This is a genomic window from uncultured Vagococcus sp. (assembly GCF_963518325.1).
Lineage (GTDB): Bacteria > Bacillota > Bacilli > Lactobacillales > Vagococcaceae > Vagococcus_D.
Genome location: NZ_CAUQJB010000031.1, coordinates 1 through 57,163, shown reverse-complemented (window position 1 = coordinate 57,163; position 57,163 = coordinate 1). Strand labels below are relative to the sequence as shown.

Annotated in this window: 46 protein-coding genes, 1 tRNA gene and 1 other annotated feature; of the genes, 42 read left to right on the top strand and 5 right to left on the bottom strand. The window is 38.7% G+C overall.

Annotated elements, in window-relative coordinates:
- Positions 1-318: 318 nt before the first annotated feature.
- The 3 genes from RWN13_RS19080 to RWN13_RS19070 all read right to left on the bottom strand — a co-directional run bounded on the left by RWN13_RS19080 (position 319) and on the right by RWN13_RS19070 (position 3,386).
- Entirely contained in the window at positions 319-828 is a 510-nt protein-coding gene (locus tag RWN13_RS19080) for a hypothetical protein (protein ID WP_314066941.1), read from the bottom strand.
- A gap of 242 nt (positions 829-1,070) precedes the next feature.
- Complete coding sequence (locus tag RWN13_RS19075; RefSeq protein WP_399553703.1) at positions 1,071-3,101, bottom strand: heavy metal translocating P-type ATPase; 2,031 nt, start codon at positions 3,099-3,101, stop codon at positions 1,071-1,073.
- 212 nt (positions 3,102-3,313) lie between these two features.
- Positions 3,314-3,386 (bottom strand) — tRNA-Thr (locus RWN13_RS19070).
- Between the two features lie 305 nt (positions 3,387-3,691).
- Between RWN13_RS19070 and RWN13_RS19065 the strand changes: the two genes are divergently transcribed.
- The 20 genes from RWN13_RS19065 (at position 3,692) to RWN13_RS18970 (ending at position 26,211) form a co-directional block, all read left to right on the top strand.
- Positions 3,692-5,179 (top strand): helicase HerA-like domain-containing protein, encoded by a 1,488-nt coding sequence (locus RWN13_RS19065; protein WP_314066939.1) that lies wholly within the window; start codon positions 3,692-3,694, stop codon positions 5,177-5,179.
- A gap of 322 nt (positions 5,180-5,501) precedes the next feature.
- On the top strand, positions 5,502-6,197 hold the full coding sequence (locus RWN13_RS19060) for a response regulator transcription factor (RefSeq protein ID WP_314066937.1): 696 nt from the start codon (positions 5,502-5,504) through the stop codon (positions 6,195-6,197).
- The gene (locus RWN13_RS19055; RefSeq protein WP_314066935.1) at positions 6,194-7,162 is read left to right on the top strand and encodes a sensor histidine kinase; all 969 of its coding nucleotides are present in this window, start codon (positions 6,194-6,196) and stop codon (positions 7,160-7,162) included. Before RWN13_RS19060 ends, RWN13_RS19055 begins: the two co-directional genes overlap by 4 nt.
- Positions 7,163-7,190: 28 nt before the next feature.
- A complete protein-coding gene (locus RWN13_RS19050; protein WP_314066932.1) occupies positions 7,191-9,290 on the top strand; it encodes an ABC transporter permease in 2,100 nt (699 codons plus the stop codon).
- A gap of 261 nt (positions 9,291-9,551) precedes the next feature.
- A complete protein-coding gene (locus RWN13_RS19045) occupies positions 9,552-10,325 on the top strand; it encodes an ABC transporter ATP-binding protein (protein ID WP_314066930.1) in 774 nt (257 codons plus the stop codon).
- Complete coding sequence (locus RWN13_RS19040) at positions 10,297-12,414, top strand: ABC transporter permease (RefSeq protein WP_314066928.1); 2,118 nt, start codon at positions 10,297-10,299, stop codon at positions 12,412-12,414. Before RWN13_RS19045 ends, RWN13_RS19040 begins: the two co-directional genes overlap by 29 nt.
- A 284-nt stretch (positions 12,415-12,698) precedes the next feature.
- Positions 12,699-13,703 carry an acyltransferase family protein gene (locus RWN13_RS19035; RefSeq protein WP_314066926.1) on the top strand — a complete coding sequence of 335 codons (1,005 nt, stop codon included), beginning with the start codon at positions 12,699-12,701 and terminating at the stop codon, positions 13,701-13,703.
- A gap of 102 nt (positions 13,704-13,805) precedes the next feature.
- Positions 13,806-15,140, top strand: coding sequence for a C1 family peptidase (locus tag RWN13_RS19030; protein ID WP_314066924.1), 1,335 nt, complete (start codon positions 13,806-13,808; stop codon positions 15,138-15,140).
- A 389-nt stretch (positions 15,141-15,529) separates the two neighbouring features.
- Positions 15,530-16,390 (top strand): protein phosphatase 2C domain-containing protein, encoded by an 861-nt coding sequence (locus tag RWN13_RS19025; protein ID WP_314066922.1) that lies wholly within the window; start codon positions 15,530-15,532, stop codon positions 16,388-16,390.
- A 69-nt stretch (positions 16,391-16,459) separates the two neighbouring features.
- Positions 16,460-16,695 (top strand) — a binding site (T-box leader).
- A gap of 177 nt (positions 16,696-16,872) precedes the next feature.
- Positions 16,873-17,508, top strand: a complete 636-nt coding sequence (gene hisH, locus RWN13_RS19020; RefSeq protein WP_314066920.1) for an imidazole glycerol phosphate synthase subunit HisH — start codon at positions 16,873-16,875, stop codon at positions 17,506-17,508.
- A 22-nt stretch (positions 17,509-17,530) separates the two neighbouring features.
- Entirely contained in the window at positions 17,531-18,178 is a 648-nt protein-coding gene (locus tag RWN13_RS19015; protein ID WP_314066917.1) for an amino acid ABC transporter permease, read from the top strand.
- 15 nt (positions 18,179-18,193) lie between these two features.
- Positions 18,194-18,829, top strand: a complete 636-nt coding sequence (locus RWN13_RS19010; RefSeq protein ID WP_314066915.1) for an amino acid ABC transporter ATP-binding protein — start codon at positions 18,194-18,196, stop codon at positions 18,827-18,829.
- 20 nt (positions 18,830-18,849) lie between these two features.
- Complete coding sequence (locus RWN13_RS19005) at positions 18,850-19,677, top strand: amino acid ABC transporter substrate-binding protein (protein ID WP_314066911.1); 828 nt, start codon at positions 18,850-18,852, stop codon at positions 19,675-19,677.
- Positions 19,678-19,881: 204 nt separating this feature from the next.
- Positions 19,882-21,363: an endolytic transglycosylase MltG gene (gene mltG / locus RWN13_RS19000; protein ID WP_314066909.1), complete on the top strand. Its 1,482-nt coding sequence runs from the start codon at positions 19,882-19,884 to the stop codon at positions 21,361-21,363.
- A 291-nt stretch (positions 21,364-21,654) separates the two neighbouring features.
- Positions 21,655-22,128: a transcription elongation factor GreA gene (gene greA / locus RWN13_RS18995; protein WP_314066906.1), complete on the top strand. Its 474-nt coding sequence runs from the start codon at positions 21,655-21,657 to the stop codon at positions 22,126-22,128.
- Between the two features lie 269 nt (positions 22,129-22,397).
- Positions 22,398-23,132 carry a cell wall-active antibiotics response protein LiaF gene (liaF, locus tag RWN13_RS18990; RefSeq protein WP_314066904.1) on the top strand — a complete coding sequence of 245 codons (735 nt, stop codon included), beginning with the start codon at positions 22,398-22,400 and terminating at the stop codon, positions 23,130-23,132.
- A complete protein-coding gene (locus RWN13_RS18985; protein ID WP_314066901.1) occupies positions 23,129-24,250 on the top strand; it encodes a sensor histidine kinase in 1,122 nt (373 codons plus the stop codon). The genes liaF and RWN13_RS18985 overlap by 4 nt, the downstream gene beginning before the upstream one ends.
- Positions 24,251-24,403: 153 nt before the next feature.
- The gene (locus RWN13_RS18980) at positions 24,404-25,036 is read left to right on the top strand and encodes a response regulator transcription factor (protein ID WP_314066899.1); all 633 of its coding nucleotides are present in this window, start codon (positions 24,404-24,406) and stop codon (positions 25,034-25,036) included.
- Between the two features lie 37 nt (positions 25,037-25,073).
- A complete protein-coding gene (locus RWN13_RS18975; RefSeq protein WP_314066897.1) occupies positions 25,074-25,733 on the top strand; it encodes a TrkA family potassium uptake protein in 660 nt (219 codons plus the stop codon).
- Between the two features lie 178 nt (positions 25,734-25,911).
- Entirely contained in the window at positions 25,912-26,211 is a 300-nt protein-coding gene (locus RWN13_RS18970) for a hypothetical protein (protein ID WP_314066894.1), read from the top strand.
- Positions 26,212-26,301: 90 nt separating this feature from the next.
- Here the strand turns inward: RWN13_RS18970 and RWN13_RS18965 are convergent, their stop codons facing one another.
- Both RWN13_RS18965 and RWN13_RS18960 read right to left on the bottom strand, forming a co-directional pair.
- Positions 26,302-27,258, bottom strand: coding sequence for a phosphoglycerate dehydrogenase (locus RWN13_RS18965; RefSeq protein ID WP_314066892.1), 957 nt, complete (start codon positions 27,256-27,258; stop codon positions 26,302-26,304).
- A 167-nt stretch (positions 27,259-27,425) separates the two neighbouring features.
- Positions 27,426-28,238: a DUF1189 domain-containing protein gene (locus tag RWN13_RS18960; RefSeq protein ID WP_314066889.1), complete on the bottom strand. Its 813-nt coding sequence runs from the start codon at positions 28,236-28,238 to the stop codon at positions 27,426-27,428.
- Positions 28,239-28,467: 229 nt separating this feature from the next.
- Between RWN13_RS18960 and RWN13_RS18955 the strand changes: the two genes are divergently transcribed.
- The 22 genes from RWN13_RS18955 to RWN13_RS18850 all read left to right on the top strand — a co-directional run bounded on the left by RWN13_RS18955 (position 28,468) and on the right by RWN13_RS18850 (position 56,507).
- On the top strand, positions 28,468-29,076 hold the full coding sequence (locus RWN13_RS18955; RefSeq protein WP_314066888.1) for a superoxide dismutase: 609 nt from the start codon (positions 28,468-28,470) through the stop codon (positions 29,074-29,076).
- 239 nt (positions 29,077-29,315) lie between these two features.
- Entirely contained in the window at positions 29,316-29,609 is a 294-nt protein-coding gene (locus RWN13_RS18950; protein WP_314066887.1) for a YlaN family protein, read from the top strand.
- Between the two features lie 14 nt (positions 29,610-29,623).
- Positions 29,624-30,829, top strand: coding sequence for an FtsW/RodA/SpoVE family cell cycle protein (locus RWN13_RS18945; RefSeq protein ID WP_314066884.1), 1,206 nt, complete (start codon positions 29,624-29,626; stop codon positions 30,827-30,829).
- A gap of 28 nt (positions 30,830-30,857) precedes the next feature.
- Positions 30,858-34,283: a pyruvate carboxylase gene (locus RWN13_RS18940; RefSeq protein ID WP_314066881.1), complete on the top strand. Its 3,426-nt coding sequence runs from the start codon at positions 30,858-30,860 to the stop codon at positions 34,281-34,283.
- A gap of 100 nt (positions 34,284-34,383) precedes the next feature.
- Positions 34,384-35,568: a CAP-associated domain-containing protein gene (locus RWN13_RS18935; protein WP_314066878.1), complete on the top strand. Its 1,185-nt coding sequence runs from the start codon at positions 34,384-34,386 to the stop codon at positions 35,566-35,568.
- 58 nt (positions 35,569-35,626) lie between these two features.
- Positions 35,627-36,055, top strand: a complete 429-nt coding sequence (locus tag RWN13_RS18930; protein ID WP_314066875.1) for a YlbF family regulator — start codon at positions 35,627-35,629, stop codon at positions 36,053-36,055.
- 28 nt (positions 36,056-36,083) lie between these two features.
- A complete protein-coding gene (locus RWN13_RS18925) occupies positions 36,084-36,398 on the top strand; it encodes a YlbG family protein (protein ID WP_314066949.1) in 315 nt (104 codons plus the stop codon).
- 209 nt (positions 36,399-36,607) lie between these two features.
- Positions 36,608-37,156, top strand: a complete 549-nt coding sequence (gene rsmD, locus RWN13_RS18920) for a 16S rRNA (guanine(966)-N(2))-methyltransferase RsmD (protein WP_314066947.1) — start codon at positions 36,608-36,610, stop codon at positions 37,154-37,156.
- 6 nt (positions 37,157-37,162) lie between these two features.
- Positions 37,163-37,648: a pantetheine-phosphate adenylyltransferase gene (gene coaD / locus RWN13_RS18915; protein WP_314066873.1), complete on the top strand. Its 486-nt coding sequence runs from the start codon at positions 37,163-37,165 to the stop codon at positions 37,646-37,648.
- 25 nt (positions 37,649-37,673) lie between these two features.
- The gene (locus RWN13_RS18910) at positions 37,674-38,702 is read left to right on the top strand and encodes a SepM family pheromone-processing serine protease (RefSeq protein WP_314066871.1); all 1,029 of its coding nucleotides are present in this window, start codon (positions 37,674-37,676) and stop codon (positions 38,700-38,702) included.
- A gap of 190 nt (positions 38,703-38,892) precedes the next feature.
- Positions 38,893-41,049, top strand: a complete 2,157-nt coding sequence (locus RWN13_RS18905) for a glycoside hydrolase family 3 N-terminal domain-containing protein (protein ID WP_314066869.1) — start codon at positions 38,893-38,895, stop codon at positions 41,047-41,049.
- A 61-nt stretch (positions 41,050-41,110) separates the two neighbouring features.
- A complete protein-coding gene (locus RWN13_RS18900; RefSeq protein ID WP_314066867.1) occupies positions 41,111-44,443 on the top strand; it encodes a GH36-type glycosyl hydrolase domain-containing protein in 3,333 nt (1,110 codons plus the stop codon).
- A 406-nt stretch (positions 44,444-44,849) separates the two neighbouring features.
- Positions 44,850-45,716 carry an ABC transporter permease subunit gene (locus RWN13_RS18895; protein WP_314066945.1) on the top strand — a complete coding sequence of 289 codons (867 nt, stop codon included), beginning with the start codon at positions 44,850-44,852 and terminating at the stop codon, positions 45,714-45,716.
- A gap of 15 nt (positions 45,717-45,731) precedes the next feature.
- The gene (locus RWN13_RS18890; protein WP_314066864.1) at positions 45,732-46,631 is read left to right on the top strand and encodes a carbohydrate ABC transporter permease; all 900 of its coding nucleotides are present in this window, start codon (positions 45,732-45,734) and stop codon (positions 46,629-46,631) included.
- Between the two features lie 16 nt (positions 46,632-46,647).
- Complete coding sequence (locus tag RWN13_RS18885; RefSeq protein WP_314066862.1) at positions 46,648-48,276, top strand: sugar ABC transporter substrate-binding protein; 1,629 nt, start codon at positions 46,648-46,650, stop codon at positions 48,274-48,276.
- Positions 48,277-48,430: 154 nt separating this feature from the next.
- Complete coding sequence (locus RWN13_RS18880) at positions 48,431-49,066, top strand: YesL family protein (protein WP_314066859.1); 636 nt, start codon at positions 48,431-48,433, stop codon at positions 49,064-49,066.
- Between the two features lie 33 nt (positions 49,067-49,099).
- Complete coding sequence (locus tag RWN13_RS18875; protein ID WP_314066856.1) at positions 49,100-50,056, top strand: LacI family DNA-binding transcriptional regulator; 957 nt, start codon at positions 49,100-49,102, stop codon at positions 50,054-50,056.
- Between the two features lie 170 nt (positions 50,057-50,226).
- Positions 50,227-50,535 (top strand): GNAT family N-acetyltransferase, encoded by a 309-nt coding sequence (locus RWN13_RS18870; RefSeq protein ID WP_399553702.1) that lies wholly within the window; start codon positions 50,227-50,229, stop codon positions 50,533-50,535.
- Positions 50,536-50,776: 241 nt separating this feature from the next.
- Complete coding sequence (locus RWN13_RS18865) at positions 50,777-51,823, top strand: NAD(P)/FAD-dependent oxidoreductase (protein WP_314066853.1); 1,047 nt, start codon at positions 50,777-50,779, stop codon at positions 51,821-51,823.
- A gap of 213 nt (positions 51,824-52,036) precedes the next feature.
- Positions 52,037-53,524 (top strand): aldehyde dehydrogenase family protein, encoded by a 1,488-nt coding sequence (locus RWN13_RS18860; RefSeq protein WP_314066850.1) that lies wholly within the window; start codon positions 52,037-52,039, stop codon positions 53,522-53,524.
- A gap of 293 nt (positions 53,525-53,817) precedes the next feature.
- Entirely contained in the window at positions 53,818-55,434 is a 1,617-nt protein-coding gene (locus RWN13_RS18855) for a CTP synthase (protein WP_314066847.1), read from the top strand.
- Between the two features lie 206 nt (positions 55,435-55,640).
- Positions 55,641-56,507, top strand: coding sequence for a class II fructose-bisphosphate aldolase (locus RWN13_RS18850; protein ID WP_314066845.1), 867 nt, complete (start codon positions 55,641-55,643; stop codon positions 56,505-56,507).
- Positions 56,508-57,163: the final 656 nt, after the last annotated feature.

Below are 57,163 nucleotides of genomic sequence, written 5' to 3'. Positions count from 1 at the left end.
TGATTAAAAATAGGCATTGATGATATTACTCATCAACACCATTTATTATAGAGCCGAAATAAGGAAATCCAAGTTACTGTAGTGTTCGGAGCATGTGTTTATCTGTGACGAGCTGCCCAACGAGGAAACAAAACAACGACTTTATGCCCCCTTTTTTTAAGTGATCCTAAAAATTCAGGTTAGCTAAGATATAAGCTAGTTTAAGAGGCTTAATACAAACACTTGATATCTAACTAGCATTCGCTTTAATACGTTGCTAGAAGGTACCTAGACGCTAATTAGTTGATACTAAAGAAAGCATAAAAAAACACAAGCTTTTTATCGCTTGTGTTTATCATCTGTATAAAAACCAATAATTGTATTTACCCGATCAATATCTTTGGGACTTTGAATAATGTATAGGTTTGTATTAAATTCATAAAGTCGTTTTTTTAATTTTGGCATGTTTCTAGAAAAACGTCGGTTCCATTTCAATAATGCAACTGCTCGTTTTAAGAGGAATGCCTTTCGATCTTTACTAGCTTTACGCATGCCAAGAACGGTTCGTTTAATAACTCGATATTGCACAACGAACAGAGGGTAATCCAAAACAATGACGAGATCAGATTCGGTAAATGTTTGGCGACACCAACGTTGTTCCTGAACACCCTCAATAATCCAGCTATCATGTTTAGTCATTTCATTATGAAGCTTTCGACGTCTTTTCTTTTTATCTTTTTGTTTAAGAAAAGAATCGAGTGGAATAGAGGTAAATCCGTACTCAGTTTGAAGGTCTTTGCTTAACGTAGTCTTACCACTACCAGCATGACCGATTATTCTAATTTTCATTTGCTTGATTAATCTCCTATTTTGTACACCTACTAAAATCGTACAATAATAGTGAGACAAATGCAAGTTGATTTTACAACTTACGTGGAAATACCACTATCTTATTAGCATTTCATGAGATTTACCTGGAGATTAATTAAAACTAAAGAGTATTGAAGAGTCTCCATTTTTCTTTGAAAGAATTGAAAAAGCTTAATGAGCGTCAGGATGCTGGTGCTCATTAAGCTTTTAATAGATAAGATTTAATCAATTTTCAACAGGATGGCATTAATAGCTACAATGACGGTACTGACCGACATTAGTACTGCACCAAAAGCGGGACTTAGCAAGATTCCGATTGGCGCTAAAATTCCAGCAGCTAGGGGCAGGGCCACAATATTGTAACCAGCTCCCCACCAAAGATTTTGAGTCATCTTGCGAGTGGTGTTTTTAGCCAGTGATAAGAGGTGTAGAATGTCTGCAGGGTCACTTTTCACGAGAATAATGTCTGCGGAGTCAATCGCCACATCTGTCCCAGCGCCGATAGCAACCCCAACATCAGCTCTAGCCAGACTTGGTGCATCATTAATGCCATCGCCAACCATCATGGTGGTGAAGCCCTGATTGCGATACTCTCTAATCAGCTGATCTTTGTCTTCAGGCATCAATTCAGCATGAACGTTAGAAATACCAAGCTGTTTGGCTACTAATTCAGCTACTTGCCGGTTATCACCTGTTAGCATAACAGGTTGAATGCCTTCAGCTAATAATTTTTGAATCATTGGTTTAGCGCCAGCTTTTATCTGGTCACCTTGGGCGATTAAGCCGACTACTTCATTGTTAATAATTAAATAACTAACTGAATTACCTTGGCTTGAAAGTTTGTCAAATTCAGAATGATCGTAAGTCAATGATTGTTTGTCTAGATAGGAAGCACTGACAATTTTTAATTCTTGTTGGTCTATTTTCCCACTTAAACCGACGCCTGGAATAGTGGTTACCTCTTCAGCGGTTCTCAATTCTAGCCCGAGTTGATTGGCTTTAGAAAGAATACCAGTAGCTAATGGATGACTAGAATACTGCTCAATAGCGGCCATGAACCCTAAGATTTCATGGTCACTTATTTGAAAGTTAAAAGATTGAATCAAAGTGACTGCGAAGTTTCCTTCAGTTAAGGTACCGGTTTTATCCATGAGAATCATGTCAACATGACGAGCTACTTCAAGGGACTGCCGTTTTTTAACTAGCAGTCCATTTTGTGCGCCAATCGATGTAGAGCGAGCTACAACCAAAGGAATCGCTAACCCTAAGGCATGAGGACAAGCGATAATCAAAACAGTTACCAAGCGCTCTAATGCTATATTCAAATCCTTGGTTAAGACTAGCCAAATGATGAAAGCAAGTCCACCAATAGCGAGCGCCACGTAGAAGAGCCAACTTGCTACCTTATCGGATAGTGACTCAGCTTTTGATTTTTCTTGCTGGGCTTGATTAACTAAGTTCATGACTTGTGACAAGTAACCACTTTCCCCTGTCGCAGTAATTTCGACAATAATAGATCCTGAACCGTTGGTAGAACCACCGATTACTTGATCATCAATAGTTTTACTAACTTCTTTGGACTCACCTGTAATAAGTGATTCATTAACTGTGGTTGCACCCTTAGTGATAACACCATCAACAGGAATGCTTTCCCCTGATTTAACAATAACTTGTTGTCCAGGACGAACTTGGTCAAGAGGAATTGTTGTTGTTTTCCCTTGATCATCAATAAGGGTAGCCTCGCTAGGAAGTAATTCAGCCATTTTTTGAAGAGCGTTACCGGCATTACTAACAGCATTCATTTCAATCCAGTGGCCTAGTAGCATGATGACAATTAAACTTGCTAACTCCCAAAAGAAATCCATGATATGAGTCGGGCTATGAAGAAATTCGTTGACAACAAAGGCATAGATACTATAGAAGTAAGCCACCGATATCCCTAAGGAGATAAGTGTCATCATTGCCGGTTTTCTTTGAACTAGTTCAGATTTTGCCCCTTGTAAGAAAGGCCATCCGCCATAAAAGTAAAGGAATGTACCTAGTAATAAAACAAGCCATTCTGAACCATAAAATGTAAATTGAAAAGGTAATGTTTTCCCCATCATTGGTGCAATAATAATGATGGGAATGGCTGCTATTAATGAAATGAAAAATTTTTTCTTAAACTGAGCGCCGTGACCAGTATGATCATGCGCTTGGTGTTCAGTTTGTTCGTGTTCCATTGCGCTGTGATTGTGGTGTTTATGTTCCATAAAACTCTTCTCCTTTTTGACTATAACTACGCTGATACAGACGAATCACTAGATTGTGTTGTAATAAGATAGGGCTTCGTCTGTAGTTGATAATTTTAGTTTACAACTGTAATCGGAAAAGGTCAAGAAAGACGACTCAGCAAGGTAGATTAAAAAATAAAAAAAGTCTTGAGAAAATGAATTCCCCAAGACTTCCTATCTGGAATGATATAAGCCGCCTGCCGGATTCGAACCGGCGACCCCCACCTTACCATGGTGGTGCTCTACCTACTGAGCTAAGGCGGCTAATATGTAGCACAAGTAATAGAATACCGTGTTACTAAGCTTTTGTCAACATCAAAAATCATTTTTGTTAGTAAGAGACGAATAAAGTTAACAAAAGCTTTTGATAATGGCAAAAAAAGTATCAATTGTGTGGATTCCTTTAGATCGGAGAGGAGGAACATCTAAGAACACACTGTGTTTGATAGAATGGATGCCAAGTCTCAGCAGTTAAAATGAATTTTATGGTATTATAACGCATAGAATTAGTCGGATGATTGAATAAATGGTAAACTTAATTCAAAATAGATAGTGTGGAGGGGAAGTATATGAGCATCTTACCAATCGCAGTTAATCAACATGATCTAGGTTTGAAAACGTCATACATCAATCGCCATGGTTTTATTACAGGAGCGACAGGAACTGGTAAAACTGTCACGTTAAAAGTAATGGCAGAGCAGTTAAGTCAAGCTGGGATTCCAGTTTTTCTGGCAGATATTAAAGGGGACTTAGCTAGCTTGGCACAAAGTGGTGGCGAAGAAAAAATGGTGGAACGGGCTCATAGCTATGGGATAAATGGTTATGAAGGCCAAGCGTTTCCAGTCAGATTATGGGATGTTTTTGGAGAACTAGGGCATCCAGTAAGGGCGACAATCTCTGAAATGGGCCCATTGCTGCTGGCACGTTTATTTCAATTAAACGATACCCAAACGGATGTGTTGCAAGTGATTTTTAAAATTGCCGATGATAAAGGTTATTTACTAATTGATATCAAAGACTTGCAGGCGATGCTAGGGGAAGTTTCTAATCATTTAGATGAGTATACTGGGGAATATGGTCATTTAACCAAACAAAGCATTGGGGCCATTCAGAGACACTTATTGACCATTGAAGAGCAAGGTGGGGAATCGTTTTTTGGTGAACCTTCGATTCGCTTAAGTGATTTTATGCAAAATGATAGTAATGGCAACGGGTTTATTAATATTTTGATGGCGCAAAAATTGTACCAGTCGCCAATGATCTATGCGACTATGTTGTTGTGGCTGTTATCTGAACTATTTGAGGAGCTACCCGAAGTAGGTGATTTAGAAAAACCTAAATTAGTTTTTTTCTTTGATGAAGCTCATTTATTATTTAAAGATATGTCTAAGGGATTGATAGAACAAGTTGAGAAAGTTGTACGCTTAATTCGTTCAAAAGGTGTGGGGGTTTATTTTGTAACTCAGAATCCTGTGGATATTCCAGAAATTATATTAAGCCAATTAGGAAATCGTATTCAGCACGCCTTAAGGGCTTACACCCCAAAAGAGCAAAAAGCGATTAAAGCCGCGGCCCAAAGTTACCGAAGTAACCCAGACTTAGATGTAGAGAAAGCATTAACTGAATTAGAGGTAGGCGAGGCCCTAGTTTCATTTTTGGATGAGAACGGTACGCCAAGTATGGTTGAACGGGCGAGAATTAGACCGCCTCAAAGTAAGATGGGAACTATCGATGAGAGTCTTTATCAACAATTAATTACTCAATCTCCTTATGACCGGATCTATAGAGAAACAGTGGATCGGGAGTCAGCCTATGAATTATTAGCCAGAAAGCTTCTTACGGAAAAAGAGTTGGAAGCAGCGGAAGAGCTCCGCAAAGAACAGGAAAAGATAGCTAAAGAAAAAGCCAAAGAAACAGAAAAAAAGGCGAAAGAAGATCTTAAAAAGCAAAAGAATAATCCAGTCAGTAAATTTACGAATACTTTTATGACTCAATTATTTAGAACAGCTAGTCGGGAAATAATTCGCGGCGCCATGGGTGTCTTTAAAAAGAAATAATACAAAGGGAAAAGCTAATCGATCTTTAGCTTTTCCTTTATTTAAAGACTAAATTGTTTATGGGGTTACGAAAGAATGTTTATAAAAAGAGTGTTTAATGATATTCGGTATTTAATGGTGGCTGAAATGATAAGTTTTAATAAAAACTTACCAAAATAATGATAAATTATTAAGAAATAGCGATCGATTCCTCTCTATGGCAAAACATGGAAGTGTTGTATAATAAGAATAATTGAAAAACAAAGAAAAATAGGTGATGGCTTCAGAGGGAGCTTGGCAATTCAGATGAGCTGCCAATAAGAAAAATAGGGGTGAGTAAAAAGTGAAAATATTATTAGTGGAAGACGATAAAAAAATCGTTCAACTAGTTAGTGAACATTTAGAAAAATATGGATTTAGAGTAGTGTCACCAGATGATTTTCAGACAGTAGGGACTTTTTTTAAAGAGCAAGATCCCCAACTGGTTTTAATGGATGTTAATTTACCTTATTATGATGGGTTTTATTGGACCCAACAAATTCGTAAGAATTCTAAATGCCCCATTATTTTTTTATCCGCTCGAGAAGGCAATATGGATCAAGTCATGGCCTTAGAGTATGGTGCAGATGATTATATTACAAAACCTTTTTCCTATGAATTATTATTGGCCAAGATTAAAAGTCATATTCGACGTGTTTATGGAGAATACGCCACTAATTCAGAAGAGCGTGTTTATACAAAAGCAGGGTTAAATTATTATCCAGAAAGACTGGAGCTGGAGAATGGTGAAAAAAAGGAATTTTTAACTAAAAAGGAAGGGGAACTTGTTGAGCTGCTGATTGGCGCCTACCCCAATATAGTGACTCGAGAAGCGATTTTGAATAAGTTGTGGGATAATGAGAATTTTGTTGATGACAATACCTTATCGGTTAATGTGACACGTTTACGCCGTAAGTTCCATGATTTAGGTTTTACACAAGGGATTATTACTGTTCGAGGTAAGGGATATCGGTTGGATTTAGGTGAGAAAAGTCAATGAAATTATTCTTAAAACAACAAGTTCCGTTTATTTTAATGTATGTACTTCTTAGTATTTTATTGATTGGAATGGTTTGGCTCGATGGTTATCGTAAAACAGTTGTATTGTTGTACGGTTTTTTTTTAGCAGGTTTTATCTTATGCTTGTTTATTGGGTTTGTTTATCTGACTCAACGGAATTTGTATCAAACCCTTTCTCGGAAACGGAAGAAAAATGTTTACGAAGAAATTGACAAAGATGTCTCTCCTTTATCCCAATCGATTAATGAATTGCTACAATGTCAATATCAACGTTATTTTAATGAAATTAAGCAACTGCAAAATGCCAGAGATGAGCATACTCGGTTTATCAATCAATGGGTTCATCAAATGAAAACGCCATTAGCTGTGATTGAACTAATGATGCAAGACGAAGAATTGGATAGAGACAGTCTAATTGAAGAAACGGATCGCATGAAAGAAGGCTTAGCCCTTGCATTATCGATGGCACGTTTAGAATCGTTTCAACAAGATTTTGTGATAGAGCAAGTTAACTTAAAATGCTTGGCAAATCAAGCAGTGGCAGATCATAAACGTAATTTTATTCGCAATTATGTCTACCCTAAAATAACGATTGATGAGGCGTTGGAGGTCAAAACAGATGAGAAATGGTTATCTTTTATCGTGTATCAGATTATATCAAATGCCATCAAGTATTCTGCCATGTCAGAAAAAACAATAGACATCAGTGCTAAGCAAGCGTTTGGCAAAATTCATTTGATTATCACGGATCATGGAAGAGGAATTGCCAAAAGCGATTTACCGCGTGTTTTTCAGGCTTTTTTTACTGGCGATCAAGGCCGTGAGCACCATGAAGCGACCGGAATGGGGTTGTATCTGGTTCATGAAATTGCTCAAGAGCTTAATCACAGCGTTGAGATAGAATCAGAAGTTGGCATTGGAACAAGGGTTAGTATTATTTTTTAATCTCAGTTGAGAAATAGGGGAGTGTAGGATGACCTTTAATCAATTAGTTTTTCAGAATATCCGTCGCCAGCCACGGGTCTTTCTGTCTTATTTTTTTAGCAGCGTATTTTCGGTGACTATCTTTTTTATTGCAGCGATGCTTTATTACCACCCCTTATTGCAAGGTGATACACCAGAGGGAAATATGCAAATATCAATGATTACAGTTTACATGACAACGAAACAGATTTTAGGGTCTGCCTTGTTACTGTTGGCTGTCTTAGCCTTTATTTTCTTGGGGACCATGTTTCGTTTATATCTAATTGAGAGGAAGCAAAGTTTCTCTTTGTATTTGATTATAGGCATGACTAAGGGTAATTTAAGAAAAATGCTAGTTTTGGAAAATAGTCTAATTGGGTTTGCTAGTCTAGTTGTGGGCTTAATGAATGGACTAATATTGAGCAAGTTAGTGTTTTTAGTGGTTCAGAATCTTCTAAGTTTAGATTTTTCTTTAGCTTTTTATCTGCCATTAAAGGCGATCATCACTACGGCTTTAATTTATTTGGTTATCTTTTTTCTGATTTCGGTCTTTACTTTGTTTTTTATTAAAAGTAAACAAACTAACATGAATTTGAAGCTTGAAGATCCGCAGCTTATTGAGCCAAATGGCAATCAGTATTTAACTTCTTTAGGTGTCATGTTACTGCTCTTTAGTTATTTGGCTTTATTTTCATTAATGAAAATCACAAAATGGAACCTCAGCTTGTCTTTTAGCGACGATAATTCCAATCCTTATGTTATTTTAGTAAGCTTGTTGATTATTTTTATTTTTTTAACAATGGGTGTTTATCTTTTCTTTAACCAGACGTTGGTTCACTTTAGTTTGTTTCTGAGGAAATGGCCAATGATGCAAAAAAAGGGGCGAGTACTGGTTTTGAGTAACTTAAGTTACCGATTGAAGTATAACAGCTTAGTTTATGCGCTAATCACTGTTTGTGCAATGTTGGCATTTGTATCGATGACTCTTACAATGGGGCTATCGGAAAAAATAGTTTACGGTACTGATCAAGAGGTTAGCTTGGCTTATGTTTATGAAGGAATCAGTTTAAAAAGTGAAAAAGATCAGCTGTTTCATCAAAAAAACGTTGAGTTTATTCAGAAAACAATTGAAGATCAGGGCTATCAAACCAATGTGACCACATTTCGACAAGATATTCAGTTGTTATTTCAAAGCAAGCAATATATCCCAAGGTTTTATGATGACAATATGAGCATTAAAGCGCCAATTGCTGAAGGGGGCTCTTGGAAGCAGCTTTTCTTAATCCCTCTAAAAGATTACAATAATATGGCTAATTTTAAAGGCCAAGCAGAACTGACTCTGAAAAATAGTAACGAGCTACTATTTTTGAATGGCCCCAGTTGGCAGGATCAAAAACAGTATACAGGGGTTATCAAATATTCAGAAGGCGATAAAGAACGTCGAATCCCCTCAAGTTTTCGGTTTGTGGAGGGAAACTTTAATTTAGGTGGGGATTACCCGAACATCACCGTGATTTCGGATGAGTTATTTACCCTAATTGCGAAAGGGTGGAAAGAAGCAGCCTTTTTTTATCCCTTACACGTCATTGATTTTAAAGAATGGGAACAAAGTGGGAAGTTAGACAAAAAAATTGGCTCTTACATTACACGCTCAACGAAGAGTGCCACGTTGAGAGATGATGCAACCTTTATTAACTATAAATCGGCATATATGACCAGACAGCAAAGCAGAGAAGAAAAAGGACTGACCTTATTTATTAGTGCAATAATTGGAGCTGTTTTTTTTATTTTTTCTGCTAGTACAATCTATTTTAGAAGCTACGGCGAATTAAATCGTGACCAGCGTTATCATAAAACTTTGCATATTGTTGGTGTGCCAGAGAGGAATCGCAAACAAATTGTCACGATAGAGTTATCCATATTGTTTTTTTTACCCCTAGGTGTGGCTCTGCTTAACTATTTAATGATTATGTGGTCATTGAATACAATTTTCTCATTTTCAAGTATCAAGATCGAAGTCATATTACTTCTAAGTTTTTTCGTCTCTCAATTGCTTTTCTTCTTAATGGTTCGGCATTATTATATGAAGGAAATCAACTTGTTTCTTTAGCTCTGCGAAATAAGCTACTGTTAAGTTTCGTATACACGTAAAAAAAATCGAATCTAATTATGTTGAAAAAATAAGTTATGACGTTATTTGCAACAATCCATTGGTACTGATGAGTGGATGGATTGTTGTTCTTTGGATTCAAGTGCGTGTGAATCTGACAAAGCTGTCATATAGTTGTCATTAATATAAATACTTTTTTATGCCCCATAAGGATACAATGGTGATAGTTAGAAAACTGTTTTAATATAGGAGGAAATGAGCGTGGCTCTTTTAGAAATTAAAGATTTATCAAAAGTATACCAAGGCCCCGTACCGTATGAAGCCTTAAAAAAAATTGATTTAAAAGTGCAAGTAGGTGAATTTGTTAGTATTATGGGCCCCTCTGGTAGCGGCAAAACAACACTCTTAAACATGATTGCCACATTGGATAAGCCGACTGGGGGTATCGTTTTGATTAAAGGAAATAATCCTCACGAGCTATCGAAAAATGAACTGGCTGAATTTCGTCGTCAAGAGCTAGGTTTTGTGTTCCAAACCTTTAATTTACTGCCGACATTGACAGTTGAGGAAAATATTATGTTGCCTTTGACATTGGATAATGAGAGCGTGATGTTGATGAAGGGAAAAGCTCAAGACATTATGGAAGAACTGGATATTTTAAAAATTAGGGATAAACGGACCTACGAAATATCTGGAGGCGAATCTCAGCGAGTAGCGATTGCCAGAGCGCTGATCCATAGACCTTCACTGATTTTGGCCGATGAACCAACAGGAAACCTTGATTCCAAAGCGGCAGGAGATGTGATGCAACTGTTGGAAAAATTTAATAAAGAGCGTGAGGTAACGACTTTAATGGTCACTCACGACGCCGTTTCGGCTAGTTATTCTCATCGTGTTGTTTTTATAAAAGACGGCAAGTTTTTTAATGAAATTTATTGTGGAGATGACCGTGAAATGTTCTACCAGAAGATTTTAGATGTCCTAGCCCATTTAGGAGGGACGAATCATGAATTTCAAGCAACTCGTCATCCGTAACGTCTTACGCAATGGACGAGCTTATGCCTCTTATTTTCTCAGTAGTCTTTTTTCCGTCATGGTTTTCTTTATTTTTGCCTTATTGTATTTTCATCCGGAACTTCAGAAAAGCATGATTGCCAGTGGGGAAGCATTATCCACGCTAGGAATTATGGGAATCGTCGCCTCTCAAGTTGTGATTGTTATTATGTCATTTATATTTTTATGGTATACATTTAGTATTTTTTTGAAAAGCCGCAAACGGGATTTTTCAGTCTACTTGATTTTGGGGATGTCAGAAAAAGACTTAAGAAAGATGATTTTTTTAGAAAATATTATTTTAGGGAGTGCTTCTATCAGTTTTGGTATTTTGATCAGCACAATTTTTTCTAAGTTGATTTTATTGATTAGCCAAAATTTGTTGGCTTTGGAGGAAGGAATGCCATTTTATGTGCCGACGAAGCCTATCATTTTAACGGTCGTCGCCTATGGTTTAATATTTATGTTGATTGCAGTGATTACTACCACTCGGATTCAAACAGAGAACTTGGCAGAGATGTCTAAGTCAGAAGAAAAGCCATTACCGGAACCTCAAACAAAGTGGTACTTGGCCGCCGCTAGCATCCTCCTATTACTTGGTGGTTATGCCAGTGTTCTGACTTTTGTCATTCGTTTCCGAAATGCTGAGTCAATTGGTTTGTGGATGCTTATCTTGTGTGTCTTGCTAACCATAGCAGGTACCTTTTTATTTTTTAATCAGAACAGTATTCGCTTGTTTAGTTTCTTTAAGAAGCGACCGTTTTTCTTTAAGCAGACGAATATGTTAACCATTAGTAATTTAGTTTATCGGATGAAAAATAATGCAATGATGTATTTTATGATTGGTATAGTGGCCTCAGTAGCGTTTGTAGGAATAGGCACAACCATGGCTGTGGGCGGTTCTGATTTTGCTACGACTCAAGAAAATAGCTTTGCTTATGTTTACGGTGCTAGTGGTTCAGCAGATGGTCAAGTATCTGATTATCACCAAGAGAATGTCAACTTTATTAAAAAAAGTATTGAAGAGGCAGGATATAAACCCTTTGTGACGGAAGTTATGCCACTAGGAATTGAGTATCAGGCAAAGGGAACAAGTGAATCAAACTATGTACCCATTGTACCTCTTAGCCAAGTGAACCAATTGTTGGCTTTCGATAAGCAAAAGTCATTAACTTTAAAAAGTGAGACCAGCATGCTGTTATTAGCAACAACCAATTCAATGGTCAATGAAATTAAAGCCAACAAACTTGATAGGCAAGTAGTTGAAGGCGCGATTACTTACACCGAGACAGGTGAACAGTCGGCCATATCATATCGTTACAGCACCCAACGATTTAATATTTCCTTTAGCCCGATAGGTGTAGTCAGTGATGCTATGTATAAAAAAGTGTACCAAGCCAAACAAGCAGAATATTTAAAAAAACCAGAAGAAAGTTATCTTGGATCACCAACCTTTATTATCCACTATCCGGAATGGACAGAAGGTTCACAATCAGACCGCTTAATTCGCCAGCATTTAGATCAATTGGAATTACAAGCTTCTGAGAAAATGGATCGATTTTTGATGGAGACACCGTTGACTGATGACGAGGAAATTCCTGCTTATAAGTTAGCTGAATTAGCAATGTTAAATGATCATTATTTTATGTATACGTCAATGTATCAAACTTGGTTAGAAACGAAGCAAGGCAATGGTTTAATACTCATGATTAGCGTGTTATTAGGGGCTGTATTCTTCACTTTCGCCGCCTGCATTCTCTATTTTAGACTTTTTGGTGAATTGGATCGAGATGGAAAATACCATCGCTCCTTGCATATTTTAGGCGTATCACGTCAAGAACGCCATAAAGTAGTCACCCGTGAGATGTTAGTGATGTATTTTGTGCCAATTATAATTGCTATAGTGCATTTTGTAATAGCAATGCTTTGCTTGCGTGTCCTCATTGAATTACCTATTGTGACATATGTGATGCGAGTTGTATTGTCCTACCTAGTTTTTCAATTACTCTTTTTCTTTGTTTCTCGCTGGCGTTATCTGAAACATCTTGACCAGCGAGCGGAAATTACATAAAAAGGGAAGCTGAGATTCACGTCTCAGTTTCCTTTTTTTGTAATAGTTTTGTGAAAAAAACACCCTCAAAAGACGGCTGCTTAACTGTCAGTTTATTAACAGTTCAATTTATTGATGTACATTAAAGGGTTGTAAAATGATATTACAATGAGAAATCACCAGTTATCTAATCGTTAATCAAAATAATCTGACTGTTACTCGGTTGAAATAATTTACCTGTATACTTTAGTGAGAATATAGTTTAATTAATCGAATGAATGGATTCGAAAAAAGTAGGAGAGCTTATGAAAAAAGAAGGAAAAGAAATCAGAGAATCTTATTTTGATAATGCTAAATTTTTGCTAATACTGCTTGTGGTGTTCGGACATTTTATTCAGCCTTTTATTGGTGATAGTGTTTTGTTAGAAGATGGGTACTATTTTATTTTCACCTTTCATATGCCAGCATTCGTGCTGATTTCTGGTTATTTTACGAAAGGGTTTCAACGGCCGGGTTACCTGCAAAAATTGGTCAGGAGTATTGTGTTTCCTTATATCATTTTTGAACTCATCTATGCTGTTTTTTATTATCTGATCGATTCTAGTAGATCAGTCGATTTTGATTTATCAAATCCTGAGTGGTCATTGTGGTTTTTAGTCAGCCTCTTTTGCTGGCACTTAGGTTTATATGCTTTCACAAAGTTACCAGCAGGGTGGAGTATTGCTCTGGCTTTTGGGATCAGTATTGCAGCAGGGTATATCGACTGGGTTAATCATCTCATGAGTTTGTCACGAACTGTTGTCTTTTTTCCATTTTTCCTAGTAGGTCATTTTTTAACGAAGGAACATATGAAATTTATTCAAGACAGATGTTACAAATGGCTAGGAATTAGTTTGTTTTTTATTTTGGCAACCTTGGTTCAACAAAACGCGTCAATGAATAAGTATTGGGTGTTTGGTTCGCAGCCCTATGATCATTTTCTAGATGATCCTAATTTTGGCTGGCTGGTTAGAATTTATATTTATAGCTTAAGCTTTATGGGGATTTTGGCATTCTTGATTTTAGTCCCTAAAAGAGCCTTTTTCTTTACTAAATGGGGTCAAAACACCATCTTTACCTATTTGCTCCATGGGTTTATCGTGAAAGGGTTACGTGCTAGTAGCCTGACCGATGCCAGTTTAACAGCCCCCCTCTTTCTGGTGCTGGTTCTTTTAAGTTTAATCACCACTGTGATACTTTCGACAGATATTGTCTCCCAACTATGTCGGCCTCTTGTTGGTAAAAAGTGGAGATTCTCCTTCAAAAATTAGGTTAACCTAAAAAATAACTTTCATTTTTTTCTGAAATCAATGGCAGGATACTTTTAAAAGGAGTAGAATGGATGATGAGTACAACAGAAGGGAAGGGATTTAATGTCTCAAGAGATTCAAGCGGCTCAAATTGCTGCTTATGCAGAAAAATTCACAACGTGTAAAAAAAACCGGATGGCGCAACAAGCTGTGGTCAAAAATGGTATCTTAGCCTCATCAGAAAACCAACAATCGCAGGTATTAAACACGCCAGTCTTTTCCATTGATTTGGATACAGGAGATGTTTCCAATCAAAAACAAAGTGGTCGTTGCTGGATGTTTGCAGCGTTAAATACGTTTCGCCATCAGATTGCCACAAGTTTCAAATTGAAAGACTTTGAACTGTCACAGAATTATACATTTTTTTGGGATAAGTTTGAAAAAGCAAATTATTTTTATGAAAATATTATTTCAACTGGAAATGAGCAGTTAACCAGTCGGAAAGTGGCCTTTTTATTGCAAACTCCTCAACAAGATGGTGGTCAATGGGACATGTTAGTCGCTTTGATTCAAAAATATGGAGTAGTGCCAAAAGTAGTCATGCCCGAAGCTCACAGTAGCTCTGCTTCTCGGGAGCTTAACACATACTTAAACAAAAAATTACGTAAAGATGCGGTTATTTTGCGACAACTAGTAGCAGAGAAGGCTAGTGAAGAAGTGTTGACCGATAAAAAATCAGAAATGCTGGCAGGTGTTTACAAACTATTGGCAACCTCTTTAGGAACGCCTCCAACAAATTTTGATTTTGAGTACCGTGATGAAGAAAAACAGTATCACCTTGAAAAGGACTTAACGCCACAAACTTTTTATGAGAAATTTGTAGGTCTAGATCTAAACGACTACATCAGCGTCATTAATGCTCCCACTGCAGATAAACCGTTTAATCAATTGTACACAGTTGAAATGCTTGGTAACGTTGTAGGTGGCAAAGAAGTGCGTCATTTAAACGTGGATATGCCAACATTTAAAGAACTGGCAATCGCTCAGTTAAAAACAGGAGAAGCGGTTTGGTATGGTTGTGATGTAGGCCAATCCTCAACTCGTGATTCGGGTATTATGGCAACCGATATTTATGATGTGGATCTAACTCTAGGGGTAGATTTTTCCATGACGAAAGCGGAACGCTTGGACTTTGGTGAAAGTCTAATGACCCATGCCATGGTATTAACTGGTGTGGATATTGTCGACGGTGATTCTACTAAATGGAAAGTCGAAAACAGCTGGGGAGATAAAGTTGGCACGAAAGGTTATTTTGTGATGAGTGATGCTTGGATGGATGAATATACATACCAAATCGTAGTGAAAAAAGAGTACCTATCAGAAGAATTAAAACAAGTAGTTGCTGAAGATAGTGTCACGGTTCTTGCTCCATGGGATCCAATGGGCGCCTTGGCGTAAAACATTCAAGAGTGGGACGATTGTCTCACTCTTGAATGTTTTAACGAAGGTTGTGCGATAGACCCGTTTCAAAAGTCTGCTCAATTCGATGTCCCTTGCTTCTAAATGCTAAACGCTTCATGAGTTAGCGAGTGATGAGATTGGAACGAAGTGTCGTATCCCTTGTTTCTAATTGCTGTCGTTGTTCTAGCAGTAGGAACAAGGGACAATGTAGTAAAGCAATAAGAACAACGGAGAGCGCTAAGTGACTGAAGCTTGCGTCGTGCTCGGAGCATTTGTTTATCAGTGACGAGTTGTCTAACGAGGAAACAAAACGACTTTATGTCCCACCTTTTTTTCTAGATTTGAAGTTAAAGTGAAACAAAGCTAAGATATGGAGGGGAAATCCAATGATTGAATTCACGTCTAAATCGGTTCAAGGGAATGAACAAAATGAAGATTGGGTCATTGCTACGCCTATATTCGGTTTAGTGATAGATGGTGCTAGTGGGCTATACTCTGGCAAAGTCACTCATTATGCTAGTGATGCGCAATGGTTTTCTCATAGATTGGGCAAGTTATTGACGGCGCGATTAAATGATCTGAGCAAGCCGATTGCCAGTCACGTGAAAGCTGCTTGTGACTGCTTGCTAGAAGAATATCGAGAATTGTTGGCACGAAAAAAGGGGGACTACGACTTAGATAAGTTACCGAACGCCACGTTGTCAGTCGTTCGTTTTAACGAATTTACAAACCAGCTAGAGCTTTTTCAATTAGGGGATTCACCTATTTTGATTGAAGAACGAGGTCAATTGATGATTTTAGATGATGAAAATCTAGGGAAAAGTGATCAACACGCCTTGAATAGAATGCTCGCTATTGCTGAGGAAAAGCAGATAAGTCCCAAGGAAGCTCGTCCTTTTGTCAATAAACTATTAAAGCAAAATCGACGGAAACGAAATAGCTCAGAGGGCTATTGGATTTTAGATCCAACAGCCCAAGGGATAGAGGGGGCCAGACAATTTACTCTACCCTTGAATCAAATAACACGAGTTGCAGTAATGAGTGATGGTCTTTGGGAAGCATACGATATCTTAAGACTATACAGCAGCCCTCAAGATCTATTTGAGCGTTTGTTTTCCTCTGAGTTAGATGAGATATTGGAAGAAATAAGAACAATCCAAAAATCAGACCCATTATTTGAGCAGTACCCGCGTTTTAAATTAATGGACGATGCGAGTGTGTTAATCTATACCATTGATATGATTTAGGAATTAATAGTTGACGGATGTTAAAATACGTGATAAAGTATTGAAAAGTTCATTAGAATTTAATTAGAACTAAAAGCTTAGAACAGACCAATTAGTTATTCATAAGTGTTTTTAGAGAGTCCTTGGATGGTGAGAAAGGGCAACACATGGGTAATGAACACAGCTGGGAGCTATTTTTCTGAATAACAGTAGGATTAATCGGTATGCTCGTTATCGCATAAGTCTATAAGACTTTCTGAGGTAGTTGTCGCAAGGCAACTGCAAACTGGGGTGGAACCACGTGATTTGATTATCTCGTCCTCTTAGCATTTACACTGATGCTAAGAGGACTTTTTTTTTTTCCAAAAGGTTTAAGTAAAGCCTGTAGTTGAAAGTGTGAGATACCTATTGGGAAAGTTTTTAAGACGTTCAGTGGCTAGAATGATGACTTAAGAATACTGGAACGTCCTGTACTTGTAATTCTTAAATAAAATAAGCGATGAATGTTAATCGCAAGAAATGGTTGTGACCGACGAGTGATTGTCATTGTAAATTATCAAGAAAATAATGTTTCAGATTTAGTGAAGGTTTTAAAAAGGCTAGGGTGTCAAGTAGATATTAGCAACCAAGCTGATGTCATTGCAGCAAGTCAGTGCTTGATTTTACCTGATGGAACAAACTATCAGGGGGCAATGGCTAAGTTGAAAGAGATGGGATTAAGTTCAGTTATTAAGGCTCACGTTGAAGCTGGGAAACCACTTTTAGGTATTGGTCTAGGTATGCATCTGTTATTTGAAGGAACAACTGTTGATGGTTTTACCTCTGGCTTAGATCTGTTGGAAGGTCTCAGCGAGAATTTACCTGAAGATCAGGAATTCCCTTTGCCACATAGAGGGGCAAGTAAACTCATTGGCGTCCAAGAGGCTAATCCATTAACAGCGGAATTAGATGGCCAACTCGTGATTTACAATCATTTATTGACCGTAGATTGTGAGTTAGATCAGATTAAGGCATTGAGTCAATACAGTGTTAAGTTTCCAGCTATTATTCAAGAAAAAGCCCTAGTTGGTTTTCAATTTCTGCCAGAATTAAGTCAAGGTGGAGAACAGGCGTTAAGTAATTTTATCAAAGAATTATAGTAGCTGAAAGGATGTGTTATTGATGGATTTAGCAATTAAAGTGTTTCCTTCTTTATTCGAAGGCCTAAAAACAACTCTTTCCTTATTCGGTTGGACGTTAATTTTGTCTTTGCCACTAGGATTTATTGTAGGGTTAGGTGCCACAAGTCGTTTCAAGCCACTTCGTTGGATTATCGGCGTTTATACATGGGTGATACGAGGCACGCCTCTCTTACTGCAAATGTTTTTTATTTTCTTCGGACTCCCCCTGTTAAGTGAGGGCTTAGTCTTGGACCGTTTTGCAGCAGCGTTAATCGCTTTTGTAATTAATTATACTGCTTATTATGCGGAAATTTTCCGTGGGGGGATTCAAGCCATTCCACAAGGTCAATACGAAGGGGCAAAGGTGCTGGGCTTAAGTAAATTCCAAACGGTAATGACTATCGTTTTTCCTCAAGTCTTTAAAATTATTTTGCCATCTGTAGGAAATGAAATCATCACCTTGGTCAAAGACACCTCTCTAGTATACGCTTTGGGACTCAGTGATGTTATGAAGGCTGGTAAAGCCGCAATGACTCGAGAAATTAGTATTATTCCGCTCGTAGAAGTTATGATTTTTTACCTGATTTTAACAGGTATCGTGACACTGCTGCTAAGAGTGGTTGAGAAGCGAGTTAACTATTATCAATAGAAGGGAGCGGTCGTAATGTTAACCATTAGAGATGTCAGTAAAAGTTTTGGTGACAAACAAATATTAAACAAAATGAATCTAAGCTTACCAGATGGTCAAATCATGGCAATTGTTGGCCCTTCTGGTGGTGGGAAAACCACCTTGTTACGCTGTATTTGTGGCCTAGAAGAGATGGACAGTGGTCATATTTTAATCGACGATGAAGAAATCAACCCATTAGCTCATCAATCAGGGGCAAGTCGCATCGGAATCGTTTTTCAGGATTTTAATTTATTTCCTCATCTATCGATTATGGATAATTTGATTTTAGCACCAGTTAAAGTCTTAAAAATCAGTAAAGCGGAAGCAAAAGAAAAGGCACAGAAGATTTTAGATATTTTAGCATTAAGTGAAAAAGCAGCCAGTTATCCTTTTGAATTATCAGGAGGTCAAAAACAGCGTGTAGCAATCGCTAGAGCCTTACTAATGAATCCTAAGGTATTATGTTACGATGAGCCAACAAGTGCCTTAGACCCTGGCTTAAGGGATAATGTGGCTGATAATATCTTAAAGTTAAAAAAAGAAGGGGTCACGCAAATTATTGTGACTCATGATCATGAGTTTGCTAAGAAGGTAGCAGACCAATTGATTGAAGTAGAACCTATCAAATAAAAAAAGTGAGGATGAATGAGATGAAAAAACTAGCAACGGGAATGATTATGGCGGGGATGGTTTTGGCATTAGCAGCTTGTAGCACTAATAAAGAAGTAGCCAAGGATAAATCCACTGATTGGGAGAAAATTGAGCAAAAAGGTGAAATTGTTGTGGGAGTGGATGACACTTTCGTTCCGATGGGATTTCGAGATGAAAATGATGAGTTAGTTGGATTTGATATTGATCTGGCAAAAGCAGTAGCAGAGGAATTGGGTGTCAAAGCTAAAATTCAGCCCATCGACTGGTCGATGAAAGAAACAGAATTACAAAATGGCACGATTGATTTGATTTGGAACGGGTATACTGTGACCGAAGAACGAAAAGCTAAAGTAGCATTTACTAAGCCTTACTTAAAAAATGAACAAGTGATTGTGACCCTGAAGAAAAATAATATCAACGACTATGAGGATATGAAAGGTAAAGTAATCGGTGCACAAGAAGGGTCCAGTGGAGAAGCAAACTTAATCGATGAGCCTGAGTTAATGCTGGATTTGGTTAAAGATAACGAAGCAGTCCTCTACCCAACCTTTATGGAAACATTTCTGGACTTGAATAATGGTCGATTAGACGGCTTTATTATTGACAGTGTGTTTGCTGAATACTATATTTCAAAAGAAGATGATCCAGAAAAATATGTTATTTTACCTAGTAAATTTGGTGAAGAGGATTATGCGGTTGGAGCTCGGAAAGAAGACAAAAAAACCGTAGATAAAATCAATCAAGCGATTAAGAGTTTGGCCGATCAAGGAAAAACGCAAGAAATCAGTATGAAATGGTTTAATGAAGACAAAGTATTAGCGCAATAGGACAGGTTAGAGAGAGTAGCTGAGAGGCTACTCCTTCTTTATTTACTGTGGATTATTAAGTTCGTAACACAATTGTGACAAAATTCTTAATTCTTTAATAAGAAGAAATGACAATCCGTGAAAATGATTTTATCTTTGGGATGCTTTCGTGTATAATGATGGAAGTTATGACTTAGTTTAGATAAGTAGTTAGGAGGTTTCATTTTGGGTAATAACAACCATTTCGACCAAGATGAAGAGAAACATCAAAATAATCAAACCGACAGATACGATACTGATAATGACATCGATATTGATGATATTCCTCGTTCAAGTGACGGACCAAGCATTCGAGAGCGCGTGTTACAATCCATTAAGGAAGCGAACGAAGGCAGTAAGAGCTCGGAGGAATCTGAGATAAGTGAGCGTGACTCGCTTCAGGAAGAGTCTCTTTCAGAAACGAGACCACTTCCAAGGGAGACCTTTTCGTTTCGGGAGAGCCATGAACAGCCAGAAGCACCCGAGTTTGAAGAAGAAGTTGAGGAGCTGAATCGTGTGGCCCAAACACCAGAAATGAATGCCCGACAAAGAGAAAGCCGTCGCCGCAAAGATGAGCGTCAAAAAGAAAGCTCAATGGTTAAAAAGATTGTTATTATTGTGGTTATTTCGTTGTTATTAATGCTAGTCGCCTTAGGTTTCTCTTTTTACCGGTATTTCCAAGCTGGATTAAAGCCATTGGATGTTAAAAATGAGAAGATGGTACAAGTAGAAATTCCGATTGGCTCTAGCAATAAAGACATTGGTGGGATATTAGAAAAAAATAAAGTCATAAAAAGTGGCTTAGTTTTTACCTATTATGTGAAAACTAATAATTTAACTGATTTTAAAGGTGGCTATTACCAAATGGCTCCCAATATGACGTTAAATGAAATCGGACAGCTGTTGAAACAAGGTGGTACTGCAGAACCAGTCGCCTTAGCGGATGCTCAAATCACAGTGCCGGAAGGTTATTCAATTGATAAAATTGGTGATATTTTTGCTGAGAAGACTAAGGTAACCAAAGAAGAATTTTTAGCAGTTGTCAAAGATGAAGCCTTCTTCAACGGCTTAGTCGAGAAATACCCAGAATTATTAGCTAGTGTCAAAGACGCTAAAGATGTTCGCTACCGTTTAGAAGGTTATCTGTTCCCAGCAACGTACAACTATTACAAAGAGACAAAAGTAGAAGATATTTTGACTCAAATGGTGGACAAGACCAATACGATAATGGCTTCTAAAAAAGAATTGATTGCTAATAGTGGCTTGACCAATCAACAAATTTTAACTCTAGCCTCCCTGGTTGAAAAAGAAGGAGTAGAAGAAAGCGATCGTCGTAATATTGCCCAAGTTTTCTTTAATCGGATTGAGCAGGATATGCCATTACAATCAGATATTTCCATTTTATACGCTATGGAAGAACACAAAGTACATCTATCAAATAAGGATACGCAAGTTGATTCGCCGTATAACTTATACATCAATAAGGGCTTTGGGCCGGGACCATTTAATAACCCGAGTGAACAAGCCGTCGATGCAGTTCTGAATCCAGAACCAAATGACTATATCTATTTCTTAGCAGATATTACAACTGGAAAAGTTTATTTTGCTAATACTTATGAAGAGCATTTGAAATTGAAAGAGGAATACATCGATAATTTAGAAAAATAGGATTTAAAAAGATCTGCACCCAACTTATTTAGAGGTTAGTTAACTGAGAGTTTTTTTCCTTGGTAATAACAGCTTAAAAGAGTTGAAGGTGCAGCTTTTTAGAACTAAAAAAACAGTCACAAAGTTGCCAAACATTGTACAATGAAGACAAAAAAACGCTTTTACTATTTACAATTTTTAAAAGACGTGGTAATCTTTGATGTATAAAATTATGAAGCTTTTCCAGATAGCTTTCTGGGAAAGCTATTCATTTTACATTAAACAGGTAATTTAAAAGGAGCAGAATTGATCATGGTAGAAAAAATATACCCAATGACCCTAGAGGGTAAAGAAAAATTAGAACAAGAATTAGAAGAATTAAAAACAGTTAAACGAAAAGAAATTGTTGAACGGATTAAAATCGCTCGTAGCTTTGGTGATTTATCAGAGAACTCAGAGTATGAATCAGCAAAAGATGAGCAGGCCTTTACGGAAGGTCGTATTACGACCTTGGAAAATATGATTCGCTTTGCGCAAATCATTGATAATAAGGGTGTTGACAATGACGAGGTTTCTTTAGGTAGAACTGTGACCTTTATCGAATTACCAGATGGTGATGAGGAAGAATACACAATTGTTGGAAGTGCTGAAGCCGATCCATTATCAGGGAAAATCTCGAATGATTCACCGATTGCGAAAGCATTAATCGGCAAACGTTTGGATGACGAAGTCACAATTAATACACCTGGTGGCGACATGCAGGTTAAAATTTTAAAAGTATCATAATAAGACCTAGACTGAGACGACTGTTCTCAGTCTTTTCCTTTAGTTTAAGTGAACGTAAAAAAATAGTGGTTAACTATCAAAAATTGTAGCATTTTCGAGTGGAGTTAGGTATGATTTTAAAGAGAGTCAATGAGCTCATAAGCTTGCAAAGACGATGAACCGATCTCAGACTAAAGTCGTAGGTCATAGTCCTTCTAAAGCTACTCCCGAAAAAGATATTTCATCGGTATAATAGGGGGAGAAATTATTTTGAGATTGGAGCGAAAAAAATGAGAAGCTCATGGAAATTTTTCATCGTAGTGGAAGCATTATTATTAATATTAACAGCATATCAGCTGATTCAAAATCCTGGAGCGATCGCAATAGTTCTTTTTGCACTTGTAAATTTGGTTTATGCTCTGAAAAGAGAGGTCAAGACATCCTTTAATCAATTCCAAATGATTGTCAGTGTTGCTGTTATTATTCTCTGTTTATTAATAAGCAGCCCGCTTATTTGGATAATGATGGTATTTGCAGTGATTTTTATTGGGCTAAAAGGCGTCGAAGTATCAGGGGTGGCATTGTTTGATAGCGCACCTTGGCGCAAGAAACACATGGTAATGGTTGAAACTGCCGAAAGTGATCCTAAAAATGGTCGCCGTTTTAAACGACCGTGGATTGGCAATCAGCGAATTGGTAGCAGTGTCTATGAGTGGGATGATATTAATTTCACGATTATTTCAGGCGATACGATTATTGACTTAGGGAATACCCTTTTACCAAAGACAGACAACGTTATCATGATTCGCAAAGGTTTTGGGAGAACTCGTGTCCTTGTTCCTGTTGGCATTGGCATTGTCTTGGAACATTCCACCTTATTGGGGAATGTCATCTTTGAAGATGAGTTTTTCCGAGTTAAAAATGAATCATTAAAAATTTATAGCGATGATTATGATGGCAACAGCCGTCGATTGAAGATTGTGACTAGCACGTTTATGGGAGATGTTGAGGTGATTCGTATATGATGTCTCGACTGACCCGACCTTTACTTTTTGTTTACACATTTATGTTTACTAATATTATTTTGGTATTGACATTGTATGCTTATTTTTATGCCCAACGAAAAGAGCGTTGGTTATTGGAATTGATTGAAGCAAAAATCTTTCATATTCCCTTTATTGTTTATATTTTTGTGATTTCTTTAATGGTTAGTTTTATTGTTATTTTGACCGTTTATTTCGTAAGACGGGCACAGTATGGTAAAATTGAAGAGAAAATCCGTTTATTAGCAACTGGCAACTATGACAGCAATTTATTTTTAAAAGGCATTCGAGCTTCAGAAGATGATCCTTATATTACCGATATCGATAAGGACTTAACAAAGGTCCATGATAATATGCGAACGATGTCTAAAGAGTTACAAATTTTAACTAGCAGACCACAAATGGTGGATGGTGAATCCAAGGAACAAATTCTGCGTGAAGAGCGTCACCGATTAGCTCGTGAGCTCCACGATTCTGTCAGTCAGCAATTGTTTGCGGCAGCAATGATGTTGTCAGCTTTACAGGAAGAAGCTGTAAAAAAAGAGTCCCCTGATGTATTTCAAAAACAACTGGATATGGTTGGTTCAATCATCAATGCCTCTCAATCAGAGATGCGGGCGCTGCTATTGCATTTACGCCCGATTACTCTTGAAGGGAAAACACTACAAAAAGGCGTCGAACAGTTATTAAGAGAATTGCAAACTAAAATACAAATAGATATGACCTGGGAAATTGAAGATGTCACACTGCCAAGTGGTGTTGAAGATCATTTATTTAGGATTGTTCAGGAACTGCTTTCTAACACCTTACGTCATGCAAAAGCCAGTTCGTTAGAAGTCTTTCTAAAACGAGTTGACCAAAATATGATGTTGCGAATGATAGACGATGGCGTCGGTTTTGATGTCGATGAAGGTCGAGTGGGGAGTTATGGCTTAAACAATATTAAAGAGCGTGTAACAGGCATGGGAGGCTCCTGCCGCATCATTAGTTTTAAAGGCAAAGGAACTAGTGTCGAAATTCGTGTTCCCGTCTTAAACATGATTGACGAATCGAATGAAACGATAACCGTTAACACAGCATTAGAAGAAAACGAACCCTAATAAATCGGCATACATCGGTGATAAAAATTAAGGGAAGCAACCAAGAAACAAGGGACATCGGACCAATAAGATAAAGGAGAGCTGTTGTTCTAGCATTTTTAATGCGTAGAAACAAGGGACATCGGACCAATAAGATAAAGGAGAGTGTGAAGGGTGATTAAAGTATTACTTGTAGATGACCACGAGATGGTAAGATTAGGCGTGTCTTCATATTTAGCGATTCAAGATGATATTGAAGTAATCGGTGAGGCTGAAAATGGGAAAATTGGCTATGAGAAGGCCTTGGAATTAAAACCAGATATTATTTTAATGGACCTAGTTATGGATGTTATGGATGGCATTGAATCAACCAAAGCCATTCTGACTGATTGGAAAGAAGCTAAAATAATTATTGTCACTAGTTTTATTGATGACGAGAAAGTTTATCCGGCCATTGAAGCTGGAGCGGCTGGTTATTTGCTCAAAACATCGACAGCTGGTGAAATTGCCAACGCTATTCGTGCCACTTTCCGTGGAGAAACAGTTTTAGAACCAGAAGTAACAGGCAAAATGATGGAACGGATGACGCGTAAAAACGAACCTGTTTTGCATGAGGATTTAACTAATCGAGAAAATGAAATATTATTATTAATTTCCGAAGGTAAAAGCAATCAAGAAATTGCAGATGAATTGTTTATCACACTTAAAACGGTTAAAACCCACGTGTCTAATATTTTGTCTAAATTAGATGTGGAAGATCGTACGCAAGCGGCAATTTATGCCTTTAAGCACGGCATTGTGAGTTAAGAAGGTCAATTAGAAGATGGAGAAATGGAGCAAGAAGATGAAGCAAAACTTTGCAATTATAGGTCTTGGGCGTTTTGGTGGCAGTCTCTGTGAAACACTAATTGAATCTGGACAAGAAGTATTAGCGATTGATCGGGATGAAGATCGGATCAATGAGTATATGAATATTGCTACTCATGCAGTTGTAGCTAATGCCATTGATGAGATGACATTGCGCTCTCTTGGATTGCGTAACTTTGATCATGTGATTATTGCCATAGGTGAAGACATTCAAGCGAGTATTTTAGTCACGTTAATGGCCAAGGAAATGGGCGTGCCAAATGTAACGGCGAAAGCTCAAAATGAGTATCACGCAAAAGTCCTCTATAAAATTGGGGCGGATCGAGTGGTTCATCCAGAACGAGATATGGGAATTAAGGTGGCACACAACCTTGTATCAAAAAATATTCTGGATTATTTAGAATTATCAGATGAATATTCGCTAGCAGAAGTGAAAGTCACTAATCCGAAATTTTTTGACAAAAATTTATTGGAGTTAAACTTTCGTCAAAAATTTGGTTTAAACATTGTGGCAATTCGACGGGGCGAGCGACTAATTATTTCGCCACTTGCAGAAGAACTAGTCTTGAAAAATGATTGCTTGCTTTTAATTGGGGCCGATGAAGACGTGGATCGCTTAGATGAGAAGATGCAGTAAACAAATTTTTTAACTTTCGAAAGTCTCAGCAAAGAAGAGTTGTCCAGAGTGTTTTCCCTAATAACTTAAGAGGCACTGCCGCAATTAATATAGCCAACAGGTTGCTGAAAGCAAAATGACCGATATTTTTCTCTTTTTGTGCTAAAATAAAGTATCAAAAAGGAAAGCGGGTTATTTTATGAAAATTACAGTTTCTCCGAAAGCACAAAAGTGGTTTACTGAAGAGTTAGAATTAGAAACTGGCGACAATGTCCGTTTCTTTGGTAAATACGGTGGTGCGACGAATGTTCATGCAGGTTTTACAACAGGAATGGAAGTGACAGAACCTCATCGTGAATTATTAGGCAGTGTGGCTGAAGGTGGGATTAATTATTTCGCTGAGGAATCAGATGATTGGTTTTTCCATGGTCATGATCTATTAGTTGACTACGATGAAAAAAAAGATGAACCAACTTATTTTTACACGGAAGACGATTAACCATGAGAATCTTCTGTCACATAATTAATCTCTATAGATGAAATAGACACCAAACCCAAAGGTTTGCTGTCTATTTTTTTGACCTGAATGTTAATAACCTTGATCAATTTGCACTTGATTTCTAACTAATTGTCCCCTTTTGAGGTATTCCTGAAGGTTATCCATAAGAATATCAAAGAAACGAGCATTGTATTGAGTCGTTTTGCCAGAGATATGAGGAGTGATTAGGACATTCTCCATCTGCCAAAGAGGGTTATCAACAGGCAAGGGCTCCTCTTCAAAGACATCGATACCAGCAAAACCAACTTTTCCTGATTGACAGGCTTCAATCAAGGACGCAGTATTGACCGATGGTCCGCGACCCACATTAATAAAAACGACCCCATCTTTCATTAACTGGAAACGATCAGTATCATAAAAATAGTGAGTCTCTGACGTCAGAGGCAAGATGTTAATCACAATATCCATTTCAGGTAAGACTCGGTCAATATCTGCTTGAGGGTATGTCTCGATAAAATCATCTAGGGGATAACCAGAACGGTTGAGTCCATAGACGTTCACCCCAAGGACAGTGGCTACTTTTGCAAGTTGTCGGCCAATTGCCCCTGTGCCGACAATTAGTAGTGACTGGCCGTTAAGCTCAGTGACTTTAATTCGATTGTCCCATTTATTGTCTAGTTGATTTATCGAAGCCAAGTGCAATCCACGATAATGACTAAGCAACATACCAATAACAGTTTCGCTAATAGGAATTCCGTGAACTCCGCTAGCGTTAGATAAGAGAATCTTTTTTTCTTTCAGCTTATCCAAAGGTAAGTCGTCCACTCCTGCTGAATAGACTTGAACCCATTTTAATTGGCTAGTTGGGGAAGCTAAAATTTTGTTACCCAAGTCGTCTCGCCAGCTGATGATAATTTCCACATCATCTAAGTTGATTGTGGCTGACTCTTCGGCAGTCACCAATTGATAACCTTGGGCTGCTTTTTTTAAAGTTTGTAAATAATCATCTGAAATAGTTCGCATTAATAAAATAATTGGTTGACTCATGGAACTCCTCCTTGTGTTATGTACAGGGTCACGTATCGCTAAATGTTGAACAGTTAATAATTTAGGGATAATAGACTCATTGATTCAATTGTAACAAAATCGCGGACAGTTTGAAATGATAGTGTTTTAGACAAAAAAAATAGCCAGTAGGTCTGACTATTTTTTTGTTATTCTTTTCGAGTAGGATCAGGTAAAGTTGGCCTAATAACCCTTATGTAAATAAAGAAAGTCAGAACCATCAAAAGATAATTAGCGTTAAAAGTAGGAAAGACCACCACGGCTAATGCCGTCAAAATAACTGGGATAGTGGCAGAAAAACTGACGATCTTAAAGGTTTCTGAAAAACGCATCGAGCCACGACGCATTCGATTAAAGATGTTGGCCATTAAACTGATCATGACAATATTAAGCAAAAAGTCAAATGCAATCGGTAAAAGGGCAACTAAAAAAGAAAGGCTAATCAGACGACTGATACTACCGGATGATTGAGCAGTACTTGTTAACCACTCTTTCGTTAGTAAACGGCTGTCAATATTTTTATAAGGAATTTTCATTAAGGTCGAAGGTACAAGAGACGTTAACAGATTTTCATCTGTCATTGTAAAAACAAATTGATCTTTTAATAGGCCAACACCCATAACGTTACCGATTAAATCATTTTGCAAGTCGCTGGGTTCTCGTTTTCCATCTGGATCGAAGGTGAAAATCAGATAATCCGTTTGATAGATAAAGCCGGCCTCTTTTTGATCAGTCACCAACTGATCATTGGCAATGTTGAACTCAGGTAACTGATCAGTAATGGCCTTTAAATCTTCTTGGACAGTCTCGACAACATTGATAATTTCGATTCCGACTGGAATAAACATCACAATACTTAGCAGCAACAAATACAGAAAGGTTTTTGGAAATGATTTGTCCTTGGCAGCTAGCAGATTCTGTGGCTGCACAAAGGCCGATTTAAATAATTGAAATAAACTCATGTTTTCTCCTTTATATGGGTCAATCAGACACCATAGAATTTGACTAGTTAGGTAAAAAGAGACAAAAAGCTCCTTTTCCTCATCTTCGTCATTGTAATCTTTTTGATCAAGAAATACAAGAAGAGAAAAACTGACGAAAAAAGTAAGCATTTCCTTTGATTATGGTTTTGAATAGTGATACAGTAAAGGTGTTGAGATTAACAACACACAATCTATTGGAGGTATTAGAATGACTTACACTTTACCAGAATTACCTTATGCATATGACGCTTTAGAACCACATGTTGATGTGGAAACAATGCACTTGCATCACGATAAGCATCACAACACATACGTGACAAACCTGAATGCAGCGATTGAAAAACATCCTGAATTAGGCAGCAAGTCAGTAGAAGAATTAGTAGCAGACTTAGCTAATGTACCTGAAGATATTCGTACGGCAGTTCAAAACAACGGTGGCGGACATGCTAATCATACTTTCTTTTGGGAAATTATGGCTCCAAATGCTGGTGGCGAACCAACAGGAGACGTTAAAACAGCAATCGATGAAGCTTTTGGTAGCTTTGATGCATTTAAAGAACAATTTGCTGCAGCAGCAACTGGCCGTTTTGGTTCAGGTTGGGCGTGGTTAGTTGTTAATAATGGCAAACTTGAAATCACTTCAACTGCCAACCAAGATTCTCCACTAACAGATGGTAAAACACCTATCTTAGGGCTAGATGTATGGGAACATGCCTACTATAAAAAATATAGTAACGTTCGTCCTGACTACATCAAAGCTTTCTGGAATGTGGTTAACTGGGATGAAGTTAACAAACGTTTAGCAACTGCTAAATAATTTTGATTAAGTTGAACTCTGGAAGGAATCCTTCTGGAGTTTTTTTATACTCTCATTTTTAGAGAAAAGCCAATCGCGAAAGTTTTCTTTGGAAAATCCCTTGTTTTTCATCTGAAAAAAGAAGAAAATTCCTTAGAAGACGAATGAATTGGGAGTAATTTCCGTTAAAAGTGTGGTCTACGCTATTAAAAAAGTGGCAAATTGTGCTATAATAAGTGAATTAGATAGGAGGGCCAAACATGGAGACAGAAATCTCAAAAAAGTTCGCGATTGATGTTTTGGATCAAGATGCGAAAAAGATTAGACAATTAATTAGTAATCAGCGTAATCACTTATGTATCGCTCAATGTAAAGCTTTTGAGGAAGTAGTTGATACACAAATGTACGGCTTTTCTAGGCAAGTAGACTACGCAGTTCGATTAGGCATCATGAGCTCTAAAGAAGGTCATAAGATTTTAGCCGAACTTGAGCAAGAATTAAACCAAGTTTACAATGATGTCTATGATGAACAAAAGGAAAGTAATGCGGAGTAGGAGGTCAGGAAGCATTGGCCAAGAAAACTAAAAAAATATTTTACATGGATTATGGGATTTTAATCCCCTATTTAATTTTATCAGTAACTGGAGTAATTATGTCATTCAGTGCCAGTTCTTATCGATTGTTGGTACAAGGTGATAACTGGTGGGAAGACGGCGCAAAACAGGCCGCCTTTTTACTTCTCGGCTTAATTGCAATCTGGTTGATTTATAAAATGAAAACAAGTGTCTATCAAAACAAACAGTTTATCATGTTTGCCATATCGGTTATCGGATCCCTATTAATCTTAACACGGCTGATTGGGACTGAAATAAACGGTGCATACGGTTGGTTATATGTTGGACCAGTCGGGATACAACCGGCGGAATTTTTAAAAATAATGATTATTTGGTACTTGGCTTATATTTTTGCTAGGCGCCAAGAAGGAATCGTCAAAGATTTTAAAGAAGCCACTTTAAGACCCTTATTATTAGTTGGCTTTTTAATTGGATTAGTCTTGATCCAACCCGATACAGGGGGAGCCGCCATATTGGTCCTGATTTTACTAGTAATGGTTCTAGCAAGTGGCGTGAGTTACGTCTATTCTCTAGTAATTGGCGGTGGCGGAATTGCGTTAAGTGTCATCGGCATTGAGTTAATTGGCTTGATTCCAAAAAGCTGGTACCCAGGCAGTTTTAGTCATGTTTATGACCGCTTTGCCTCCTTTAAAAACCCCTTTGATTTTGTCTATAGTAGTGGACATCAAATGGTAAACTCGTATTATGCGATTTATCATGGTGGTTGGTTCGGTCAAGGCTTAGGTAACAGTATCCAGAAAAAAGGCTTCTTGCCAGAAGCTCATTCTGATTTTATGTTTTCAATCGTAATTGAAGAACTAGGCTTAATTGTAGCTATTCTTTTATTATGTTTATTATTATTTTTAATCTTGCGAATTATCATGGTAGGCATTCGTGCCTCAACCCCTTTTAATTCCTTGATGTGTATTGGGATTGGCGGCATGCTGCTAATTCAAACATTTGTAAACGTTGGTGGGATTACCGGGATTATCCCACTAACAGGAGTGACATTCCCCTTCTTAAGTCAAGGAGGATCAAGTTTGTTAACTTTATCCATCAGCGTCGGTTTTGTACTCAATATTCGTGCTGATGAATTGCGCAAACGGCATCAACTGCAGCTGCAACAACAGGCTGATCTGGTCCAATTGCCAATAGATTAATGTAAATGAAGAAAAGGTGGGAACTAGTATGGAAAAAGTCTTAGTAGCAAATCGTGGCGAGATAGCCATTCGTGTTTTTCGTGCGTGTACAGAATTAAACATTCGCACAGTCGGTATTTATGCCGAAGAAGATGAAGGGTCAATGCATCGCTTTAAAGCAGATGAAGCCTATCAAGTAGGCAAAGGCAAAAAACCAATTGATGCTTATTTAGATATCGAAGGGATTTTGGCTATAGCGAAGGATTCGGGAGCCGACGCTATTCATCCTGGATATGGTTTTTTATCTGAGAATTTACAGTTTGCGAAACGTTGTGAAGAAGAGGGCATTATTTTTATCGGCCCATCAACCCACCATTTAGATATTTTTGGTGATAAAATCAAAGCCAAAGAAGCGGCTATTGCAGCAGGTATTTCATCGATACCTGGTACAGATGGCCCTGTCTCATCAGTCGATGAAGTCTTAGCTTTTGGTGATGAATTTGGATATCCGGTGATGATTAAAGCTGCTCTAGGTGGTGGGGGTCGCGGGATGCGGGTGGCTCACTCTGCGGCAGAGGCAAAAGATGGATATGAACGTGCCAAAAGTGAAGCGAAAGCGGCTTTTGGTAGTGACGAAGTTTATGTAGAAAAATACATATCTGACCCTAAGCATATTGAAGTACAGATATTAGGTGATACTCACGGAAACGTCATTCATTTATTTGAACGGGACTGTTCGGTTCAACGACGCCATCAAAAAGTAGTGGAAGTGGCTCCCTGTGTCGCTATGACAGATGCGTTTCGTGAACGAATTTGCGGAGCGGCAGTTCAATTGATGAAACATGTTGGTTATATCAATGCTGGGACAGTTGAGTTTTTAGTCGAAGGGGATAATTTCTATTTTATTGAAGTTAACCCACGGGTTCAAGTAGAGCATACGATTACTGAGTTAGTCACGGACATTGACATCGTTGTCAGCCAAATTTTAATTGCTGATGGTCAAGATATCCATAAAGACATTATGATTCCGCAACAACAAGATATTCAATTAAGAGGAACGGCAATACAGTGTCGGATTACAACAGAGGACCCATTAAACGACTTTATGCCAGATACAGGGACCATTGATACTTACCGTTCACCAGGTGGTTTAGGAGTTCGTTTGGATATTGGTAATGCGTATGTAGGATCAAGCGTCACGCCTTATTTTGACTCATTGTTAGTTAAAGTCTGTACCTTTGGAACAGATTTTGAAAAGAGTGTCAATCGGATGAACCGTGCCTTAAAAGAATTTAGAATTCGTGGTGTAAAAACCAATGTTGCGTTCTTGTTCAACGTGATTAATCACCCGCGCTTTAAGTCTGGACAAGCAGAGACCACTTTTATTGACAATACGCCTGAGTTATTTGATTTCCCTGAATTACGAGATGCTGGGAATAAAACACTGAAATATATTGGTGAAGTGACGGTTAATGGTTTCCCAGGTGTCGGTAAAGAAGTTAAACAGTTTTTTGATAAACCTAAGTTACCAACAGATCTAGTAAAAAAAGAATTGATTACCGCTAAAAATATCCTTGATTCTGAAGGCGCTGATGGTGTAGTCAAATGGATCGAACGCCAGGAAAATGTCCTTTTGACGGATACTACTTTCCGTGACGCTCACCAAAGTCTACTAGCCACCCGTGTCAGAACACGCGATATTAACAAGATAGCTCGTTATACGGAAGAAGCCATTCCGGAGCTGTTTTCAAGTGAAATGTGGGGCGGGGCCACCTTTGATGTAGCCTACCGTTTCCTAAGTGAGGATCCATGGGTGCGTCTCCGTAAATTGCGTGAGAAAATGCCAAATACCTTACTACAAATGCTATTCCGCGGTTCAAATGCTGTCGGGTATCAAAACTACTCTGACAATGTGATTGAAGAATTTATTAAAGAATCTGCCCGTCAGGGAATTGACGTTTTCCGTATTTTTGACAGCTTAAACTGGTTACCTCAAATGGAGAAAAGCATTCAGTACGTTCGTGATTCGGGTAAAATAGCGGAAGCGGCAATTTGTTACACAGGTGACATCAACGACCCAAGTCGCGCCAAGTATAACGTTCAGTACTACAAAGATATGGCCTTGGAATTACAAAGTTTAGGGGCTCATATTATTGCCATCAAAGACATGGCAGGGTTGTTAAAACCACAAGCAGCCTATCGTTTAATCAGTGAATTAAAAGCAACGGTTGATGTGCCGATTCACTTACATACCCATGATACTAGCGGAAATGGCATTATCACCTATTCCGCAGCGACGAAAGCTGGAGTTGATATTGTCGACGTTGCCATCAGTGCCATGAGTAGTTCTACTAGCCAGCCAAGTATCAGTAGTTTGTATTATGCGTTGGTCAACGGGGAACGAACACCGGATATTAACATTGACAACGTTCAAAAGTTAAATCATTACTGGGAAAGTGTTCGTGCCTTTTATCATTCATTTGAAAATGGCATTAGTGCTCCACAAACTGAAGTTTATTCTCATGAGATGCCTGGTGGTCAATATTCTAACCTACAACAACAAGCGAAAGCAGTTGGCCTAGGTGAGAAGTGGGAAGACGTTAAGAAAATGTATGCAACGGTTAACCAAATGTTTGGTGATATCGTGAAAGTGACACCTTCATCAAAAGTAGTGGGAGACATGGCGTTATTTATGGTTCAAAACGAACTGACAGAAGAAGATGTTTATGAAAAAGGCGATGACTTAAACTTCCCTGAATCAGTTGTTAGCTTGTTCAAAGGTGATTTAGGACAACCAACTGGCGGTTTCCCTGAAAAATTAAAAGCACTAGTCTTAAAAGGTAAACCATCGATCGAAGTTCGACCAGGGTCTTTAGCAGATCCAGTTAATTTTGAGGATGTTAAAGCTGAATTAGCTGCATTGATTGGAACAGAACCAACCCATGAAGATGTCTTGAGTTACTTAATGTACCCACAAGTTTTCTTGGATTACACGAAAATGCATAACGAATTTGGCAATGTAACCTTACTTGACACGCCAACATTTTTCTATGGCATGCGTCCGAATGAGACTGTCCATTTGGAAATTGAAAAAGGCAAGACCTTGATTATTACCCTTGATCAAATCGGCGAACCAAACCTTGAAGGTAAACGAATCTTATTCTTCACCTTTAACGGACAACGTCGTGAGATCATTGTTAAAGACAGCAATATCAAGTCACTTGTAACCTTGAAACAAAAAGCAGAACCGACCAAACGTGAGCATGTTGGCGCAACCATGTCAGGATCTGTCTTAGAAGTCTTAGTTAAAAAAGGTGACAAAGTTCAAAAGGGTGACCCACTCTTAGTGACAGAAGCGATGAAGATGGAGACAACCATTCAAGCACCATTTGAAGGAACCGTCATGACCATTCACGTGGAAAATGGTGAACCAATTTTATCAGGTGATTTACTAGTTGAAATGGCAGCCAAATAACTTCATCGGTGGATCATTAGTAAAAGGAGGACCTCTATGCTTAATGCTTTAGCATTTAGCAATAGCGGATACCGGACCCATAAGTGAAAGGAGGGCTTCTATGAAACGTTTTGGTCAATTTATATTGTTGTTCCTTGGTTTCATGATGATTGCGTATGCCCTCCCTGTTATTTTTCCAAAAGAAGAAAATGTAACACCAGTTTCAACAGAAGAAAAGACGGATGTGACAGTCTCGCACACGTCTTTTCCTTATGGGGAATTGAAGGCGACGGGCTTCGCTCAATACATCGATCAACCGACTGAAGAATTTACTAAGGTTTACGGAGAACCCATTGAAATTCAACAGACAGCTTTGGGTTATGACTGGTGGATTTTAGGTGAGAATGAACACGATTATTTGCAAGTAGCCGTAAAAAATAATAAGATTGCGTCGATCTTTGCCTTAGGGGATGAGCAACTCAATGATCCCTTTGAGGTTGGCATGAATTTGTCGGATATTTCAGAAATTACCACGATTTATCCCAACTTTGATTTTGATAAAAAAGGTGTTAACTATCGAATTGAGTTAAGTGAAGAAGACATGAATTACCGTCCTTTGGTGGCATTTGATAACGGTAGTTTTGCGATTTTGCATTTAACCCAAGAAACAGGTAAACTAATAGGTGTCAGATACCTTAACAAATCGACCTTATTGCGTTTGATGCCCTATCAATTAAATGAAGGCGAATTGACCGAAAAAGTCGTTGATGAGCAGACGGATTGGCAACTGGTTAATTCAGACAGCCAACGTCAGCTTCAATCAATTTTGACTATTTTACGGCAACGTGGGAAATATGAGCCTTACGATTATCCGAAAGACTTAACAGAAGCGACCCAGAAAGCCTTGACGCGGTTTATGAATGACCCGGCTAAGATCCTAACCAAAGAACGCTTAACCGAGTGGCAGGCTCATGAGAACCGTTATGAGTTCAACCAGCCCTTTAGATTAACATCCGATGAATTTACAAAAGTGTTGGAAGCTGATGGGATGAATGCCAAAGATCTTCATGGGATACTTTATACGCCAAGTTATGACGTACCATTTTTAATGATGACGTGGTACAGCGAGGCATTAAGCCAATCCCAATTCACCCATAAAAAAGACCGTGAAGTTGGCATAGCCTTTTATCGAGATGCAGTCCTCTTTGTCTTTTCTGAACGACCAGTTGAAACACAGAACACCTCCAAGGACGTGGAAAGCAATTCAACTGTAGCAGAAAGTGTTGAGGCATCAATGAGTCAGTAAGGACATGACTGACAGGGATAACTGTTTTCGACTAACCTTTGTGAGGAGAGGATACTAAGTGATTTATACAGAAGAAGTCTTTGAAATAGAAGATTGTGTGTTAGAGTTATGTCAAAAAATTGTTAGTAGTCCACAGGCAGCAGAACACCTGCACAATCGTTTTTCGATTGAAACTGATCCAGAAACGAAAGTCAAAGAGCGGGAATTTATTAAAGCCCGTGAAGCCTATGAACGAATTGAAGCATATGGTAAATATGCGCCTGACTATACGGAAAAACGCCGTAAATTACGACAGGAAAAACGGCAGCTTGATATGGATGAACATGTGTCAGCCTTTCGCGTCAGCGAACGGGAGTTGCAGGAAGTCTTGGATCGAGTGACTTATGGCATTGCTCAGAGCGTCTCGAAGGATATTAAGATAGATGCCGGCAATCCGTTTTTCGAGTTTGCTGATAAAGGATGCGGAGGTAGTTGCAGTGTCGGATAATATAACAGAAAAAGGTTTAACATTTACTATGGTGCCCAGACGATCATTGGTTGTTTGGGTGTATAGCCTACGCCAATTAAAAGTTTTAAAGCGTTATGGGACGATCGCTCATGTGTCACGAAAAATGAAATATGTGATTATTTACATGGATGAGATTGAGGTGGAAAAAAACTTTGAAGCCTTAGATAAATTACATTTTGTGCGAAGTGTGGAACGCTCTTACCGACCAGATATTGAAATGGATTTTGGTAAGCGTGTCGGCACAGATGAGGCCTTAAAAGAAGATGATGGCTTTGAAATTGAAGAATTGTCTGCGACGATTACTTTGGTGGAAGAGCTTTAAGCATGAATCATTCTCACTAACTTGATGAAAAAATCATAAGTTAGTGAGAAATTTCATGCTTTTTTCGTATAAAATTTCAATAATATTGGTATAATATAGACGTCATCTTTAATAGAGAGATCTGTCGTAATAGTAGAAACTCTCAATCAATTTAATAACAGAATTTATATCAAGTAGCAAGTAAATCTTAGGAGAAAGTTGTGTGCGGAATGAGAGTAGTATCGGGAGAATATGGCGGGCGACGTCTAAAGTCCTTACCGGGGGATAATACCCGACCAACAACGGATAAAGTCAAGGAATCGATGTTTAACCGCATAGGCCCTTTTTTTGACGGCGGACAGGTGTTAGATTTATTTGCAGGCAGTGGTGGACTTGCCATAGAAGCCGTCTCTCGTGGTTGTCAACATGCTGTTTGTGTGGACAAAAGTTATCAGGCTATTACCGTGATAAAAGAGAATATCGGAATCACCAAGGAGCCTGAGAAGTTCACGGTGATTAAAGGAGAGGCGAATCGAGTTTTAGAGCGTTTAGCCAGCGAAGGGCAGTCTTTTGATTATATCTTTCTGGATCCCCCTTATGCCAATCAAGAAATCATCGCTCAGATTGAAAAAATGTTAGCTCTGGGTTTGATTAATGAGGAGGCCATGCTGATTTGCGAAACGGATAAGAAGGTGGCTTTGCCAGATGAAATAACAGGGTTAAGCCTTTGGAAACGTCAAAATTATGGTGGCACTGAAGTCGTCATTTATGAAAGGTAGAGTGGCATGAAAAAAATAGCATTATTTCCAGGAAGTTTTGACCCGTTTACTAGCGGCCATTTGAATACTGTTGAGCGAGGAGCTCAATTATTTGATGAAGTGATTGTGGGGATCTTTACCAATACGACAAAAAAAGGCTTGTTTACGATTGAAGAAAAAGTGGCCTTAGCTGAAACTGCTACAGAAGGGTTAGCAAATGTCCGCATCATGGCTCAAAGTGAGGGCTTAACCGTCGATATTGCCGATAAACTGGGAGCAAAATTTTTGATTCGAGGCATCCGTAATATTACTGATTATGAATACGAAAAGAATATAGCCTTTATGAATACTAAACTGAATGAAAAAGTCGAGACGGTTTTCTTGTTGGCAGATGAAAAATATAGTAATGTTAGTTCTAGTATTATTAAAGAAATCGCTAAATTTCACGGAGATGTTTCAAGTTTTGTTCCACCTTGCGTGAATCAGGCAATTATGGAAAAATACCGTAACTAATAAAGAAGATGAGTGTGATGAATAGATGAATCGTAATAAAAAAGATATTATCAAATATGGATTAGTCATCCTGCTGTCAATTATAGTAGTGGCTAGTGTGATTATCCCCTTACCTTACTACATTGAGGTACCAGGATCTGCAGAAAATGTGCGTGATTTTGTCTCGGTAGATGACAAGCGCAATAAGAATGAAGGCTCATTTATGTTGACCACTGTTGGCATCCGTCGAGGAACATTAGCCAGCCTGATAACAGCAAAATTTTTGCCTTTTCAAGATGTTATCAGCCAACATGATTTGATGGGTGAAAGTACCGATGAAGAATACGATAAACTGACAAAGTTACAAATGACCTCTTCAGAGAATATGGCTAAAAAAGTAGCTTTGGAATTAGCTGGAGAAGACTATACGTTTGCCTTTAAAGGAGTTTATGTGATGAACGTGTCAGATACCTCTGATTTCAAAGGTAAGTTAAAAACAGGTGATATCGTCACAAAAGTTGATGGCAAGACCTTTGAGAGTTCTAAAGAATTCATGGATTATGTTAAAAGTAAGAAAGTAGGCGACACGGTCACTGTTACTTATGAACGAGACGGTAAAGTAGCCGAAGCAAAAGGAAAACTTGTGTCGTTAAAAGTTAAAGGTGAAAAAGATCGCCCAGGGATAGGCATTACTTTGACGGATTCGACAGAACTGCAAACAGATCGTGACGTGGTAATTCATACGGAGAACATTGGTGGCCCATCGGCAGGATTGATGTTTACCCTTGAGTTATATGATTTGTTATCAGGAAAAGATTTGCGCAACGGTCGTGAAATTGCTGGCACAGGAACGATTAACGAAGATGGGTCGGTGGGGAGTATTGGCGGCATTGACAAAAAGGTAGTGGCAGCTGATAGTGAAGGGGCGACAGTTTTCTTTGCTCCTAATGAACCGATTGAAGGCAGCCAAACTAATTATGAGGAAGCTGTAGAGGCAGCTAAAAAAATTAACACAAAAATGAAAATTGTTCCAGTTAAAACGGTTCAAGATGCTTTGAATTATTTAGAAAAATAACTATATGATAGATGACTCTCAAAAAAAGGGTCATCTTTTTTTGTTTCAAAAGCTAATGATTGCGGTGTTTTTCGAAATAAGCAATCAAAACAGCCATATAAATTATTGAAAAACGCTTGCATTTTCCTGAATTCTAGTTATAATGAATTTATAAATCGAAACGTTTCGATGAATTGGAGGAAGCTTACTTATGAAGCAACAAGACTTACAAGATTTACTAAAAAAAATGACTCTTGCTGAAAAGATTGGCCAGCTACAACAAGTGACAGGTGATTTCTACACAAATGACTCAGCGGAAATTACGGGACCTTTAAGTAATAATTTATTGTCTGAAGATGATTTAAAAAATTCTGGTTCTGTTCTTGGACTTTCAGGTGCTACCGATACAAATGCGGTGCAAAAGAAGTATTTAGCCAATAATCGTTTACAGATTCCTTTATTGTTTATGGCAGATATTGTCCATGGCTATCGTACGATTTTTCCGATACCACTTGGGCTGGCCACTAGCTGGAATCCTGAATTAGTCAAAGCAACGGCGGCAGTTGCTGCAAAAGAATCGGCTGTTTCCGGTTTACACGTGACATTCTCGCCAATGGTTGATTTAGTTCGTGACCCACGTTGGGGCCGAGTGATGGAATCTACTGGGGAAGATCCGCTTTTAAATTGTCTATATGCTGAAAGTGTTGTTCAAGGCTATCAAGGGAAAGACAATGATTTAGTGAATAACCCAGACCATATTGCGGCTTGTGTGAAACATTTTGCTGCTTATGGCGCGCCAGAAGGTGGTCGTGAATACAATACGGTTAACATGTCTGATCGGGAATTACGTGAGAATTATTTACCATCTTATCAAGCTGCGATTAATGCTGGCAGTAAATTGGTAATGACCTCATTCAATACGATAGACGGTGTCCCCGCAACTGTAAATGAGTACCTGAACCGTCAAATTCTACGAGATGAATTTAAATTTGAAGGCGTCCTAATCTCTGATTGGGCAGCTATGATGGAAGCTATTAATCATGGGGTAGCTGAAGATCATCGTGATGTGGCGAAACAATCCCTTAAAGCAGGTGTTGACATTGAGATGATGACATTCTGTTATCACCAGTTTGTTGAGGAGTTAATTGCAGCAAATGAAGTAGACGAAGGGGTATTGGATGAAGCTGTCTTACGTATTTTACAACTAAAAAATGAGTTGGGCTTGTTTGAAAATCCTTATCGTTCGGCTGATGCTGCAAAAGAAGCAACTGTTGTCTATTCTGAAGAGCATCAGCAAGTCGCTCTAAAAGCTGCTGAAGAAGCGATTGTCTTATTGGAAAACAAAAAGCAGGTCTTACCATTAAGAGAATCGGAAAAAGTTGCCTTCGTGGGGCCATTTGCTACTAGCTCAGATATTTTAGGAACCTGGAGCTGGAAAGGTGAAATCAGTGAAACTGCCTCTGTAGCAGATAGTTTAGCTACTGATTTTACTGAAGCCAACTATCAAGTTAGCGCGGTTTCAGATATCTTCACGGTGACATCAGAAGAATTGGCCAATGCCAAAGCGGTAGCTAAAGAAGCTGATAAAGTCGTGGTTCTTCTGGGAGAAACCTCTCAAATGAGTGGAGAAGCCAGCAGTCGCACGAATATTCAATTGCCGGCAGCTCAGTTAGCTTTCCTTGATGAAATTATGTCAGTTGGAACACCAGTTATCGTCGTTAGTTTTAATGGTCGTCCCCTTGATTTATCAGCTGTAAGTGAAAAAGTCGATGGTTTAGTTGAGGCTTGGTTCCCTGGAACTAAAGGAGCTGAAGCTTTGCTTAATATACTCTACGGAAAAGTGGCACCAAAAGCCCGCTTGACTATGAGTTTCCCAAGGAATGTCGGGCAAATTCCCGTTTATTATAACCATTTTAACACAGGCCGCCCAATTAATTTTGATGATCTAGAAAACAAATATGTCTCTAAATATTTAGATGTGCCAAATACACCTCTTTACCCATTTGGCTACGGCTTGACGTATACGACTTTTGCTTATGAAGCCTTTAAAGCAACTGTAAAAGCGGGAGATACAACGATTAATTGTCAGGTGACGGTTAAAAATACTGGGGATGTAGCCGGAACAGAAATCGTTCAGTGGTATGTCCGTGATATCGTTGGACAAGTTGTCCGTCCAATGAAAGAATTAAAAGGATTCGATACTGTTGAGCTAGCAGCAGGAGAAGTTAAACGAGTTAACAAGACCTTCACTTTTGAGGAGCTAGGATACGTTCATCACGATTTAGAACGTTACCCAGACCACGGTGATTTTGAAGTAATGGTAGGTAGTAACAGTGAATCAGTTTTGACGGAACGGGTAACACTATAATCAAGTGGTTAAATTGTCTGTTATTTAGTGAGACAATCAGGACCAAAAAAAGGAGATTATTATGAGCGAATTATGCTTAAAAGAAGGATTGACTTCTTTTGAATTTTTGAGTACAGGTGATTTAGGCCAAGCTACGATAGGTCGCGCCCAAATTAATCAAGTTAAAGGTAACGTGTTGGACGGTTCCATGACAGCTCTATACTTACGCATTAAAGAACAAGGTAAGTTTGCTAGTTATCCCTTAATTGGTGTTCGTTCTGCCAGTGTCTTTAGCCTTGGAAAGAACCAGGCTAAGTGGGAAGGTGAAGCAGCGGGCATTAGCTACCAGGTAGTCTTTTCTTTAGGAACTGAAAATACCTGGTATTGGGATGTTTACCTTGAAGGTAATGGCGCAGACGTGGACATCATTATGGGACAAGACGTGGGCTTAGCAACAGCGGGCTCGCTATTATCAAATGAAGCGTATATTTCACAGTATGTTGACTATCAGCAGTTTACGGATTCAACCCGAGGCAAAGTGATTTGCGCTCGTCAAAATCAAGATCAAGGTGGTTTCTTCCCATATATGCAGGTGGGCTCATTAACAGGTGCAGCTCATTATTCCACGGATGGTTATCAGTTTTTTGGTAAAGAATATAAAATGACAAACCAACCAAGTGCTTTGGAAAAACCAACCTTGGCTGATGAGATTTACCAATATGAAATGGGGTATATCGCTTTACAAAGTAATCCCGTGATACTTTCTGGTAAAGCTCATGTGAACTTTTACGGGATTGCCACTGAAAATCATCCCGGAAAAATAGCGGAACTGGAATACCGAGAAAAGGTTGCTAAGAATTTCGAAAGGATTCAAGAATCGGTTGTCACAACTGAAGAAATTAAGCAAACCCGTCGTGCCAGTGAAGATTTTATATTGGTTAACGGCTTGCCCTTAACGGATGCTGAGGTCTCTGCCTTATATCCGGAACGTAAATTAGAGGAAAAAGTTGAGGGGACCTTACTATCATTTTTTGGCAAAGCAGATGAACATATCGTATTACAAGCCAAAGAAACCCAAGTAGAACGCTCTCACGGTCATATTATTATGAGTGGCAAACAGATTGATGCCAGTCAGGAAGTCTTAACGTCAACCTCATATATGTATGGAGCGTTCCAAGCACAAGTTGTTCTTGGTAATACATCGATGAATAAATTTATCAGCAATGTCCGGAATCCTTTGAATTTCTTTAAAACAACTGGTCAGCGGATTTATTTGAAAGTGAAAGGTCGTTATCAATTATTGGCAATGCCATCCCTTTACGAAATTGGCTTTAATTATGCCAAGTGGCTATACAAGTTTGCCGACGATCAATTGACTGTCACCGTTTATTCCTTAACCGAAGGACCGAAAATCAAACTGACGATTGCCTCTGCCCTGGGCCTTACTTACGATTTATTGGTCACCCAAGAAATTATTTGTGATGATTTTCAAACCGATCAAAAACCACTTATGACGATCACAGATAATCACTTAGTGGCTCGTCCTAATCCAATGACTTTGGCTCACGCTAAATACCCAGAACTAGCTTATGAATTAAGCTGGACAACTGGTGGAAAAGTGGCTAAGAATGACGATTGGTTTACTGAAACTACAGAAGAGGCCCTAAGGTCGCTGGATATTGTGTCACTTGAATTTACAGCAGTTAAGGAAGCTGAATTAGTGATTCAAGGCAGTTTAACAGGTCAACTGACAGCTTTAGACCAATCATTTACGGAAGCAAAAGCTGACTATTTAGCTTATATTCGAGGATTGAATAATAACTTCCATCTAGGCAGTAGCTTAGTGGAAAAAGAAACAGAAATTGCACGATTTAATACAATTCTTAATTGGTACACTCATAATATGTTGGTTCATTACCTTGTACCTCATGGGTTGGAGCAGTTTGGAGGCGCAGCTTGGGGAACTCGTGATGTCTGTCAAGGTCCGGTTGAATTTTTCCTAGCAACTCAAAACTATGACGTGGTTAAGCAAATTATGCTGACTCTGTTCTCTCATCAATTTGAAGAAACGGGGAATTGGCCACAGTGGTTTATGTTTGATGAATTTGCTGAAATAACAGCAGGTGAAAGTCATGGCGATATTATCGTCTGGCCACTAAAAGTTGTAGCAGATTACCTTAATACAACCAACGATTTCAGTATTTTAGAGGAAAAAATTCCTTATATGAATTATGGGACGAAAAAATACACGACTGAAACCTACACCTTAATGGAGCATGTAGAACGTGAAATTGCTTATATTGAAGCAAACTTTTTACCGGATACCTATCTGTCTTGTTACGGTGATGGGGACTGGGATGATACCTTACAGCCATTTGATAGCCGCCTGAAAGAGGATATGGCAAGCACTTGGACCGTGGCCTTAACCTATCAGACCTTAAGAAACTTCAGTCAAGCGATTGCCACTAAATTGCCAGAAAGAGCGGCGGAATTAAGCCAATTAGCAGAAAATGTTGGAGCGGATTACCGTAAGTACATGCTTCAAGACGGTATTTTACCTGGCTTTGTCTTACATGAAAATGGTGGCTTTGAGTACATTGTGCACCCCCATGACACTAAAACAGGCATAGATTATCGGTTGTTGCCAATGACTCGCAGTATGATCAGCGAATTATTCACGGAAGAAGAAGTGGCCAGTCATCTAGCAGTGATTAACGAAAACTTATTATTTCCTGATGGGGTTCACTTGATGAGTCAACCGGCTAACTATGATGGCGGAGTCAGCCAATACTTTAAGCGTGCGGAACAAGCCGCTAACTTTGGTCGAGAAGTAGGCTTGCAGTATGTTCATGCGCACATTCGTTATAGTGAAGCGATGGCGAAATTAGGTCACGGCAATGAAATGTGGCAAGCTTTATCGGTTATTAACCCAATTTTGATTCAAGACTATGTGCCAAATGCGGAAATCCGTCAGGGAAATGCCTATTTCAGCAGTTCTGATGGTAAGTTTAATACCCGTTATGAAGCGGCCGCTGGTTTTAAAGAATTACAAAAGGGAGAGCGCACCGTTAAAGGTGGCTGGCGGATTTATTCCAGTGGACCTGGTATCTATATTAATCAATTGATTAGTAACTTATTAGGCATTCGAGTGGAGCATCAGCATTTAATTATTGACCCAGTCCTAGCAACAGATTTGGGAACTGTCACCGTTGATTATGCTTTTCTAAATCAGCCCTTGAAAATAACTTACCGCCAAGGAGAAAAAGAGGCTTTGACAATTAATGGTCATGAGGTTAATCTGTCAGAAACTGCGAGAACTAGCAATCGCTATCGCCAAGGCGGGGTGATTTTAAGCCAAGAGGACTTAGGAACTGACAATCAACTCGTTGAAATCGAGTATGTAACAGCAAAGTAATCTGAAAACAAAGAACAGGGGAGTATGGCAAAAGATACTCCTCTGGGCTTTGCTTACTGACGGAGCATTAAATCTTTAGATTTAAAAAAAAATAGATTGTTAAGGGGCTATTTACGAATAAAATAACGAACATGCCCTTGATAAAATGTTCAATTGTGTTTTTTTAGATTTAAAAACCGCGTTAAGTCTAGCTTAACGTGTTAAAAAAGGGATAAAAATAAAGTGAAAAAAATAATAAAGAACGATTGAAAACGGTTGCGTTTTGTGTTATTATCAATTTATAGAAACGTTTCGATAAAACGTTGAATCGGTGAAAGGAGTCGTTATGAAAAAAACAGCAGTCAAAACAAAAAAAAGTCCTAAAGAACGTTTTCAGTTATTTTTAAATCAGTGGCAATTGCAGTCGATGGTTTTGCCAGGCATTTTGTTTCTTTTTGTCTTTTCCTATATTCCTATGTATGGGTTAGTTATTGCCTTTAAGCACTACACAGTGATCGACACGATGGCTAGTGCCCCTTGGGTTGGATTAGAGAATTTTAGAATTATCTTAGAGGATAAATACTTTTGGGAGGCCGTTATCAACACCTTGGGAATCAGCTTGTTGAAATTAGGCATCGGATTCTTTATTCCAATCTTCCTGTCTATTATGATTTTTGAAGTAAAAGCAGGACCATTTAAGAAAATCGTTCAAACGATTTCTTATTTACCTCATTTCCTTTCATGGATTATATTGGGTGGCATGCTAATCTCCTGGCTTTCAACAAATGGTTTATTCAATCAAATGCTGATGGCTTTGGGAATTATTGAAAAAGGTGCCAATCATCTCTTGGATGCAGATAAGTATTGGATGATTGCGGTCCTTTCAGATATCTGGAAAGAAGCAGGATGGGGAACGATTCTTTACTTGGCAACTATGTCAAAAATTGATCCGACTTACTATGAAGCAGCTAAAATTGATGGGGCTAATAAGTTTAGCCAAATTAAAAATATTACGATTCCATTGCTAACACCGATTATTTCGTTAAATTTAATCTTGAATATCAGTGGCTTACTTGGTTCAAACTTAGATCAAACATTGGTTTTGATGAATTCACAAAATACGGCGAAATCTGAAGTTATTAACTCTTATGTTTACCGGATGGGGTTAACTCAGGGCGATTTCTCTTATGCAACAGCTGTTGGCTTAGGAATTTCAATCGTTTCGATTATCTTGTTGATCATCACTAACTTTTTAACTAAAAAAATGAACGATAACGAATCTGTTATCTTGTAGGAAGGAGCAAAACACATGGAAGCTGCACCAAGAAAAGCGAGTGCCAAAGTCAAAGACGGTCGTGTCTTTAACGTCATTAACGTGACTTTGCTAGTTATCTTTACCTTAATTATCATCGTGCCAATTTGGAACGTTCTCGTCATGTCTGTTAGCTCTGGACCGGGGATGGCAGAAGGCGGTGTGTCATTGTGGCCACAAGGCTTCACTTTACAAAACTATCAAAAGGTTTTTGCCGATGAAAGTATCTGGCGGGCCTTCTTTATCTCTGTGAGTAAGACCGTCATTGGGGCCTTCACTCATGTGCTCTTTTGCGCTATGGTTGCCTACGGCTTAAGCAAACGAAATTTAGTTGGTCGTAGTTTTTATACAAAATTCGGCGTATTCACCATGTACTTTGGTGGTGGCATGATTCCGATGTACTTGTTAATTCAATCATTAGGCCTCTTAAATAATTTTTGGGTCTACATTATCCCAGGCTTATTGAGTTATTATGATGTGATTATCTTGATGAACTTTTTCCGTGATGTTCCGGCTTCATTGGAAGAATCAGCCAAGATTGATGGGGCCAACGATTGGACCGTCTTCACACGAATTTTCTTACCGTTGTCCAAGCCAGCCTTAGCGACCATTACACTCTTTAGTGGGGTCTCTCAATGGAATGACTTTATGACAGCCAAAATGTATATTTCAGATAAAAATTTGTACCCATTACAAATGAAAATCTATGAAATTATCGTTAAATCCCAAACGAAAGCCTTGGACAATCAATCCGCTGTGGATGTACTTGTTCAAACAAGTAGTAAGGGCGTTCAACTGGCAACAATTGTCATTACCACGGTACCAATCTTAATGATTTATCCATTGCTTCAAAAATATTTTATTTCAGGAATGATGGCAGGAGCCGTTAAAGAATAGGAAAAGGGGAGAGAAAATGGTTAAGATGAACAAAAAATTAGTTTTAGGTGTGTCACTACTTGCAGTAGCCACATTGACACTTGCAGCATGTGGGGGCAAAGAAAAAGATAAGAAGGCTAAAGAAGTCTCACTTGAAGGTCGTTATGAACTAGATGCGACAAAACCAGCTTGGGAATTAGATAAACAAAAAGATAATAAACTGAAATGGTACATCAACGCAGACTGGTTGAAACTTGACTGGGGCGAAGACATGGTAACGGCTAAAATTAAAGAAGATTTAAATTTAGATGTTGAAATTATTACGGGTGATGATACGAAATTAAATACCATGTTTTCAGGTGGCGAGCTACCTGATATTGTAACATTGACAGACTTTAACTCAGCCGCAGCCAAAAAAGCTGACACATGGGCGCTACCATTAACGGACTTAGCTGAAAAATACGATCCTTACTTCAATGAAGTCGCAGCTCAGGAAACGATGAACTGGTTCCAATTAGCTGATGGTAATACCTATGGTTATCCAAACTTCTCCAATACAACACAGGATTATAAAGACAACATTATGCCAGTTAACACAAACTTTATTATCCGTAAAGACGTCTACGAAGCAATTGGCAAACCAGCTTTGGATACGCCAGAAAACTTCCGTAAAGCGATGGCTGATATTCGTGCTAAATTCCCAGACTTACTGCCATTTGGTTTTAACCCAGTTGTCGACACGACAGGTGCTTTAGAAAAACCATTGCAAGACTGGATTGGTGTGCCACTGGAAACTGAAGATGGCGAGTTTTATGATCGTAATTTAGATGAAGATTACTTAACTTGGTTAAAAACCTTGAATGAAGTTTACCAAGATGGCAATATTACCGATGACAGTTTTGCTGATGATGGCCCAACCTTTGATGAAAAAGTTAAAGCTGGGAAGTATGCCACTATCTTATTAGATGGAATTAGCAGTCAAGGTGGTCGTCTACAAGAATTTAACAATGCCAATCCAGGTAATGAGTACTTGCCAATTGATGGCCCGCAAAGTACTAAAGGCAATGAACCTACTTTAAATGCAACTGGTTTATCTGGTTGGATGATTAACTATATTTCTAAAGACGCTAAAGATCCAGCAAAAGCCATCCAATTGTTTACCTATTTAATTAGTGAGCAAGGTCAAATCTTGACTAAATTCGGTATTGAAGGCGAAACATTCCAATACACAGCAGATGGTAAGATTGAAATTTTACCTGAAATTCAACAACTAGCTCTTGATAAACCAGAAGAATACAGCAAAAAGTACCGTCTGACAGAATTCTTATTATTCAGTCACGACCGTATGAACTTGTTGGCAGCACCGAAAAAAGATTTCTCATTGAAGAAAATGCAAGAGTGGGGCGTTGGCAAACTAAAACCTCATTACATTATTGAAAACATCAAACCAGAAGCCGGGACTGCTGAAGCTCGCAGCTTTGAAGCCGTTGAAAAAAATTGGCACACAAGCTTAATCAGCATGCTTCGTTCAAAAGATGAAAAAGAATTTGATAAGAACTTAGAGTCTTATAAATCTTTCCGTGAAGACAACAAGTGGGATGATATTGTGAAAATTCAAAACGAAAAAATGGCAGAGAATCGTAAGAAACTAGATTTGCCTAAATAGATGTGTCGATCAACAAAAGAGGGGAATTTTCCCCTCTTTTTGTCTAATGACCTATTTTAGGAGTGGTTATTTAAGACTTAAGTCCATTAAAGAAATCGTTATTTTATGGTAATATAAGAGAGTAAACAAGTAGTGAAAGGTAAAGGTGTTAAAAATGGATCATTTTTTTAGAGTAGATGGCTTTTTCTTTGCTTTTCTGAATCGAGTGGCCAACCTGGTTATTTTGAATCTTTTTTTTATTGTCTCATGTATACCCATCGTGACGATTGGACCAGCCGTGAGCGCGTTGTATCAAGTTAGTTTAAAGTCAGTGGATGACGCTTATTTAAGAGTTTATAAGGATTATACTAAGGCCTTTAAAGAAAATTTTTTAGCCAGTAATCTCTTGTTTTTAGTTCATTTTTTTGCAATCGCTCTGTTGGGGCTAGTACTGCTAATGGTGAGCCGTTTTAATTTGTTGCTATCCTTGCCATTTTTTATTGTCGCAGCAGGATTGTGTCTGTATTTACCTTTTTCATTTGCGTTAATAACAGTCCAAAACAACAGTTTGGTTAACACGATAAAAGGCGCATTTTATTTGATGCTTTCACATGTAGCAGAATCAATTTTAATGTTTGGTGAAGCGATTATCATCTTGGTCCTCCTTCCCATCTTTATTCCAAAGAGCTTGGTTTTTCTCTTGAGTTTTGGATTCTCATTCGTCTGTTACTTACAAGCTCGTACTCTGAAGAAAATTTTTAAACAAGCCTTCGATAAGACCTCAGAACCTAGTGATGATGTTAATCTATAAGGTCTATCAGCATAAATATAAGGAGGAATGACCATGGCAGGTATCAAAGAAATTGCCAAAAGGGCAAATGTCTCTATTTCGACAGCATCATACGCATTAAACAACAGCCCAAAAGTCAAAGCTGAAACAAAAGAACGCATTTTAGCGATTGCCAAGGAATTAAATTATATTCCTAATATGGCAGGGCGGACGTTAAAGAAACAGAAAACCGATTTAATTGGTATTTATTTAACCAATTATGGCGGTGCTTTTTACGGCTCATTAATGAAAGGCATTACAGATGGGCTAAATGCCGAGGGCTATGACGTCATTATTTGTTCAGGGGAAAAGTCTCACTTATTTGTCCCAGAAAAGATGGTAGACGGGGCGATTATCCTTGATTCAACTTTCCCAACCGAAGAGATAAAAAACTATGTGGACCGGGGGCACAACATTGTGGTTCTGGATCGTCGTATCAAGTATAAAAACTTGTGCAATATTTTACTTGATAATAAACGAGGCTCTACACTAGCAATTGACCTTCTAGCAGATGATCAACCAGAGAAAGTTTATTTGGTCACTGGACCAAAAGACACTTACGATAGTGAAGAGCGGTTGAAGTATGCCATAAAACAATTGGAGTATCTGGAATTAGAGTATGAGATTATCTCAGGTGACTTCTCAAAGGAAAGTGGGATGAAAGCGGCAGAAAAAATTTATCAAAAAGGACAAAAAAATCAACATGTTTTTTGCCTCAATGATGAGATGGCTATTGGGATGTATGATTTTTTTGGTGAGACGGATTGGACAATCGGTCAAGAAATTCAACTAGTTGGCTTTGATGATACAGAAGTCAGTCACTACGTAACCCCACGTCTAACTACTATTCGCTACTCAAAAGAAAAGTGGGGGGCCATAGCTGCGGCTAAGTTAATTGCCATGTTAAAAGGTGAGAAAGTTAAGAATGAAATCATTCGAACTCATTTAGTTAGAGGGGAATCAGTTAGGTAACTTTTGTTTGAATCCTATTTAGAGGAGATACTAAATTAATAGAATTAAGAGCAATTACTAAAGAGAATGTTGAAGCCCTCTGCGCTCTGGAAGTAACCGAGGAACAAAAACGGCAAAACATCATCTCAGAGAATGCCGATTCCTTATGCGAAGGGCGGTCTTTACCAGAGGTGGCTCGCCCCTTTGCTATCTATGCCGATAATCAAGTGGTAGGATTTACTATGTTTGCTTTTGATTATCAAAGAGACACTTTCTGGTTATGGCGTTTAATGATTGGCAAAGAGTTTCAAGGAAGAGAGGATGGCAAAGCAGTGATTCCCCTTATTATTCAGTATTTCCGAGATGAAGAGGTGACAGAAGTGAAGCTAAGCACAAAACCGGATAGTCAGTCAGCATTGACTCTTTACAAAGGCTATGGTTTTATCGAAACAGGACAACTGTTAGAGGATGAAGTGGAGTTGGCTTTACTTCTTAGCTAAAATAATCTCCAAAAGGGTGGGGTCTCAATTGAGAGACCTTTCTTTTTGGGGATTTTGTTTAATCATGGTTATTTTATCCTTTTTCTGTCTAGTCTTGCTTTATTTGTGAAAACTCTTTATAATTTTAATTGAGAGTGATTCTCATTTTCATTTAGGGCGGAATCATTTATAGCTGATTTTAGGTGAATCGGGAAAGGTAACAAACCTATGATCGGTGGAAGAAGAGAAGGGGACGTGTACAATGACAGAGATATTTGATGTGACAATTGTCGGTGGTGGACCTGCCGGTTTATTTAGTGCTTTTTATAGTGGCTTAAGAGAGATGAAAACAAAAGTAATTGAGTACCATGAGACATTAGGTGGTAAACTCAATGTTTACCCAGAGAAAATAATTTGGGATATTGGCGGCTTACCGCCTCAACCAGCTGGTAAAGTGATTGAACATCTGGTGGCTCAAGCTCTATTCTTTAAGCCCACGATTGTCACCGGTGAAAAAGTAGTCAGCATTGATCAAGAGGGTGAATGCTTTGTACTGACCAGTGAAGCAGGCAATAAACATTATAGTAAAACGATTATTATGGCGATTGGCTACGGCTTATTGAAGCCGACAAAGTTGCAAATTGACGGAGCCGAAAAATTTGAATTAACTAACCTGCTATACACCGTTCAAAACCCGGCCTCATTAAAAGGGAAACGAGTGTTAATATCTGGTGGCGGTAATTCAGCGGTTGATTGGGCTAACTTACTTGAACCGATTGCGGCAGAGGTTCATCTGTCCTACCGTAAAGACCAATTAAAGGGTCATGAGGCTGAAGTGACGAAATTATTGGACAGTCAGGTTCGTTATCATAAAAGTCATGATATCCAAGCATTGGTAGCTAATCCAATTGATTCCACCAAAATTGAGCAAGTGGTCTTAAAAGAAACTCAGACTGGGGCACTTAAAGAGGTTGAGGTCGATGTGGTCGTCATAAACCACGGATTTGAATACGAGAGTACGATTTTTGACAATAATAGCGTTGGTTTGAGGACGGTGGAAGAGTATTACATTCAAACAGCAGCCAGTAACATGTCTGAGATTCCAGGGATTTTTGCGGCAGGGGATGTGGTCAAACACGATGGTAAGCTACACTTGATTGCAGGAGCTTTTCACGATGCTTGTAATGCTGTTAATCAGGCCAAACTGTACATTGAGCCAGACGCCTATGAATACGGGCGAGTCAGTTCTCACAACGAGTCCTTTGCGGAAGAAAACAAGGAATTAGTTAAAGCTTTTTTTGTTGATTAATAACAGTTATATAAAGTTGATACTGAAAATGGCATCGATGATAAAGTGAGCAGACTTTTATCATTGATGCCGTTTTTTTTAGGGTATCTATTAGATGAATACTGGGGTATATGTCTTCGAATAATGAAATATGATGATAAAAACCTTGCATTTCTTTGTGAAAGCGGTACAATATTTAATACGACTATCTTTTCAAAAAATGGAGGTAATAACATGGTAAAGACAATTGACTTACAAAAGGAATACGGTTTATTCATCAATGGGGAATGGACAAAAGGGACGGAGGGGTCCTTGATTACAGCCGTTAGTCCAGCCAATGGCGAGAGATTGGCTGACTTTGTTGATGCTACTGATGCCGATGTGGATAGTGCTGTTGTGGCTGCCAATCAGGCGTTAACAGGGTGGCGGAAAATCAGTGTTGAGGAGCGGAGTCGGTTACTCTTGAAAATTGCTGATGTGATTGACGACAACCAAGATCATTTGGCAATGATTGAGGCACTAGACAATGGTAAACCGATTCGTGAGACCACTAATATCGACCTACCTTTAGGGGCAGATCACTTTCGCTATTTTGCTGGGGTCATCCGCAGCGAAGAAGGTGCGGCACAAACCTTAAGTGAAGACGTCTTGAGCCTAGTCTTAAAAGAGCCAATCGGTGTCGTCGGCCAAATTATTCCGTGGAACTTCCCATTTTTAATGGCAGCTTGGAAAATTGCTCCTGCTTTAGCAGCTGGCAATGCAATCATCATTCACCCATCATCTAGCACCTCCCTAAGCATCTTAGAGTTTGCTCGTTTAATCGATGGGATTTTACCAAAAGGCGTGCTTAATGTGATTACGGGACGTGGCTCTAAATCGGGGGAATACATGCTTCATCATGAGAGCATTCATAAACTAGCTTTTACCGGTTCGACGGAAGTGGGCCGCAATGTAGGCATTGCCGCAGCCAAACGCTTAGTGCCAGCCACCTTGGAATTAGGAGGTAAGTCGGCCAATATCTTCTTTGATGATATGCCTTTTGAAAAAGCGATTGATGGAGCTCAGCTGGGAATACTCTTTAATCAAGGTCAGGTTTGCTGTGCAGGCTCACGGATTTTTGTTCAAGAGGGAATCTATGATAAATTTGTGACACGTTTGATCAGCGAATTTGGTAAGGTGAAAGTAGGTATGCCCTGGGAAATCGAGACGCAAATGGGCGCTCAAGTCAATGAAAAACAAGTGATGGATATTTTAGCGTGTATTGAAAAAGGCAAGGCAGAAGGTGCTACTGTGGCTGTTGGGGGTCATCGTTTAACAGAAGGGGAACTAGGGAAAGGCTGTTACGTGGCACCGACCTTGCTGACAGAGGTCACCAATGAGATGTCTGTGGCCCGTGATGAAATTTTCGGTCCAGTTGCAGTAGTGATTAAATTTAAGGACGAAGACGAGGTAATTGCCATGGCCAATGATTCGATTTATGGATTAGGTGGCGGTGTTTGGACGGAAAATTTAAACAGAGCACTAAAGGTTAGCCGACAGTTGGAAACAGGACGAGTATGGGTCAACACGTATAATGCTATTCCGGCAGGCGCCCCATTTGGAGGCTACAAACAATCGGGGATTGGTCGGGAAACTTATAAATCAATGCTTGATGCATACAGCCAGACGAAAAATATCATGATCAATACGAGTGAAACCGGTTCAGGTTTTTACTCGTCATAATTTATTTATAAAATAACAAAGTTTTTGATTGACGTGAGGTCCAATACCTTGTATCATTTTTATTGGGCACCCTTGAAACAAGGGCTAGTCAAAATGATTGTTATTTACGCTCCCTATTCGTGATGAATAGGGAGCTTTTGCGTTTGCCAGAGATCCCCTAAGCCTGCTAGTTTCTTTTGATAGATAAATATGTCACTTGGTTGTTAAAGTGGCTTAGAGAATGATTTTAGGCACCTGGCATGGCCTTAAGAGTTAGTGTTCCCCCCGGAAAAGAAGAAAGAGGGCGTTTTGTAATGACAACGAAGTATATTTTTGTAACAGGTGGTGTGGTATCATCAATCGGTAAAGGGATTGTAGCAGCCTCACTTGGGCGTTTGTTAAAGAACAGAGGATTGAAGGTAACCATTCAAAAGTTTGACCCGTACATTAACATTGACCCTGGGACTATGAGTCCTTATCAGCATGGTGAAGTATTCGTTACGGATGACGGAGCGGAAACCGACTTGGATTTGGGCCATTACGAGCGCTTCATTGATATTAGTTTAAACAAGTTCTCCAATGTGACAACCGGTAAAGTCTACGAAGAAGTCTTAAAGAAAGAACGGCGTGGCGATTATCTGGGTGCAACAGTTCAGGTGATTCCACACATTACGGATGAATTAAAGAGCCGTATTATGCGAGCGGCTGAAACAACGGGGGCTGATGTGATTATTACCGAAGTCGGCGGAACTGTTGGGGATATTGAATCCTTGCCATTTTTAGAAGCTTTGCGCCAGATGAAACGGGATGTTGGTTCTGATAATGTGATGTACATTCACACGACCTTAATTCCTTATTTAAAAGCGGCTGGTGAAATGAAGACTAAACCAACTCAACATAGCGTTAAAGAGTTGCGCAGTTTAGGAATCCAACCAAACTTGTTAGTCGTTCGAACGGAGCAAGCCGTTCCTCAATCGATGAAAGATAAATTGGCCTTGTTCTGTGATGTAGAGGCGAAAGCCGTGATCGAATCATTAGACGTGGAAACCTTGTATTCGATTCCGTTAAACTTACAGAAACAGGGCATGGATCAGTTGGTTTGTGATCACTTAAAACTGGAAACACCAACAGCTGATATGAGCGAGTGGCAAGCACTTGAACAGCGAGTGTTGAATTTAACTCGTAAAACGCGGGTTGCCTTAGTAGGGAAATATGTTGAACTGCCAGATGCTTATTTATCTGTGGTAGAAGCGTTAAAACACGCTGGCTTTGATTATGATGCTGATATTGAGCTGGATTGGGTCAATGCGGAAATGGTGACCCCTGATAATGTGGCTGAGATGTTAGGAGAGGCTGATGGTATTTTAGTTCCAGGTGGCTTTGGTGATCGTGGTCTTGAAGGGAAAATCGAGGCGATTCGTTATGCTCGAGAAATGGATGTGCCCTTTTTAGGAATTTGCTTGGGCATGCAATTAGCTTGCGTGGAGTTTGCTCGCAATGTGGTTCACCTGCCTGACGCTGGTTCAGCCGAAAACAACCCAACTGTGACCAACAACATAATTGACCTAATGACTGACCAGGAAACGGTCACAGACTTAGGGGGGACCTTGCGTCTTGGTCTGTACCCATGTCAATTACAAGAAGGTAGTCGAGCTTGGCAGGCTTATGGCGAACAGTCGGTAGTGGAAGAACGTCACCGCCATCGTTACGAGTTTAACAATCAGTACCGAGATGTCATGGCTGGGCACGGTTTGGTGTTCTCAGGCGTTTCGCCAGACAACCGCTTAGTAGAGATTGTGGAACTAAGTGATCATAAATTTTATGTAGCAGCTCAATTTCATCCAGAGTTGATTTCTCGACCTAATCGCCCACAACCTTTATTTAAAGCATTTATTGGGGCTACTTTAGGCGAACCTGTCACAAAGGATTAAGGGAAGTAGGATTACACGTTTAAAGAGTTGTTTTCGGAAAGTATCAGGAAATCCAATGAAAACTCGTGTAAATGTGAAATGTTTTTCAAATAAAGCGAGAATTTTCAGCTTTTAGGTAGAAATGTACTCTTATTTCTGCTAAAATATGTATGTCAGTTAAGTTCGACTTAACAAAAATTGTTTTCCACTAATAGGAGGAATTGTAAATGGCATTAGTATCAGCAACAGAAATGTTAAAAAACGCCCGTGAAGGTAAATATGCAATTGGAGCGTTCAACACAAACAACTTAGAATGGACAAAAGCTATTCTAAAAGGAGCTCAAGAATCTAACTCTCCAGTCATGATTCAAACATCTATGGGAGCAGCTAAATATATGGGCGGCTACCAATTATGTGTCCACATGGTTGAAGATCTAATTGACTCTATGGGAATTACAGTTCCAGTAGCACTTCACTTAGACCACGGTGAATATGAAGATGCATTAAAATGTATCGAATTAGGCTATACGTCTGTTATGTATGATGGTTCTCATCATCCATTTGACAAAAACTTAGAAGAAGCGAAAGCTGTTGTTGCGAAAGCTCATGCTAAAGGCGTTTCTGTTGAGTGTGAAGTTGGTAGTATCGGTGGAGAAGAAGACGGAATCATCGGTTCTGGTGAGTTAGCTGATCCTGCTGAATGTAAACAAATGTCTGATACTGGAATTGATTTCTTAGCAGCTGGTATTGGTAATATCCACGGTTCTTACCCAGAAAACTGGACTGGTTTAAGCTTCGATACATTAAAAGCTATTGCTGATGTGACGGATGGCAAACCTCTAGTATTACACGGTGGATCTGGTATTCCTTTAGAGCAAGTTCAAAAAGCAATCTCTTTAGGCGTATCTAAAATCAACGTAAACACTGAGTGTCAAGAAGTGTTTGCAGCAGCAACTCGTAAATACATCGAAGAAGGAAAAGATCTTGAAGGCAAAGGTTTTGACCCTCGTAAATTACTAGAACCAGGTACAACTGCTGTGACTGAACTAGTGAAACAAAGAATCGAATGGTTCGGTTCAAAAGGTAAAGCATAATCAATTAGGAAAGGCAGGGCTTAAGGCTCTGTCTTTTTTTTGTGGAAAATAGGTCTGTTAAAATGATATTAAAAAAGATAGAAGTTGATTATGTAGTAGAAGTTTGGCATCATCATCGTTTAAATTTTCTTTAAAATTTCCGAAACTAAGTAAATAATTGTCCAGTTTTTTCGTGGTACTTGTGTAAAGGTAATAATGTAGAGGGAATAGAGCGATAAAAGTCTAACTCAAATGGTTAATTTTTGTGTAAGAAATACTGAAATTAGGTAAGGATGAGGCATTTTAGTTCGTATTAATGCTGAAGGGGAAACTATTTAGGGGACAAGTTACAATTTACAAGTTAGAAGACACCATAAACTTTGAAAATGAACAGTTGTTCAGAGAAACGAGATGGAGCGGATGAGTTTATTCTGTCTAAAGTAGTTGGATTGAGAAATGACTACTGGCTGTAGTCAAAAAATAGGATAACGGACTCAAAAGTAATAAAACAAGGATGAGAGAAGAAATCGCTCATGGGTCTGATTGTCATTTTGAGAAGAATGGATTAGAAATTAAGCAGTTATAAAATGAGTGAGGAATTCAGCCGTTGGTTGAGGATTCAATTTTTTAGAACAACAACAAAATCGGATGAAAAAGCGAATGATTGAAGTGGTTGC

Bases quoted from the DNA above. Each gene is read 5' to 3' on its own strand.
- RWN13_RS19080 (WP_314066941.1), bottom strand. From the start codon at position 828: ATGAAAATTAGAATAATCGGTCATGCTGGTAGTGGTAAGACTACGTTA.
- RWN13_RS19075 (WP_399553703.1), bottom strand. From the start codon at position 3,101: ATGGAACATAAACACCACAATCACAGCGCAATGGAACACGAACAAACT.
- RWN13_RS19065 (WP_314066939.1), top strand. From the start codon at position 3,692: ATGAGCATCTTACCAATCGCAGTTAATCAACATGATCTAGGTTTGAAA.
- RWN13_RS19055 (WP_314066935.1), top strand. From the start codon at position 6,194: ATGAAATTATTCTTAAAACAACAAGTTCCGTTTATTTTAATGTATGTA.
- RWN13_RS19050 (WP_314066932.1), top strand. From the start codon at position 7,191: ATGACCTTTAATCAATTAGTTTTTCAGAATATCCGTCGCCAGCCACGG.
- RWN13_RS19040 (WP_314066928.1), top strand. From the start codon at position 10,297: ATGAATTTCAAGCAACTCGTCATCCGTAACGTCTTACGCAATGGACGA.
- RWN13_RS19035 (WP_314066926.1), top strand. From the start codon at position 12,699: ATGAAAAAAGAAGGAAAAGAAATCAGAGAATCTTATTTTGATAATGCT.
- RWN13_RS19030 (WP_314066924.1), top strand. From the start codon at position 13,806: ATGTCTCAAGAGATTCAAGCGGCTCAAATTGCTGCTTATGCAGAAAAA.
- RWN13_RS19025 (WP_314066922.1), top strand. From the start codon at position 15,530: ATGATTGAATTCACGTCTAAATCGGTTCAAGGGAATGAACAAAATGAA.
- hisH (WP_314066920.1), top strand. From the start codon at position 16,873: ATGTTAATCGCAAGAAATGGTTGTGACCGACGAGTGATTGTCATTGTA.
- RWN13_RS19015 (WP_314066917.1), top strand. From the start codon at position 17,531: ATGGATTTAGCAATTAAAGTGTTTCCTTCTTTATTCGAAGGCCTAAAA.
- RWN13_RS19010 (WP_314066915.1), top strand. From the start codon at position 18,194: ATGTTAACCATTAGAGATGTCAGTAAAAGTTTTGGTGACAAACAAATA.
- RWN13_RS19005 (WP_314066911.1), top strand. From the start codon at position 18,850: ATGAAAAAACTAGCAACGGGAATGATTATGGCGGGGATGGTTTTGGCA.
- greA (WP_314066906.1), top strand. From the start codon at position 21,655: ATGGTAGAAAAAATATACCCAATGACCCTAGAGGGTAAAGAAAAATTA.
- liaF (WP_314066904.1), top strand. From the start codon at position 22,398: ATGAGAAGCTCATGGAAATTTTTCATCGTAGTGGAAGCATTATTATTA.
- RWN13_RS18985 (WP_314066901.1), top strand. From the start codon at position 23,129: ATGATGTCTCGACTGACCCGACCTTTACTTTTTGTTTACACATTTATG.
- RWN13_RS18975 (WP_314066897.1), top strand. From the start codon at position 25,074: ATGAAGCAAAACTTTGCAATTATAGGTCTTGGGCGTTTTGGTGGCAGT.
- RWN13_RS18970 (WP_314066894.1), top strand. From the start codon at position 25,912: ATGAAAATTACAGTTTCTCCGAAAGCACAAAAGTGGTTTACTGAAGAG.
- RWN13_RS18965 (WP_314066892.1), bottom strand. From the start codon at position 27,258: ATGAGTCAACCAATTATTTTATTAATGCGAACTATTTCAGATGATTAT.
- RWN13_RS18960 (WP_314066889.1), bottom strand. From the start codon at position 28,238: ATGAGTTTATTTCAATTATTTAAATCGGCCTTTGTGCAGCCACAGAAT.
- RWN13_RS18955 (WP_314066888.1), top strand. From the start codon at position 28,468: ATGACTTACACTTTACCAGAATTACCTTATGCATATGACGCTTTAGAA.
- RWN13_RS18950 (WP_314066887.1), top strand. From the start codon at position 29,316: ATGGAGACAGAAATCTCAAAAAAGTTCGCGATTGATGTTTTGGATCAA.
- RWN13_RS18940 (WP_314066881.1), top strand. From the start codon at position 30,858: ATGGAAAAAGTCTTAGTAGCAAATCGTGGCGAGATAGCCATTCGTGTT.
- RWN13_RS18935 (WP_314066878.1), top strand. From the start codon at position 34,384: ATGAAACGTTTTGGTCAATTTATATTGTTGTTCCTTGGTTTCATGATG.
- RWN13_RS18925 (WP_314066949.1), top strand. From the start codon at position 36,084: ATGGTGCCCAGACGATCATTGGTTGTTTGGGTGTATAGCCTACGCCAA.
- rsmD (WP_314066947.1), top strand. From the start codon at position 36,608: ATGAGAGTAGTATCGGGAGAATATGGCGGGCGACGTCTAAAGTCCTTA.
- coaD (WP_314066873.1), top strand. From the start codon at position 37,163: ATGAAAAAAATAGCATTATTTCCAGGAAGTTTTGACCCGTTTACTAGC.
- RWN13_RS18910 (WP_314066871.1), top strand. From the start codon at position 37,674: ATGAATCGTAATAAAAAAGATATTATCAAATATGGATTAGTCATCCTG.
- RWN13_RS18905 (WP_314066869.1), top strand. From the start codon at position 38,893: ATGAAGCAACAAGACTTACAAGATTTACTAAAAAAAATGACTCTTGCT.
- RWN13_RS18900 (WP_314066867.1), top strand. From the start codon at position 41,111: ATGAGCGAATTATGCTTAAAAGAAGGATTGACTTCTTTTGAATTTTTG.
- RWN13_RS18895 (WP_314066945.1), top strand. From the start codon at position 44,850: ATGGTTTTGCCAGGCATTTTGTTTCTTTTTGTCTTTTCCTATATTCCT.
- RWN13_RS18890 (WP_314066864.1), top strand. From the start codon at position 45,732: ATGGAAGCTGCACCAAGAAAAGCGAGTGCCAAAGTCAAAGACGGTCGT.
- RWN13_RS18885 (WP_314066862.1), top strand. From the start codon at position 46,648: ATGGTTAAGATGAACAAAAAATTAGTTTTAGGTGTGTCACTACTTGCA.
- RWN13_RS18880 (WP_314066859.1), top strand. From the start codon at position 48,431: ATGGATCATTTTTTTAGAGTAGATGGCTTTTTCTTTGCTTTTCTGAAT.
- RWN13_RS18875 (WP_314066856.1), top strand. From the start codon at position 49,100: ATGGCAGGTATCAAAGAAATTGCCAAAAGGGCAAATGTCTCTATTTCG.
- RWN13_RS18865 (WP_314066853.1), top strand. From the start codon at position 50,777: ATGACAGAGATATTTGATGTGACAATTGTCGGTGGTGGACCTGCCGGT.
- RWN13_RS18860 (WP_314066850.1), top strand. From the start codon at position 52,037: ATGGTAAAGACAATTGACTTACAAAAGGAATACGGTTTATTCATCAAT.
- RWN13_RS18855 (WP_314066847.1), top strand. From the start codon at position 53,818: ATGACAACGAAGTATATTTTTGTAACAGGTGGTGTGGTATCATCAATC.
- RWN13_RS18850 (WP_314066845.1), top strand. From the start codon at position 55,641: ATGGCATTAGTATCAGCAACAGAAATGTTAAAAAACGCCCGTGAAGGT.